Here is a 45,461-nt window from a genome sequence, read left to right as displayed (position 1 = left end):
CAGGCGAACCCCCGGTCGGGCATCCGATACCGGTCCAGGCGCGAGTCGTCGACCGGGAGCACCATCTGGCGCATCTCGGCGTAGGTCACCGCGACCTTGTTGATGGTCCGCGACTTCAGCTTGCCGCCGGGGTTGTCGACGGTGCGCACCGCCTGCTCCAGCGTGATCAACTTGATCACGCCGGGCACCGCGGCATCGGCGTAGCCGTGGTTGTAGGTGACCACGACCCCCTGCCGGGTGGTGGTCCACCGGGCTGGTCGGCCGCCGGACATACGGGCCAGCCGCCCGTCGGTGTAGACCAGGTAGTCGTCGCCGGCGGTGAGCGTCTGCCCGTCCTCCACGATGGAGGCGACCGACGTCAGGCGCAGGGTGGGCAGCAGCAGCACGTGATCGCCGCGGCCGTCCAGCGTGGCGACCTCATCTTCTTCCTGGGTGATGGACCAGCCGACGGCGTCGCGGATCTCGTCGGACACCGCGTCCAGCAGCAGCTGAGCGCGCGCGTCGTCCAGAGTCTGGTCGTCGATGAAGGTGCGCAGGTCACCGACAGCCGCAAACGCAGTGGCCACGGGTCAGTCCTGGGCGATGATGCCGCGCGAGCGCAGCGCAGCCAGGATGCCGTTGATCGCCTCGGCGTTGGCGGCGGCGTCCGCGGACACGTCGGTGGGCACGTCGGCGATGGCCGCGCCGTGCACGTAGGCGCCGGTGTCCTCGTCGAACACACTCGGTTCAGGCATGGTCGTCCCTCACAGCAGGTAGAGCACGAACTCGGAAGCGTTCGTGACGTCGCGGTCGATGAACACCCCGGTGGTGAAGTCCACCGCGGCCAGGCGATCGGCCGCGGTGTTACCAGCGGGGACGCCGATGACCGCGACCACGGGGCCCGTGTTGTCGGTGCCGTCGTGTAGGCGCACCACGGAGGCGGCCGACCCGGTCGCAGTGAAGGCGACCAGCGTGCCCGCCCCAGTGGCGGCCTGAACGCCGCCGGTGCCGGAGGCGACGTGCACAGGGCGGGCCATCAGGTGTCCTTGCCCTTGCCCGTGGCAGGGCCTTCGGAGGTGCCGTCGTCCTGCTTGTTCTCGGGCGGGGTGACGGCCTTGCCCTGCCGTTCACTGCCCGGTTTGCCCGCCGGACCGGTGGGCTTCTTCGCCGGGGGCTTCGCAGCCTTCTTGGGAGCGACGTCGCGGCCGGCACGGTCCAGCTCGACGGCGCGCCCCTGGCTGATCAGCTTCCGGGCGACCTGGTCGTCCAGGTAGTACTCGTGGTGGTTGTCCAGGTCGGCGTGCCTCTTCGGGGCGACCTCGATGCGCGTCGCCTGGGTCATCCGGACTCGCACGTGCTGTCCTTCCTCTGCGGATGCGGATCCGGGGCGGCGCCGAATCGGCGCCGCCCCGGGGCGGTCACAGCTTGTACCAGGCGAAGGCCTTGGGCCGGATGACGCCACCGCCGACGCGGTGCCGGAACAGCAGGCCCAGCTTGCCCTCCTCGGCGTAGCGCTCGGTCAGGCGGGTGACGGTGAGCCGTCGCCGGTCGGCGATCATGTAACCCTGTCGCAGGTCACCGAACATGATGCTCTTGTCGGTGCCCGCTCCGGCGCCGTCCACGGTCGTGGTGATGGCGGGGAGCCCGTCGACGGTGTAGGCCCGGTAGCCCATGAGCATGTCGGGCTCGCCCTCGGCGGTGTTGGGCTGCAGGAGGTAGCGGCCGTCGGCGTCCTTGAGCAGCGCGATCTTCTCTTCCGCGCTGGTGTGGTACAGCCAGGCGGCGTTGGCCTTGCGGCGGAACTGCGCCGGGACGGAGAAGATGGTGCGCTTGAGCTCGTCCCCGGCGACGGTCTCGCCGGCGGCGCCGGCCACGCCCTGGGTGATGGTCGCCGCCACCGACAGGCCCTGCGGCTGGCTGGTGCCGTTGCCGGACGCGAAGGCGTCGTCCTCCATCTCGGCGATCTTCAGGCTCAGCGCCTGGGAGATGACCGCTTCGAGGTCGTCGTCGGCGTCGTCGAGCTCGTCCACACCGATCTTGACCAGTGCGTTGAGGTCGAACACCTCGATGGTGTCCTTGTCGGCCGGGTCGGCGGCCAGGCCGTCGGCGGCGGTCGTGCCGGTCTCCAGCTTGCCCCAGCCGGCGGCGGCCACGTTGACCACGCCGATGTCCATCTTGTTGGAGCTGGTGGGCCGGACGGTGGCGAGGTTGCGGATCACGGCGTCCCGGGGCAGCTCCCGCAGGATGGTGCCGACGAAGTCCGCGGGGACCAGCACCTGGCCCTCGGTGTCCTCGACCAGGTCGGCCTTGCGTTCGTGCGACATGTGCGCGCCGCCCTTGCGCACGTAGTCCAGGAAGGCCTTGCGCTTGGCCTCCTTGCGCTGCTTGTCGGTGGTGTACACGCCGCCGATCTGCTCGACGGACATGCCGCCGCTCTCGGTGCCGCTGCCGCCGTCGGCGCCCATGTCGTGCTTGTAGTTGGGCGCGGCCAGGTAGTTGTCCAGGTCGGTCATCTTCGCTTCGCGCTCGACCTGCGCCTTGGACTTGGACGCCTCGCCCAGCAGAGCGTCGATCTTCTTGGTGACCTCCGCGGGCATCTTGGACTTGTCGGGAAACTCATCGTTGAGCGCGCGGGCCTGCTCGATGCACTGAGCCGCGCGCACCAGAAGCGGGTGGGCCATGGCCCCTCCATTCCTTCGTGCGCACACGAAAAAGGACCCGCATCAGCGAGCCCCTCGTGTGTCGTGTTCGGTTACCGGTTGCCGCGCAGGGAGGCCAGCTCTTCAGCCAGCTCGTCCGCGCGGGTGCTGCGCTCGACCCAGTCGCCGAGCGCGTCCAGACGGGCGCTCGTCCCCGCGTACTTCACGGGGTCGGCCACCTCGTCGGGATCCCGGCCTGCGAGCACGGCGTCCGCACGGTGCATCTTGAGCGTGAGTGAATCCGGGCCGGTGTGCTCACCGGTGTCCTTCTTCGGCTCGGCGCCCCCGTCAGCCCCGGCTTCGTCCTTCTCCAGGTGGGGTGTGGTGTCGGTCTTCTTCTCGGGCTGGCCGGGCTGCTCTGCGGCGCCCGGTGCCTGGTCTGTGAGGGGCGTGCCCCATGCGGCGATGGCCGCCTTGATCTCGGCCTCGTCGCCGCCGGCGGCGACCGCCCCGGCCACCACAGTGTCGATGGTCTCGGCGACGGCGCTCTTGACGGTCTGGATGATCGCGGCGGGGTTGGCGGGGAACACGACCGCGCTGACCTCCCAGAGCTTGACGTCCTCCAGGACGCGGACCCGCTTCTGGCCGCGGGTCTCATACCGCCACTGCAGGGGCTCGTAGCCGATGCTCATCTTGCGGACGTGGCCGTCCATCATCTTCTGACGGATGGCCTGGGAGTCGGCGTCGTTGGCGAACCGCACCTTGATCTTGAGGCCGCGGTTGTCCTCCTCGGCCTCGGTTAGGGTGCCCAGGACGTCGCGGACCGAGGCGCGGTGGTCGGCGAGGTAGGGCACCTCGCCCTTGGCCACGCGCCCGAGGCTGTTCTTGAACGCGCCCTTGGCGACGGTGTCGTACTGCAGGTCGACGTTGTTGAACGTCGAGGCGTACCCGGTCAGGGTGTTCTCATCGGTGTCGTCAGCGGCCTTCCATTCGACCGGCACGACGAGCGTTTGCATGGTCACGGTGTCCTCACTCGGTAGTGTCGATCTCCATGGAGCAGTTGCATCCTGCGCGCTCTTCGGTGTCGAGCACGGAGTCGCCGGGCCAGCGGGCACGGTTGCTGAACGTGGAATCCAGGGGCACGGTCTCGCCGTCGAGGCGGGCGTGGCTGCTGCGCGGGTTGGAGCCGGTCTTCCAGGTCTTGACCATGTCCAGACCGGTCTGCTGTCCCGCCTCGCGGGCTCCGAAGCCCTTCGCCGCGGTGACCTCGGTCTGCGCGATCTGCGGGGCGCGGCGGGTGAGGTAGCCGGCGAACATGCTGGCGATGTCTTCGGGGCCCTGCCCGGCGGTGAGCGCGGTGGCCAGGTCCTCGCGGGTCGTGATGTTGATGCTCGCGGCGACCGCGGCGGCGTGCACGGCCAGCCACTCGAACGTCCGCTCCTCGTCGTAGTCCTCCTCCTCGAACCCCGCGAGGCCGGCCATGATCGACGTGCCGGCCGCCACGGACACTCCGAGGGCGATGGAGTAGATGTCGGGGGCGAGGACCCGGTCCCAGCGGGACAGCGAGAACAGCTCGTCGACGCGGGCCTTGCGCGCGCCGGGCCGGTGCGACTTCGGGTCGGGCCACCGGGCGACGACGGCCGCGCGCTGCAGCTTGAAGAACGCGACCATGCTGCGGGTGGCGTCGCGCAGGTGCCGGGCTGGCACCCGCGGGCGGGCGGCCACTCAGCTCACCCCTCGGGCAGAGCAGCGAGCATGCGCCTGAGGTCGGTGTCGGACAGCGACGACTGTCCGGGCTCTCCGCCCTGGGCGTCGTCGTCCTCGTCACCCTCGTCCTCGTCGCCGTCCCCGGAGGCGGCGGGGTCCGCGAGGAGCGCTCCGCCGGTGGGGGTGCCGTCGGCGGTGGTAGGCACGACACCGGCTGGACGCAGGAACACATCGCCGCCGTCGACCAGCGGCATCCCGACGGTGCGCCGGAAGTCGTTGACCGTGATCGCCCCGGCCCGGAGCGCGGAGTTCGCGCGCTCCCAGATCGCCTGCTCGCTCTCCTTGAGCGCGAGCACCTCGGAGCGGTCCCAGCGCACCGCCACCCGGCGCGGGTTCGAGAACTGGGCGTCGTTGACCGCGGGGAGCAGGGCACGGACGATCACGTCCTTGAACCGCCGCTGCAGCGGCATGACCGTCTCTTCCCAGAAGCTCCGGCGGGCCTCCGCGTAGTTCGCGAAGGTGGACCGGTCCAGTCCGACCTTGGCGCTGATCAGGATCGGCTGCACTCCGAACGCCATGCAGATCCGCGACTCTGCGATGGTGCGCAGGTCCGGGAACTCCAGCTTGTCCAGGTCGAGCCCGAGGACCTTGGCGTCCATGCCCTTCTGCAGGACGGCCGGTTCGCCGCGGCGGGCACCGCCGAACTTCTGCTTCCACTTCGTGACGAGCCGCTCGGCGTTGTCCTCGTCGAGCTGCTGCTGGACGGTGATGATCGTGCCGGGCACCGCACGGTTCTGCAGCAGGGCCTTCACGAAGTCGGTGGCCTCGTTGTCGAGGGCGACCGCCCGCAGCGCGGGCCGCAGCGGCGGCTGCCCGACGAGAGGGTCCACGGGGTTGGGCAGCCGGAACGCGATGACGTCCTCGCCGAGGTCGACGATCCTGCCGCCTGCGCCGGCGAGGAACCCGAACCGCAGGCGGCCGTTGGGCTGGAGCCAGAACCGGACGAGGTCGGGGCGCAGCGGCCAGAGCTGGACGGGGCGCCCGGCCTGGTCGCGGACGATCTCCCAGAACGCCGTGCCCGCCAGCATCATGTGGATGACCGTGAGCTCGAACAGCTCGAACTCCGACAGGATCGGGTTCGGGTCCGCGAGCAGGCGGCGCAGCGGGTGGTTCTCCTTGGCCTCCCCCAACCCGTCGGGGCCGTACACACGCAGGACGGCCTCGGGCATCGAGGTGGCCAGCTCCATGATGCAGGCGTAGACGAGCTCGTTGCGGCCGAACCCGTGCGCGGCCGCGGAGAGGAACCCCGAGCTCGGGTACAGCGGAGCTCCGGGGCCCAGGTTCAGCGTGGGCGACAGCCCACTGGCGCCTGCCGCCTTCGTCTCGGGCGGGCCGCTGAGCCACCCCATCAGGCGTTCCACCCGGTGAGGATCGACAGCGCGGCCATCTCGACTCCCGCGGTGACGGCGACAGCGCCGGCGCCGATGGCCGTGGTCGCCGCTGCGGCGGCGAGCAGCCCGACTCCGAGGGGCAGCACGATCGCGCCGACGACCATGGTCGTCACGGCGATGGTGCGCCGGGGCATCTGGCGGGTGCGGGCCAGCGCCGCGCGGACGCTGGCCGCGGCGGCCTTGGTCCGCGCGGTGACGTCGTCGGCGCGCACCTGGCCGGAACCGGCGGGGGCGAGCAGCCACACCAGGGCCCCGAGTGCGAGCAGGGCCCACCCGGGCCCGGTGAGCATCCAGGTTCCGGCGGCAAGGCAGGCCACAGCAGCCCATCGGTGCATCGCGTGCTCCTCAGAAGATGTCGGCCTGGGGCAGGTTGTCGGCGTCGCGGGCGGCCTCGGCCAGGCGGCCGTCGACGGCGAAGATGACGGCGAGCATTCCGTCGATCCGCAGCCCGGACTTGTGCCGGTTGGGCTTGACGGGGCGGACCCGGTCCGGGTCGTCGCGCGGGCTCTTGGCTTCGAGGTTGTCGGCCATCCACCGGGCGACCGGGTTGCCGAAGGTCGCCAGCTCACGGCCGATGAGCAGCCGCTTGAGCTCGTTCATCGGGGCGGTCATCTTGTCGAAGGTCGTGCCCGACTCCACCATCTCCAGGCCGGTGCGGCTCTGCACCTCCTGGCGGACCGGCTCACCCGACCAGCGGTCGTAGGTGACGTCGACGATGGCGTACCGGGCGTGGTCTTCCTCGATGTCGGCGTAGACGGTCTCGTAGTCGATGACGTCGCCTTCGGTCGCGGTCACCCACCCGGCGGCCACCCACTGGGAGAACTTCCCGTCGGTGTGCTCGTCGAGGGCGGGCAGGACCGACTCGGGGGCCCAGAACCGCCAGACCACGCTGCCGTCCGCGAACAGCAGCGCCCACGCGGTGAGGTCCAACTTCGAGGACAGGTCGAGGCCGGCCCAGCACTTGCGGCCTTCGAGCTTCGGGACGATCCAGTCGGGGGTCGCGGCGATCTCACCCGTGTTCGCGTCCCACAGGTCCATGGTGATCCAGCGCGACGCCTGCTGAACCCTCTGGTTCAGCGAGAACTGGCAGAACGAGTTGGCCTTGGTCGGGTCCGTCTTGGCGTCGAGGGCTTGGCGGCGCATCGCATCCAGGGACTTGAACTCACCCAGTGCTGGGTTGGGCCACTTCCAGTTCGCCTCGTCCCACGGGTCCAGGGACACCGGCAGGTCGGGGTGGTGGGGGAACGTCTTGCGCAGCCGGTCGAGTTCCTCCTGCGAGCGCGGCATCTTGCGGACGTAGGCGAACACGTGCGGCGCGCGGGCCGGGTCGGCCTGGATCTGCTCGGCCTCGTCGATGAGGTCGGCGCCGAAGGACGCGGAGTCGTTCGTCTCCGTCGTGATGGCGAACAGCAGCTCCTGGAGCCGCGCACCGACCGCCGTGGTCAGCGCCGCCCACAGCGACCCGTCGCGCTGGCTCAGAACCTCGTCGAGGCAGAACCCGTGCGGGTTGTGCCCGAGCTCGCCGTCGGCGTCCGCCGTGATGATCTCGTAGTAGGACGCCGTGCGCTCATCGACCAGACGGCGCGCGTTCTTGGCGTGCTTGATCCGGGCGGACAGCTTCGGCTGGAGCTGCATCATCCTCAAGGCGGGCTCGAAGACTTTGCCGGCCTGCTTGGTGTCGGCCGCCGCGCCGTAGACCTCCGCGGACTCCTCGTCGTCACCGACCAGGAGGTAGAGCAGCAGTCCTGCCGCGAGCTCGCTCTTGCCGTTCTTCCTGGCGAGGACCACGTAGGCGATCCGGTACCGGCGGACGTAGCAGCCGTACTCGGCGGACCAGACGACCTCGCCGAAGAGGGGCCGCACGATCTCGTGCTCCTGCCAGGCCTTGAGCACGAACGGCTTGCGCCGGTGTGGGCCCTTGGTGTGCACGAGCAGCTCGGCGAAGAACGCGACCACCCGGTCGGCGCGCGGCTCGCAGTAGTGCGCGCCCTTCTTCTCGCACTGCTGGCCCCGGAAGGTGTACCCGCACACGTCACCGCGGCGCGTGCGCGGCCGCCACCGCCGTTCGTGGTCCACCACCAGCGTGCGCGGTCGGCGCGGCCGGCGCCCCGCGGGCGTCGCGCGCTTGGCGCGCGGCGCCGGGCTACCCGGTGAGGAGGTCGTCCTTCGCGCCATGCGCGTCGCCTCCGATGCTGAGCGACGCGCGGTCCGACGGGGTCAGCCCGTACCGGGCGCCGTACCGGGCGACGATCTCGGCGTAGTCCTTCAGCGCCGTCAGCGCTGGGTTCTTCACCGTGCCCCGGGCGCCCGCGATGGTCAGCCCCTCGCGGGACACGGTCATCGCGGCCCGGCGGTGGCCGACCACGGCGTCGCAGAACACCGCGAACGACTCCACGTCCCACGCGGTCAGGACGCCCTGGCGGATCAGGTCCGGGGTCAGGCGGTGCCACACGTCCAGGGCGCTCTCGACCCCGTCCTTGGCTTCGGCGTCCAGGTCCAGCAGCCACTCGGGCGGCGCGATCTCGCCCTCGTCGGGGATCGGCTCGCCGTCGTTGATGCGGTCCGGGCGGTCGCCGTGCAACACCTTGAGCGAGGTCGGCTTCGTGGGGCGGCCCTGTCCTCCACGTCCCATGACGACCTCCCTGCTCTCATCGCTGCACAGATTCGGATCTTTTGTCGGCGAGGACGCGCAGTCACCAGGGCGTTTGCTCGGCCTGCTCCCCCAGGTCGGCGACCCACCCCCTCCCCCCTGTGGATACCGGGGGTCGGCGGGGTGATCGAACCGGCCTTACCTGCGGTTCCACCCACCGGGCTGGTGTTGGGCGGTCTCGGAGGAGTGACACGGGCGGCAGAGACCGCGGCCGTACTCGGGGTCGTTGGGGTCGAGCCCTCGGGCCACCAGCTCCTTGCGTGAGAGCGGGTGATGGTCGGCCTGGGTTGCTGGGTCGCCGCACAGGACGCAGTCGGGGTCGCGGGCGAGTACGCCGGCGCGGAAGCGGTCGCGGTGCTCTGCTCCGTACCCCTGGGCGGTGCTGGTGCCTCGTGCCCTCTCGCCGCGCCTGCGCATGCGTGTGCGGCACTGGGGTGAGCACTGGCCGTCGGGTCCCTTGAGCTTCCTGCAGCGGGTGCAGCGGCGGGGTGCTCTGCTGGGCACGGCTGGCTCGCTACTCGGGGTCGGGCCGGTACACGGCCAGCTGCTCGATGCCAGCGAAGATGGCGGCGTCGACGCCGGGCATGCGGTGGGCGACGTCGGCCTTGAGCTTCGCGGCCGTCTCCGCGGTGATGACCGCCTTGCTGCGCAGGATGAGGGTGTCGCCGGGGCGGACGACCTGGGGGTCGCCGTGGGCGCTGCGCATGAGGGGCGTGCCGGTGGCGGCCACCTCGGCGGTGAGCGCGGCGAGGCGCTGGTACTTCTCCTCGGTGGTGTGCCCGTCCCAGGTCGGGCCGTCGTCCACGGTGGGCACGTGGGCGAACAGGTCGAGGTCGTCCGGGCTGAGGTGCCAGCTCATCTGGCCGTGCGGGGTGTCCACGTAGATGAGCGACCAGCCCGGCGTCTGCGGGTCCCCATCGGGGACGATGACGGCTGGGTACTGGGCGGCGAGGAGCGCGACGAGTGCGGCACGCTCGCGGTAGACGGCGTCGGGCATGGGCGGGCCTCTCCGGTCAGGCGCTCAGGGCGTAGTCGTCTAGGACCGGCCATGCGTAGGCCAGCCAGTTCAGGGCGGCATTCCAGCTCACCGCCTGGTGCAGGCTGATCTCCTCGCCTGGGCGGTGCACGATGACCCGCCAGGGAGTCTCAGGGCAGATGACCTGGTGGCCACGGCGGACCTCGGCCTTGTAGATGCGGTAGCGGCTCACGGCTCGAACGCGATGAGCTTCAGCTCGGCGCTGGCGACGTCGATCGGGACCGAGGTGCCGTACAGGGCGGGCGAGAGCGACCCGAAGGTGCGCGTGGCCCCGGCGGGGATGGACACCACGGTGTCGTCGACGGCCTTGCCTCCGACGGTGATGGGCGTGCCGAGCGTCAGGTCGAGCGCGCTGGCGTCGTTGTTGCGCACGCGCAGGATGGTCTTCCCGGTGTTGGGGAGCGCGTGCTGGTTGACGGCGTCTCCGTCGGTCTCGGTGGGGTCGGCGACCCCGGCGTCCGACAGAGTGGTGACTGGGATGGTGACGCGCGGCATGGCGACCTCCGGTGGTGTGTGGGTACGCGTGTTCGATCAGCGGTCGTCTGCCGCCGGCGTTCGTGTCGGGTGTCAGCGGAGGGCGGCCACGATGGCGTGGAAGAGGGCGTCCTTGCGGCGCTGGTCTTCCGGGAGTTCCTCGTAGGGCACCAGGCACGGGTGGGTGCGGTCCTCGAAGGACTTGATCGGGCCGTACTTCCACCCGTCGAAGCGCTTGTGTGCGCACCACGATTCGTGGAGCTGTGCAGGGGTGGCGCCGTCGAGGGCCTGCTCGACACCGACAAGCGCGGACTCGTGCTGCCACTCGGGGGCTTCGTCCCACGGTGGGGACACGGCGGGGTCACCGGTGACGACCTGGTAGGCGCGGTTGGCGTCGTAGCAGACGCGGGCGATGCCGGCGTGGTCCATGTTCAGAGCCTGCTCTCGGGCTGGAAGACGGATCTCACGAGCCACATGAAGCCCTGCTGAAGGTTCGTGCGGCCGAGTTCGAGCATGCGCTGGTCGACGCCGTCGCGGGCCTGGAGCTCTGCGACGAGGTCCCCGAGCTCGTTCTCCGCGGCCTTGACGCGGTTGACGATGTCGATGCGGTCCTGCGGGTGCTGCCGGTATCCGGTGACCGCGCCGGGCGCCTGCGGGTCGGCCATGGTGGAGTGCCTCCTCGGGCAGCCGCCAGTCCTCACCTGCAGTGCGGGTGGGGCTGGGAGTGTGGTGCCCCGCCCTCCAGGAGCCGCCCCGGGTGGGGCGGTGGGCGGGGCTGTACCCGGCACGGCGGGACGCCGACGGGTTGGGTTGCCGGGTACGACGTGGGGCCCGCTGTGTGCCGGGGCGGGCCGGCCCGGCCGGGGCGCGACTCCCGGTACTGCGCGGGTGAGACAGAGGGCCCGGCGCCACCAGGAGCAGGAGTTAGGTTCTTGGTGGGGCCGGGCGGGCCGGGAGGTCGGCGTGCCCGCGGAACGGGTGTCGCTCAGGCTTCCCGGGGCATACGAAACGCCCGGGGCCTGTGGCCGTCCGGGCGTTGGGTACACGTATTCAACTCTGAGTACAGGATATGCCACGCCCTCTACGCTGCGCAACCAGGGGCGGGGCGGGTGCGGGCAGTGCGCCGCTCGCGTTCGACCTCGAACAGGTCGGCGGCGTTGACGTGCCCGAGTCGTTCGGTGAGGCGCCCGGACAGGATCCACCGTTGGATGGTGCGGAGGCTGACTCCGGCCGCCTCGGCTGCCTCGGCCCGGTTGTACCAGCGCTGCCGCGGGTCGGTGTGATCGAGCATTGTGACCCCCTTCATCCAGCAGGGCAGCCTACCCGCTGGATGAGGGAGGAGCGGCTGGGGGCGTCACCGGGGCCTCTGGCGGTCGTATATGTCAGAGCAGGTCGTGCTGTTCAGCGAGCGCGCGCCCGGCGTCGGTCAGTCCGCCGAAGTTCAGGACCATGGACGATGATCCTTGGTCGGTGCCGCCGCGGGCCACGTGGGAGAAGGCGCGGTAGCTGCGGTCGAGGGAATCGACCGCAGCTTCCACGGTGCCGGTGCTGACGTTCAGGTCGCGTGCTACCGCACCGGGCATCAGGATGTCGTGCGGTGCTGCTACGACGGCTTCAAGGACACGTATCTGGAGGTCTGTCATGGGTTCACGGTAGGCCTATCGGGCCCGGGAGACTTCGGAACTGTCGATCTTCACGGACGCCACTGCTCCCGGTAGTCCGAGTGGTCGACGTAGGGCACGGCCATGGCCCTCGCGATGGCGTAGGCCTTGGTCCAGCGCCCCAGCTCCGCGCCGAGTTCCGGTGCGGCGACTTCCCCGGAGGCGGCTTCGAGGTCGGGGCGGATGATGTCGAGCATCCACCGCTTCGATGCGAGGTCTCGGCGCAGCCACGCCACCTCGCGGTCCACAGTCCCCCAGTCACCCGTCAGCACGGCGTTGACAGCGGTGCCGCCCAAGGTGGCCGCGGGCGAGTTGGGCGGTCCGCTGGTCGCGTCTTCGAGGGCGCCTTCGTATTCGTCCAGGCGCGCGGCCAGGAACTCAGTGATCGTCATGGTGCTCTTCTCCTCGGTGCTTGGCGAGTGCGTACAGGTACGCGTACTCGCCGCCTTCGTATGCCCAGTCACAGTCCGGCTCTGGGCACAGGCCCATGCCGGGGCTCATACGGATCAGGAGGCCGTCGGGGTCGGGGCGGTGGCCTGGGAGACGGCCGCCGCCGACGTCCCAGCGTGGTCGGCGGAGCAGACGGCGAATCGCGTCGATGATGCTCACGGGGTTCCTCTCGTCGGAGCCGGTCACCACACGTCCGGGATGTCCACGGGCTCTTCGCCCTCCACGAGGATCGCGACCTTGCCCAGGTACCGGGCGACATCCGTCACGGAGTCCCAGGACGCCTGGACTTCCACGGGCCAGTCGGGGCCTTCCAGGAGCTTCCGGGCGAGCTGGTGCGCGGTCATCTGCTCGCCGTCCGCAGCTTCGGCTCCGTCCTTGTACCTGCGGAGCTTGGCCAGTGCCTCATCGCGGGCTTCGTCGGCTCCGTCCCGCTGGTTCGCGAGGTCGCGCACGCCTCGCGCTCCGAGCGGGTATTCGATCCCGGCGTCTCGGAGCGCCTGGTCGATGCGATCGAGTTCGGCCCCGGCGTCAGCGGCGGCTTTCGCGGCGTCCGCCCCGGTGGGCAGGGCGCTGGTGAACCACGCGACGATCTGGTCACGTTGGGCGTCGGTGAGTTCCAACCCGGAGGTCGGGGCGTCGGCGGTCGGGTTGGCCACGGTGCGGTCCTCCTGGGTTCGGATGGCGGCGATCCCGTCCACGGGCATGCCGTACACGTACTCGCGGGCAGGGTCCTGCCGATCCGGGTGGACCGGTTCGGGCATCAGGACGGCGGATCCGGGTGGGACCTGCTCGGCCGTGACCTCGGTGAATCCGAACGCGGCGAAGGGGGTGTGTGGCCCGCTCGGGCGGCCAGTGTCACTCACCGGGGGCCTCCTGGTCCGCGCATCCGCTGATGGAGAACTCGCCGGTACGCATGACGCCGGCCCACCCGGTGCCGTAGGCGGCTCGGTCTGCCATGACCATGGGGTCGGCCGGGTTCTCTGCGGCCTGCCGGTAGCCGTCGTGCCAGCCCTCCAGGTAGGCGGCCCAGCGGGTGGCGTCCTCGGGTTTGCAGACGTGTGCGGGGTCAGCGATGCCGCCGGTGTGCTGGATGGGCTGTCCGCACTCCCAGCAGGTGGCGGTGAAGTCGGTGATCGCGGGTTCGTAGCTCATTCTGCGGAGTCCTCCTTGCGCGGCTTCTTCTGCAGGCTCTCGACCAGGCCGACGACGCCGAACAGGGCGAGCAGCGCGCAGGCGACAGCCGCGGCGATCCACCATCCTCCGAGGGTGAAGAGCCAGGCGGCCAGTCCACCGAACACCGCTGCGACTCCTCCTCCGAGGGTCGCGCCCGCGGGGTCGCGGCGCGCGCTGCGTGCGGCGCCGGCCTGGGTGCGGATGCCGGCGGGGGTGCGGTCGTCGATCCAGGCCCGTTCGACGTCGATGCCGGCGTCGTGGAGGGCGTCGACGGCGCGGCGGCGTGTGTCGTCGTCCGCGCCGGTGATGGTGATCCACAGTGATCCCATGGGGTCTTCTCCTTCGTGGTCAGGTGGTGGCGTGGGGGTCGAGGCCTGCGCACGCTCCGTCGGGCAGGCGGTCGCCGTCGGCGTGCTCGACGGTCCACATTGCGGGGCCGTCGACAGCGACCAGTCGGCCGACCGGCCAGGTGGCGGGGCGCGGGTCTTGGCCCTCGGGGGCTGCGGTCAGGGTCAGGTCGTAGTCGACGAGCACGGCGCCGCACCAGGCGCACCGCTGGCGCAGGTGCGGGCCGACCTGGATGTCGAGTCCGGCGATGTGTATGACGTCGGTCATCGGTCGCTACCTCCGGCGGTGCAGGGGGTCATGTTCTTGCCGCAGTCCTGGCACAGGCTCGCGACGACGCCTGCGCCCCACACGGTGATGTCGGAGACCTCCCGGTTGTGGTCGCAGGCGTCCTGGCGGGCTATCCGGGCGCGGAGCTGTTCGAGTTCGGCTCCGAAGCTGGCCGGGAGCTGGGTGTCGCAGGCCGGGCAGAGGTAGGCGAGGGTGTCGCCGGTGACGGCGGATTCGACTGGTAGGGCGTCGGCGTGCCGGCAGAGCGCTCGGGTGGTTGTGGTCATGCCCGCCTCCCGGTGCGCGAGGGCGCGCGTCGGACGCTGATGCGCCGGGGGTCGGGGCCGCGGCGGTGGTGCGCGCGCGGTCGCCTGGCGGGCTGGTCGGTGAAGGTGACCCACGCCTTCGGGTCGGGTTCCTGCGGCGGGCACGGGCACAGGACCCAGCGGTTTCCCCGGAATTGCCGGTAGGCGGTGCGCACGGCTTCCTGGGCGGCCTCGAAGGCGGGCCGCAGCGCTTCCCGCGCCTCGTTGACCTGGGCGCGGTAGTGCGTGACGAACAGCCGCTGGAGCCGGGCCACGTCGTGCCGGGACATGGCCAAGCGGACGGTGCTCGACTGCGGGGGCAGGTTGTCGCGTAGCTCCCGCAGCGCCGCCACGGCGTCGGCCGGGCCGGCGTTGGAGTGCACGACGAGCTGGCGCGGTACGTCGAAGGCGTCCGCGACCCGTTCGGGCGTCAATACGGAGGCGGCTCGTTCGTCGCTGCCCCAGGGAGCGCTGCGCATGGCGTCGGCGGACACCGCCCAGTCGGTCAGGGTGGTGTCGATCAGTTCGAGGACCTCGTCGGCGCCGCTCATGAGGCGGCCCGCTGGGCCCGGTCGACCACGTAGGTGTCGTACTCGTCGGTGGACATGACCCGGCCGCAGTCGGCGCCCTCGCAGCGGACCAGGTCGCGGTCGACCTCATGCACGAGGGTGCGGCGGTCGCATCTCGGGCACGGGAACGGCTTGCGCTTGCCCTCGGGGCGGGCCTTGGCCAGGGCCTGCAGGTGGCGCTGCCACCGCAGCACCGACTGACCGAATCCGACACTGCCGGGGTCGGCGAGGATGCTGTCCAGGTGTGCGCTGAGCCAGGACACGACGACGGTCAGGGCCGGGGCGCCGCGGGACCGTTCGGGCCGGGTGCCGTACCCGCGGGCCTCGCGCCACTGGGCCTCGATGCGGGACAGGTACCCGTACAGCTCGTCGAGGACGTCAGCGGCCGGGCTGGGTGAGGGCGCCGCCTGGGAACCGCGGACCCGGTCGGAGTCGTCGGTGCGGGTGCGGTACCCGTCCGAGGTGGCCGCGATCAGGGGTGCGAGGTTGTCCAGGTCGGCCAGGGCGCGGCGGATGCCGCCGGTGCAGGACCGGCACCACACCGGTTCCCCGGGGGTGGGGATGATGTCGGGCGGGATGGGCCGGTCTCCGCGCGTGTCGGGGTCGGATTCCTCCCAGGTGGTGAGGGCGTTGACGAACGCCTCGCGGCCTTGTCGCCAGGTGCGGTTGCAGGGTCCTTCGCAGACGCTCATCAGCGCTCATCTCCTTCGAGTCGGTGGCGGTCGTGGGTGGGCCGGGCCCTCAGGGCCGGGGGCGTGCCGCCGTGACCCGGGTGCACGTGGCCGAGGTCGCGCCAGCCCTGCGTAGCGAGGTCGACTTCGTCTGCGGTTGGCTCGATGACACCCCACCGGATGTGGTGCCGGCCGGGCAGTTCTGTGGGCCGCAGGTGACTGCCCGGGGCCAGCGCGGGCGCGCCGAGTCCCGTTGGCCGGTGGGCGATGGCCGTGACGAGGGTCCCGCGGTTCTCCGGGCGGCCCGCGACCTCGATGACGTAGCCGATCTCCAGGCCGGGGATCAGCCGCCACTCCGGGGCGTCGCGGAGCCAGTCGGCCAGGCGGCGGCGAGCCCACTCAACGGCTTCCTCGGCGGGCGCCGATGGGTCGATGTAGAGGGACGCCCACCCGTATGCGCGGTGCCCTTCGGGCACGAAGTAGCCCAGGCCTCGGAGAATTGGGGCCGGGGTCTGGCACTGGTTGCTGCCGTCGCAGTGCTGGCGCCCGCAGTCGCATTCGGGCCGGTCGGGGCGGCGGCGCATGTCCGGGTCGGTGTCGGGTTCGGCGGTGGCCGGGAGGCCGGAGGAGTCCACGCCGCCGGGCGGCGGCGCCCAGGTCATGGAGTCGAAGCTGCCGTGCCAATCGATGAGGGCGTCGTCGATGCGCCGCAGGGTGTCGTCGGAGTCAGGCACCGGGCACCTCCCCGGAGGGAGCATGCCGGGCGCCCGCGGGTATCGCCGCCAGCGCCCTCTCCCGAGCGAGGCGTTCCGGCGTCATCCCGAACGGGCGGAACCGCCCGCAGAACACGCACGTGCCGTGGGACTCGTGCTCCGGAAGCGGGTCGTCGCACAGGCACGTGGCGTGGGCGTCGTGGATGCGGATGCAGTCGCCGTGGAACAGGTGGATCTCACCGCGCCACCACGGCGCCCTGGGCGTTCCGGGGTGTCCGGTGTTGACCGGGTCCATCCGGCGGTGCCGCCCGCGGCACCAGGCGCAGCGGGTGAGCAGGCGCCGCCGGAGGCTGATCAGCGGGAGGCTGTGGATCCGCCAGTGGTGGACGTGCCACCGCCATCCGGGGCGTGATGTGCAGGAGTGCCGTCCGGGGTCGGCGTCGACGTGCCAGACGTCGAGAAGGCGGCCGAGCTCGAAGGCGAGGGTCTTGGAGCCACGCATCAGGCATCGCCCTCCTCGTGCGCGGCTGTCCACCCGGTGGCCTCCTGGTAGGCGTGCGCGAGCTCTTCGAGGTTGGGGTCGGCGTCGTCGAGCTGGCCGCGGCTGTGGTGGTAGTCGAGGAGGACACATTCGACCGTGGACCGGTAGAGGATGACGCGGTCGGCAGCAGACTCGGGGTCCCCGATGTGGGCACCGTGGAGGGCGGTCAGGGTGCGGTCCGCTTCCTCCAGCGCACGGAGCCGGTCAGGGTCGACCTCGCTCAGGAGCTGCTGGACACGCGCGGCCGACGTCTGCAGGCGCTTCTCCATGGCGTCGGACCACGCCTGCTGCTCGGAGAGGGAGGATTCGAGGGCGTCCGCGCGCTTGCGGGCGGCCTCCCGGTCAGCTTCGAGGCGTTCGACCTCGGGTGCGATGAAGTCGGCCGCGAGGCGGGCGTACTGCTCGGCGTCAAAGCCGCTCGGGTGCCCCTGCTTCATGTGCTGCAGGATCCGGGTGTAGAGGCTGCTCATCGGCTCTCCATGAGGTCGGCCAGGCGGGTGGGCAGGGTCATGAGACCTCCAGGTCGAAGAGGGGCGCCTGCACAGCGGCAGGCTGCGGGGCCGGGGCGGTCGCCGCGGCGGGGCGGTGCGTGCGCGGGGTCGGCGCAGCCGTCGGCGGCGTCGCGGTCTCGCAGGAGCACGCGCACTCGCGGGGCGCCGTCCACACCAGGTAGCGGGAGCCCTCAGCCCAGAACAGGTCCGAGCCGCCGCTGTCGCGGATCCACGTCTCGTGGAGCTCGGGCCATGACCAGCCGGAGCAGCCGCCGTGGTAGCCGCGGGCGCACCCGCCGCAGACGGGGGCGGCCAGGTGCAGGCACTTGTCCTGCCCCATGACGTGCGGTTGGAGCGAGCGGCGCCCCAGGCGCGGCTGGTGGATCTCCGCGAGCACCTGGTCGGCGACCTCGATCGGCATCGGGGACGGCATCCGGCGGCTGTTGCACTCCCAGCAGCGGCACGTCGGACGGCAGGCGTGGCCGACGATCCAGACGGCTACCCCGGCGAGCCGGGTCTCCGGCCGCGGGGCGGGGTCGGGGCTGTAGTCCTCGCGGCAGTCCTCGCACTGGGCCCACACGCAGGGGCACGAGCACGGGCACCAGTCCGGCCAGCCGCGCTCGGCCACGACGCGGCCGACGAGCACCTGCTCGCGCACCGCGCGGGCCTCCTCCTGGCCCATCGGGAAGGGCGTTCTCATTGGCCGGCCCCCGTGGCTTCCTCCTCCTGGGCGTCGAGGCGCATTTGAAGGTCGGCCTGCTCCAGGGTCACGCGGGTGATGGCGTGCGCCAGGAGCAGGACCATGTGGCGGACGTGCCCGGGGATCGGGTCGATCCGCACCTCGGGCACATCCGGGAAGGGCTTGTGGTTGCGCTCGAAGTGGTCGAGCACAGCGTCGAGGCCGGCGGGGCGGCACCAGTCCTCGGTGGCGTACTTCTGGCGGGCGCGGAGCCGGGACACCTCAGCGTCGAGTTCGGCGATGCGCTCGTTGCGGGCGGTCACGTTCATCCGGAGCTCAAGGACTCGGGCCCGGAGGGCGCCGGCCTCCCCCACAGCCGCGCCGGCCTCTCGGAGGACGGGTTCGACCACGGTCATCACGGCGTGCGCCCGGTGGGCGGCCTGCATCAGGGCGTGCTGGCGGGCCGTCTCGGAGTCGGTGCTGGGCTCTATGTACAGGGCCTCCGCGATGGCGGCAGCTAGGTCGCGGGGGTCGGTCTGGTCAGGCATCCGGGCCTCCCGAGGTGGGCTCGGGCATCTGCCGCACTCGCAGGTCTTCGGGCCAGGTGCCTGGGTCGCCGCCCTTGCCGCCGACCTCGTGCTCGCGCGCCCACACAGACCCGAGCTGCTTGACGAAGACCGCGGCGCCGGCTCGGCGGGCCTGGTCTCGCAGGTCACGCACCCATTCGAGGTCGAGGGGGCGGGCGCCGGGCCCGGACTCACCGCCGATGATCACCCAGTCCGGGAGGACTAGGTCGGGGCACGGGCCCGAGCAGAACCCACCCGCGAAGTCGTGGGTAGGGCAGTGGGCGTGCCCGCGGTGGAGGCGGACGGGTCCGATCAACGGTTCAGCGGAGACGAATCGGGTGGCGGCCGGGGTCTCCATCAGGGCGGGGATGCGGATGTTGGCCCACTTCTGGTTCTCGGCGCTGACACCGAGCCAGATGTTGCGCGGCGGCCGATCCACGGTGGCGGCCAGCGGGGCCACGTCGAGCGGTTCGGTGGCGAACTCGCCGGAGAGGTAGCGGCGGACGAACGACTGCATCCTGGCGTGGCGCTTGGTGAGTACCTGGAAGGTGTGACGGTGCGCGGTCTGCATGACGTCGAACACCCGCGCGATGAACTCGTCCGGCACATGAGCGTGGAACAGGTCGGACATGCTGTTGACGAACACGGTGCGCGGCGACCGCCAGCGCAGGGGCGCGGTCAGCACGTCCTCGTGCACGGCCAGCCCGAACCCGGGACCGGAGGTGCGCTCTGGCCCGTCGGTCTGGTACTTCGCCAACCCCATAGCCTTCAGGCGTCCGGCCATGGTCAGCGCGTAGCAACGGTCGCATCCGGGGCTGACGCGGTCGCATCCGGTGGTGGGGTTCCACGTGACGCCGGTCCACTCGATGCTGCTCATGATCGGCTGCTCCTCGCGGTAGTGCGGCGGTCCTCCGTGAGGTCGATCAGCGCGCCCTGGAACGCGCCCCGCGATCCGGGCCGCGCCGGGTCGTAGTGGCCCCGGTGCGTGCCGCACGCGGGAGGGCAGGGGTTAACGCGGAGCCATCCGGCGCGGATCGTGTCCCACTCCCAGTGGTGCGGCACGGCGTAGCCCGGGTTGCTGGCGAGCAGGTCGGACAGCCGATCTTGGACCTGCTCGTCGGTAGTGCCTCGGATGAGGGCCATGGGGCCGTCGTCGGTGGAGAGGACCTGGGCGGTGGGGTGCTTCCTCACGGCTGCTCCTTCGTGCCGGGCCGGCGCGCCAGGGTGGCGTCGGTCGTGCGGCGGATACGGGCGGGCCAGCCGTCGGGGACGTCACCAAACAGGTCGGGGCGGGCGACGTCGGCGACGGGCCGGGCGTCGGACTCCATGGGCCAGTCGTCGTAGGCCTCGTCCTCGCACGGGCACGGCGTGCGCAGCTCGGCGACGGCATCGGCGAGGGCGAGCACGGCGTGCGCCGTGGCCATCTGCGCCTGGGCCAGGGCCCATGTGCCATCCGACTCCTGCGGGGCCTCGGCCAGCTTCTTCTCGGCGTTCTCACGGTGGCCGCTCATCGGGCTCCCCCCGCGGATTCGATGGCCTCGACGGCCACGACCGGGATCCGGTAGCTGCGGCCGATGCGGACCGAGGCGATGGTGTCCGACTGGCACATCCGGTAAACGGTCATCTGCGACAGGCGCAGGCGGTCAGCGACCTCCGCCACGGTGAGGAACGTCGACGACCGCCGCAGCCGCTCGGCAGGGCGGCACAGGTGCGGGGCGAGGACCCGCATGATCACGTCGAGCTGGTGGTCATCGACGGTGTGCGGCTCCAGGTCCTTGCGGATCTTGTCGTGGATGGTCATGGCGTCTGGTCTTCCTCGCTCGTGAGCTGCTTGCGGATACGGGCCGCGTAAGCGCGTGCTTGTGCGGGTGTGGCCGGGCCGTCGCCGGGGCGGTGGGCGGCCGGTGGAACGGGCCGGACGGAGGGCACGTACCGCCAGCCCAGTGCGGCCAGCTCGGCGAGCAACGACTCGGCGCACGGCTCCGGGTCGGCCCTGTCGGCCCAGGCGGCGTGGTCGCGCTCGGAGATGCGGCGGGCCATCAGCTCGATGGCCTCGGCGCGGGCCTGCTCCCTCGTGGTCACGTCGGACTCGCCTCCCCGGCGGTGTCGGTGGCGGTCAGCTCGATGGCGACCCAGTCGACGTCGTCGTCTCCGAGGAGCAGGCCAACCTCGGTCGGCTCGTACACGGCGCCGGTGCCGTCGGGGTCGGTGTCGGTGAGCACGACGGGCAGGTGCCCGTGGCCTTCGGCGAGGAGCACACCGAGTTCCTCGTGGAGGTCGGCGGCGGTCATGGCGGTTCCCTTCGTCGGGGCCGGCGCCTGGGCGGCGGGCTGGGTCCACCCGAGGGTGAGCAGGCGGCCGATGATCCGGCGGGCGGTGGACTCGGCCGTGGGCGTGGCCCCGTAGATGGGGCACGCGGCCGGGTCCTCCAGGCGGCTCACGGTGACCTCGTCGGCGACCTCGATCTCGATGGCCGCGCGGCGCACCGCGTGCTCGACGGGGTCCTCGCCCTGGGCGTAGGCGTGGCGGGCGATACCGTCCTCGATGTGCTCGGTCACGTCGTCCTCCGGTCGGGGCCGTCGAAGTGGTAGCGGACGGTCATGCCGAGCAGCCGGGAGGCGATGCGGTCGTCGCACACCTGGGCCAGGCCGCCCGGCGGGATGTTGCTGGTGAAGACGGTGGGCAGCATGTGGGTGTCGCGGTGGTTGACGATCCGGTAGGTGATCTCCTCGGTCCACACCGAGTCGCTCGCGGTGCCCAGGTCGTCCAGGAGCAGCAGCGGGATCGTCATGATGCGGCGCATCCGGCGCTCGCGCTCCAGGCCGTCGCCGGCCCCGGGGCGCAGGGCGGCGTACAGGTCAGGGAACGTCGACCCGATGAACCCGAACCGGGTCGGGCCGGACAGGGCGATCCGGCGGATCGCGGCGTAGGCGGCGTGGGTCTTGCCGGTGCCGGTGTTGCCCCACAGCAGCAGCGACGGCGCGGTCTTGGGTGAGGCAGCGACCTGGTCGGCCCACGCGAGCACGCCGGGGTGGTCGGTGGTGGCGCCCGTGTACCGGGGCGGGCAGGCGGCGTCGAACCGGCCGAGCGCGCTGAGGACGCGCTGCCGGTGGTGGTACTCGGGGTGGCCAGGCTCGTCCGGCGACGGGAAGTCAGCGACCGCGCCGGGCGTGGTGTCCTCGCCGCGCTCGGCGATGATCCGAGACAGGCGGGCGAACAGGTCGCCGCTGGCGGTCAGGGTGGTGGGTTCAGACATGGGTTCCTCCTCCGTGCATCGACCACGAGCCCGCCTGCGGGAACGGGTCGGGGTCGCCCTGGAAGGCCTGGTTGCGGTAGGGCTGGCGGCCGTTGCGGGCGGCCGACTGTGCGGGTTCGTCCTCGTCGTCCCAGCGGCCCTGGTGAAGCCAGGTCGCCGGGTGCGGGATGAACTTGGGGTCGGCGCGCGCCTGGGCTGCGGCGAACCGGTGGGCGGCGTCGATGATCACCTGCGGGTCGACGGTCTTCACGGCCGTCCGGAACTTCTGCTCCGCGGCCTTGCGTCCGACCTTGCGCGGGTAGGCGTCGTAGAACTCGGCGAAGCGGGCGTTGCGTTCCCGGGTGATGACGGCCTTGGTCGTGGGGTCGCTCTCGTGAGCGGAGCGGACGCCGGGGTCTTCCTGCGCGGCCGAGTCGACAGCGTGCGAGCCTCCCCCCGCACCCCCCTGCTCCCTGCCACCTGCCACCTGCCACCTGCTACCTGCAAAAGCGGCAGTCGTCCCGGACTCGTCCGCGCCGCGCGCAGACTCATCCGCGCCGATCTGCGCAGACCCGTTGACCTGCGTGTTCGCCTGGTCCAGGTCGGATTCGTCCGTGGGCGTCCCGCTGGTGGGCTCCGCGGCGGCCGCCTGGCCGCTCTGGGGCTGCTGCATGCCGGGCGCGGACCCCTCCCGAGCGCCCTCCGAGGCGTCGCGGGTGTTCGATTCGCGGCGCGCAGCCTCATCCGAGCCGCGCGCGGACTCGTGTGCGCGAGGCGCGGGCGGCTCCGAGTCGGGCTCGGGAGGATCGGCGTCCTCCGGAGCGGGCAGGCGCGACGGGACCTTCGCGGCCTCCAGACGCTGGTGCTTGGAGAGCTTGGGCAGGAACAGGTACGGGTCACCGTCCGCGACGTAGCGCACGATGCGCCCCGCGGCCGCCAGCTCCTCCAGCAGCTCCTCGACGGCTTCGTCGTCGAGGTCGTCCTCGTAGGGGAACACCCGGCCCTTGATGAGTCTGGCGTCGCCCTGCACCCGGGCGTGCTCGTCCGAGTGGTTCCACAGGCCGATGTACAGCAGACGGCCGTCCCGGGACACCGACCGCGCCAGCTTGCGGTCGTCCCAGAACTCCGGCTTCACCGAGCGAATGCGAGCCATCAGCGACCCCTGTGCCGGACGCGCTGCCAGAGGGTCGCCGGACGCCACCGCAGCCCGATCGTGCACACGCCCCGGTCGTGGTAGCCGTAGCGGTCGCACCAGTCGCAGGCGTCGCCGAGGCGCCACAGGGCGCGGCAGGTGTCGCACCTCCACAGGTCGCCCTGGTCGCCGTCGGCGAGGGTCTCGGTGTGGCTGTCCGGGAGCGTGCTGGCCGAGCCGTCGGCCGGCACGGGCAGCTTCCAGGTGACCTCACGCGTCGGCAGGTCGCACTCGTGCTTCTGGGATGGATCGCGGCGGCGTACCCACATCGCGGGCCTCCTCTCTACGGTTGGTCCGCGCCCGCCGGGGAGTCGGGCTCACCCAGCAGACGCGGGGGTCAGTGGGTTCAGGGCAGACGGGGCTCAACGTGGCCGTACCGGTAGTGCGGGATTGGGTCGGGCACTCGGAGCGGAACGCGCTGGTTGCGATCGAGCTCGTTGCCATCGGCGTCGTAGAACACTTCGGCGTCACACGCCTTGTCGTAGGCGGCTTCGTGAGCGTCGAACTGTTCCTCGGTGGGGTCCTCAGGCATGTCCGGGAAGTCGTCCATGCTCGAGGTGACGCCGAGCTTCTTGCGCTGGTCGTCGTCCAGATCTTCCACAATCACGAATTTGCAGGGGTGCACCTCGAAGCTCGGCGGGTGCTCGAGGTGGGAGTAGGCGGCGTGGAGCTGCTCGAGGCGGTTAACGAAGGCGAGCTGCCACCAGCGCGGCATGTGCTCGAGCAGCACCCGGTGGAGCACCAGGAAGTTGCTGTAGCTGAGCGAGAACCAGGTGCCGATGTCGTGGCCGACGTCGTGCACGGGGTCCTCGAGCCGCTCCGCCATCAGGTCGAGGTACTCGCTGACGGCCTCGGGGGCGTGGTGGGCGTCGTCAGGTTCGCCGCACTGGGTGGCGCCGTTGGTGACCTGGGCGCAGCAGTTGTCGTCCTCGTGCCCCTCGATGGGCAGGAACTCGTGGCCGAGCGGTGAGCGCAGTCGGTCGATGTCGATGAGCATGGGTTCTCCTTGTGTCAGGTCTGCGAGCGAGGGATGCGGCGCTGTGCCCGCACCACGGCGGAGGCCGCCGCCAGCCCGTCCGGGCCGGGGGCCTGGACGTTGACCACGTGCGTGGCCTCGCCCCACGTGCGCGACCGCGGGCTGGCGGCCATGTGGGCGGCGGCCAGCGCGAGGGTCGCGTGGATCTGGCCTTCCGCGGCCAGGGCGGCGCCGGTGACCGGGTCGCCGCCGTCGCCGTAGGTGTAGTGGTGGGCTCGGTCGGCGAGGCGCTCGGCCTCAGCGACGTGCTGCTCGTAGTCGCGGACGTGGGCGTCCCGCGGGTCCGGGCGCTTCTCGATCCTCTTGGCCTTGGCCATGTCGTCCTCCAGATGGTCAGGTTCGTCAGGTCAGTCGGGGCCGGCCGTGTCAGAACGGGAGCGTGTCCGCGGTCTCCCAGTCCGGGCAGTGGGTCTTCAGCCCGCCGGTGATGTCGATCCCCTGTCCGCAGGACTCGTCGGTGACGTTGCAGTCGCAGTCCTGTCCGGGGATGCAGCCGCCCCTCTTGCCTCCGGCGGGGGTGTGGAAAATGCAGGTCTTGCAGCCGTGGTTGTCGGGGTTCTTCCAGCACCGGCCGATGTGGACGGTGGCGGGGTACCGCTTGGCGTGGCCGCGAGAGCAGTAGGGGCACACGTACCGCGTGACCGTGATCTGTCGGGGCTCGGTGGCCATGTGGTCCTCCAGGTGGTCAGGCGCCGTGGTCGCGCAGGTAGCGGGACAGGCGGGCGGCACGGCGGTCGAGTCGCCGGCGGGCGACCGGGTTGTCCTCGCGGACGCGCTGCCGGTCGATGCGGGTGAGGAGCACGCGGGCGACCGCGATGCGGTCGGCCCGGCACTCCAGGTAGAAGGCCGGAGGCTCCAGGTCGCCAGTCACTGTCCGGCCTGCTTCCTCAGGGCGTCGCCGTGCTCGCGGAACGCCACGGACAGCTCGGTCGGCATGCCGTAGCCGTTGCCGCCGTTGGCCTGCATGTAGTCGCGGGCGACGCCCTTCATCTCGTCCATGGACGTGGTGGCGCGGACCTCGGCCACCCAGTCACGCTCAGCCGCGGCCGGAGGATCGAGCAGGGTTCCGCTCAGGAACGCGTCCATGGCGTCGGTGAAATGGCGGTGGTGCGCACGGTTGTCGGTCATGAGGTGGCCTTCTGCTTGGTCGGGATCATGGTGATGACCTCCACGGGCACGCCTTCGTAGGAGCCCTTGATGGACAGGTGGTCGTAGTCGCCCGCTGTGGAGTGGCGGACATGCCCGGCGCCGAGGACGCGCTGCCACGCGGCCAGACCTTCGAGCTGGGCGCGCTCGTCGTGGTCGGCGAACACGTGCCCGTACAGGCCCGGCTCGTCGGCGGACAGGGTCCACTCGGCGGGCGGGGCATCCTCGGTGACGAGCGCGAGCAGGGTGGTCGCCGCGAGCTTCTGGCGCAGGCGCTGGTTGACGGTCATGGGGTCACCACCAGGAGAAGGTCGACGGGTCCGCGCGGCCCGAGCGCGGCCTGGATGAGGGCCAGGGTGATCACGAACGAGCAGATGCCGGCGAGGACGGCCTGACCCCAGGACGGGGACCAGCGGCGGTATGGGGTCACTGTCCGTCACAGCCTTCGACAGGGTCGCGGTGCGGGCTGCATCGGCCGTCGTGGCCAACTCGGCGCGCGCACGCGTACTCGTCGCCGCTCGGCAGTTCGCTGGTCGCCCCGCAGTGCCGGTACTCGTCGTCATCGCCGGGCTCGCCGTCGACGCGCGTCCCGGCGGGCACCTTCTCCCCGCGGTCGGTGCTCTCCAGGACATCGAGGCGCTCGACTGCGGCGGCCAGCTGGCCGGCCAGCGCGTGCTCCCGGCACGGCTCGGACTCGATGGGCTGCCCGCAAATGCCGCTGGGTGTCGGGGCGGCGCACACGTACCCGCCGGGGGCAGCCTCGTCGGACCACACGACGGGCCCCAGGTCGGCCTCAGTGCTGCGGACGCGGCCGTCGAGTAGCGCGAGTCGGGCCTGGTCCTCGGCGCGGTCACGCTCCAGCCGCCCCACGTCCTTCTCAAGCTGAGCGACCCGATGCGCGGTTCCGTGTTGCTGCACAGTCAGGTGCTCGGCACGCTCGGCGGTCAACGCCTTGCCGAGCTCGCGCAGGGCCACGTCTCTCTCGCTCCTGAGCTTGTCCACCTGCTCGCCGCGCTCCACAGCGATCACCCGCAGGCACTCCACGCACGTGACCTCGGCGAGCAGGCCAGCGACGGTGACGTCGTGGTGTCCTTCCCCGCACGGGGTGATGCCTTCCGGGGTGGCCACGTGGACATCAGCGCCCCGGGCGGTGTCGCCGGACAGTAGGGGCAGGGCGCGAACCGGTTCGGTCGGGTCCTCGTCCCAGTTGCCAGCTCGGAGAGCCGCCACGGCCCGCTTGCGCATGGACCGGGCTGCGTCCTTGGCGGCCCGCTGCTCCCACGCCTGCCGGTCGGCCTCGGAGACGACGGTGTGCGAGACAACTCCACCGGCGAGCAGGGAGGCTTCGGCCAGGCCGACGGCGTCAGGGCCGTAGGGGGCGTTGAGGGCCGCGACTCGGTTGCCCTTGTGCAGGGAGATGAGCCCGGAGGCGACGATCATCTCGTCGCCGTCCTCGTCCTTGTAGCGGTACGGCAGCTTGACGTCAGCCACGGCCGGCCTCCTCGACTTCGGCGGCCTCGCGGGCCAGGTGGTAGGTGGACAGCGGGATCTCGCGCCAGACCGTGCCGTCGATGCGGCCCTGGATCTTCTCGGGCAGTTCCCGGGGCCAGCCCACGAACAGGTGCCCATCGAGGACCTCGACGGAGGGGTGCATGAGTACGTGGCCTGCGAGGCAGTGGTCCGGCATGCCGCCGGGCAAGAACTTGCGGCCGTTGGCGTGCGGAATCCCAGCCAGCTGTTCGTCGATCTTCTTGCCGTGCCTGGTGCGCAGGTTCGGGACGATGGCGTCAGAGTGCCGCCGGTCGACACGCCACCCATAGGGAGTCACGTCAGGGTGGCTGTTCCGGACGCCGACAACGCGGTCGGTTCCCTCGTCCCGGGCGTAGACCTCGGTGTCGAGGTGGAAGCCGTGGCGTTCGAGGAAGGCGGCGAGGGCGGCCTTGCGGTCCTCGATGGCCTGCCCGTAGGCGGTCGAGTAGACGGACGTCGCGGCGTTGGTAGCGCGGTAGACGACCTCAACCACGGCTGGCCTCCTTCTGACGGCGGTGCGCGCCGCGGCGACGGGGCGCGGGCGCAAGTTCGGGGTCGTCGTCCGCCCACGCGGTCTCGCCCGGCAGCAGCAGCGCGCCGATGAGCGCCTCGCGCCGGGCCGCGGTGAGGTTCAGCTCGGTGGGTCGGCCGTCGGCCGTAGCCAGGGAGACGACTGCGGACCCGTCCGGGTAGAAGGTGACCTCTTCCTCCCAGACCAGCTCCCGGCCGGTGACGCCGATCTCGGTCGGCCAGGACACCCCGCCGTGCGCGGAGGTGTAGTGGTTACCGGGCGGGTGGCCGGCCTCGCGGCCGCACACGACCTCGACGCCCTCGTGGGTGTGCGATGATCCGCACTCGCGCAGCCGGTTCATGGCGCACCTCCCATCTGCGCGAGACCGACCTCGGTCTTGCGCGCGGAGAAGATCGACCGGCCCACGTCCACGCGGGCATGCAGCGCCCGCAGGTGCGCCTTCTGAACGGCAACGGTCGACTCGGCGAGCGACCAGGTGCGCCACAGGGCATCGCACGTCTCGGTCGCCTGCTGCTTGCGGTCCTCCACGGACCCGGACGCGTTCCGGAACGCGCGGGAGTAGGCGAGCTTGTAGTCGCCCTCCGCGGCGATGCGGACGGCGTCGAGTTCGCCGAGCTTGGCGACGGCCTTGTCCAACTCCCGGGACAGGACAGCAAGGTTGTCGACGACGATCTGGGTCTCGGTCATCAGATGCCCGCCTCGTCGTCGAGGCTGTCGTCGCGGGCGTGGTCGAGCCCGGCGGTGAGGCCCTGGGCTACGGCGTCGAGCTCGTGCCGGACCTCGGTGATGGTGAGCTGCTCGGTGCGGTTGACCCTGCGGATGTATGCGGCCCAGTGCCGCAGCACCGCGGTGAGCCGGGCGGCCTCGACGGCGTGGAGCATCCCGGCGGTGAGTTCGAGGGTGCGCTCGTCGAGCTGCAGCTCCCCGTCCTCGTCGAGCGTCCCAGCCGCGGTGCGCTGGAGGAAGAGTGCGCGCTGGGCCTCACGGAGGGTCCCCTCCTGCTCAGGGGTGGCGATCTCCACGGAGGAGATGCGGGCCTTGACCCACAGTCCGGCCTCGCTGTCCGGGGCGGGCGCGTTCTTGTCGTCCTGCTTGAGCTCGACGACCGCCATCAGGCGCATGCCGGGCGTGGTGTAGAGCTTGGCGACGTAGGGCTGCAGGGCGGCCTCGGCGGCCGAGCCGAGCTTCGGGTCGATCTTGAGCTTCATGCGGCGGTGTCCTCGGTGGTGGTGTGGGCGGTGGGCTGGAGAACTACGTCGAGGCCGACGGCGGCGGCGTAGTCGTCGAGGTTGTCCAGGTTGGGAGCGGACTTGCCGGACTCCCAGGAGCGGATGGTCTGCTCGCTGTAGCCGCCGCGGGCGGCGAGCTTGGCGACGGACAGGCCCATGGCGGTGCGGGCCGCCTTGAGCTGGGTGATCAGTGGGTGCGGCTCGGACACGGGCCCTTCCTTCGGTGCGGGGACGGCGCGGACGGTGAGTGGCTGGCCGCCGAGGTGGCCGGTGAGGGTGATGTGGGACAGCCCGTCGGGGTAGCGGTAGGTCCGCTCGGGCCGGTCCTCGTCGAACCACAGCACCCACTCGGCGAGCCAGTCCTTGACCCACCGCAGGGGCGGGTGGCCGCGGCCGTGCAGGGCGGCGTCGACGAGGTCGCGCTCGCGTGCGCCGTGCGCGTAGGTGTAGGTGACCGTGGACCCGTCCGCCTCGACTCGGCCGGCGGCCAGGGACGGGCGGGCGGCGAGCACGGCGTCGATGGTGCGGTCCGGCCGCTCCGGCGTGCCGGACGGCCCGAGCAGCTGCTCGAAGTCGTCGAGGATCGCGACGGCCCGGTCGGCCATCTCCTGGTAGCCCATCGGGCGGATGCCGCTGGCGGGGTCGGGGCGGCGCGGGCATCCGGCGTGGTCGCGAGTGCACCAGTGCACGCCGAACGCATCGCAGGTTCCGTGGAGGTGGGCGGCCGCGGCCAGGCCACGCGCGAGCGCGTTGAAGGCGTGCGCGGTGGTCCGGCGTCCGGCCGTGGACTTCGCGGGGAACTGGAGGCTGTCGCCCTTGTGGCCGGCCTCCTGGCCCGCCCCGGCAGCGATGGCCAAGAGTTCGGCGCGCGAGTGTCCGGTGAGCTGCAGGATGTGCAGCGGCACCGCCACCCGCAGTCCCTCCACGAGGGCATCGTCAACGTCGGCTGCCACAGTGCCACCCCCCGTCGGGCATGGCGGGCAGGACACGGACCACGAGCGGCTTGCCACCCATGTGACCGCCGAGGGTGGCGTAGTCCAGGCCTTCCACCTTGGTGATGCGGTGGATCTGTCGGGCGCCGGCGTCCAGGGCCCGCGCGCCACTCGGGCAGCCAGCCTGGATGTCGTCCAGCGTGGGCAGGGTGTCGTCCGGGCGGCGTCGTGCGTGTAGGAGTAGATGACGCACGCCCCCTCACCCGTCGGCCGCACGGACCCACGGTTCAGGTACGGGCGGGCGGCGAGGAACTCGCGGATGGCGGTCATGCGGCGGACCTCGCTCTCGCGGCCCGGATGCGGCGCCGGCGGACGGCCTTCTGTTCGTCGCCGTTCAGGCCTCCGCGCACCCGCACAGCTCGGTCGGCGACCCTCCAGCGCCTCGTCCAGGCACTCGGTCCGCACCGGGCAGCCAGCGCACACGTCCTTGGCCTTCTCCTCGCGGCTCTCGCGCTGGTCACCGCGCTCACCCGGTGCCCCGAAGAACAGCCAGAGAGGCAGTTCCCGGCAGGCGGCGTCGTCGCGCCAGGCCTGGTCTCGCAGGTCCCTCATGCCGCCACCCCCCGAGCCCCTTGGGGCTGAGCAGCCGGGTCATCGAGCTCGTCGTCGTCCCACGCCATCGGCGGCGGCCACCCTGCCTCGGTGGCGAACCGGCGGCCCGGCTGGCGGCAGCGCGCTGGCCAGGCGTCGCCTGCGGGGCGCGGTGTCCCACAGCCGGTCGTAGAGGTCGATAACGCTCTGGTGGGTGGCCAGCGACACCCGGGTGGCGTGCAGCCACCGGCTGATCGTGGGCTGCTGGGTTCCCAGCAGGGCGGCCAGACGGCGCTGTGACCAGCCGATCCTGATGAGCGCAGCGAGACGGCGCTGTGTCCCTGTCGCGTCCACCACGGTTCCGGGTGCGAGCTGGTCCGCGTGCTGCATCAGGTCGATGTCCAGGGCGAGGATCGCCGCGGCGGTGGTCGGCCGCACTCTGCTTGCCGGGGCCCGGCGGCCGCGCGGGTAGAGGATGCCGGACACCGAACTCTTGCTGACCCCGGCCAGTCGGGCGACCTGCTGCCAGCCGATGCCGCTCTCATTCAGGCGCCGGATGTGCTCGCGCGCTGGTGCGGCGTCCGTGAAGGGCTTCCACTGGCCGTAGGCGATCAGCCGCGACCGCCCGGCGGTTCTCGTAGGCGCGCAGGGCCTCGTGGCACACCGGGCAGCCACAGCGGTCGGCCTTGGCGCGCATGAATCCGTGCGGGCGTTCGCTCACCGTGGCACCTCCGCCTCGTTCTCAAGGCGCTGGCGGAGCTCCGCCAGTGTCAGCGAGTGGGCCTCGCCGCGGCGCACCTCCCGGAGGATGGTGACGGGCTTGCCCAGGTGGTCACGGATCCCCTGCTCGGCGGCTTCCGCTTCGGCGAACCCGGCGGGGTCGTTGGCCCACAGGGCCGACCAGTGCTTCTTGCCGCGCGCGCACCGGCCCCAGCAGTTGTTGTGGTCGGCCCACCGGTACAGGCGGGGCGGGGTGATGCCGAGGTCGCGGCACCACGCGAACATGTCGTCCTTGGTCAGGTGCGGCGGCTCGGTCATCGGGAACTGGACCTGCCAGGGCTCCCAGCCCTTCCGGGTGCCGGGCACCCGTCGTTCCTCGGTGTGGTCGTAGCCGACGTAGAGGACCGTCTCGTCCGGGTCGGCGTTGGCCTCCAGCCACCGGCGGCAGGGCGCCTGCTTCAGGAGGTGCGAGCAGGGCGCGAGCCGGGAGTTGCCGAGGAATCGGACGTCGCGGAACACCTCGAAGGGCGTGCGGCCGTCGGACACGATGACCGGCTCCACTCCCAGGTGGCGGGAGGTGTCGGCGACGAAGCGCCACAGGTCGGGTCCTCGCGCGCGAGTCGGCGGTCAGCAGCACCAGGTCGTCCGTGCCGTAGCGTTCGGCGACGCGCATGGCGGCAGCCCACGACCCGATACCGCCGGAGTACTGGACGATGTGCCGGGGTCATCGCGTCCCCTCCGTGTTCTCGACGGGCGGTGTCCGCCCGGTCTTGACGTGGCTATGCGCATCGGAGTCGGTCCTCTCGGCGGGGTGCTGGCCGGCCTCCAGGACGGCGGTCAGCGTGGACTCGGGCATGTCGGCGAGTTCGGCGACGTCGTAGGCGGCGCGTCGGGCTCGGGCTCGTCGGGCTTGTAGCCGACCTTGCGCTCGCAGGTGCGACAGGGCGTCTCGCGGTTCCTGATGTGCCGCTGGTAGGCGGCGAGGGTGCCGTGGCTCGGCGGCGCGGTCTGGCGCCGCTTCGGGAGCGGGCTTCTCGTGGGCGGGCTCGGCCGGGGCCTCGTCGGCGATGTCGAGCATCGCGATCACGTCCAAGGCGGCGGCGACGTCGCGCCGGTGCGCAACCCAGTCGCCGCACTGCTCGGCGGTCCCCGGGCAGTCGTGCCGGTTGGCCAGGCGGCGGACCATCCACCGCGCGGCGTCCTCCTCCTGCGCGGGGATGGTGCGTCGGATCCGGCGCACAGCGCCCGCTCTCGCCCCTGAAAGTCGGAGGTCCGGGCTGGCTTCTCCGGCCGGTCGGCCTGGCGGATCTGGTGTTCGAGTGCCATGGTCATCGCCCCCAGCCGGTACGCATGATGAGGTAGAACAGGTCCCGGTCCAGGGCCGCCATGACGATGTCGTCGAACTCGTCCTGGCCCTCGGGGTCGATGTCGGCGATGCGCTCGGGGTGGCCCGGCATGTCCTCATGCAGGGCGGTGCCGAGCAAGTGCCGCCGCCATCCCGCGGCGTACTCGTGCACGCTGATCTCGGTGTCGAGGATCCGGCGGTGTATGCGCCTCCAGGTGCGGTCGATCATCAGCGGCCTCCCTGGGAGATCGAGCACGGCGAGGGCTGCCCACACCGGCAGCAGGGCGCGCCCGGTGCGGCCATCGTCTGGCCGGTGCTGGGCTCGGTCCACGTAGTCGGCGACCGACACACATCAGGTGCAGGACCGTGGAGTCAGCGCTGCGCTGGTGGGCGACGAGCAAGGTGCCGACCTGGCTGGCCATCGCGAGCAGCACGGCGGTCACGTCGTCAGGGCCACGCCCGTGATCTCGGTGATGGCAGCGGCGATCTCGTGTGCGTGCCCGTCCATGTGGGCGTCGGCGCGGCCCGTGGCGGCCTGGCGCGCACGCTGCTCGCGGACGATGTCGAGCAGCCGCTCGGGCGCCCACTCGGTCAGGACAACCGCGCCCCGCTCGGCGGCGAGGGCACGCAGTCGTCTTCGGCACTCACAGGGTGCCCCCCGTCTGCCGTCGGCGGGCACGGCCCGGCCGGTTCCGCAGTGGCCGCACCGGATCGACAGCTTCGTGTTGACCTCGCGCAGCCCGCGGTTCTCGTTGCGCAGGTGGTACAGCTCGATCTGCTTCTGGTCCTGGCGGGCCGCCGTGGCGAACCAGATGAAGGCCGCCAGGACGGCCGCGCCGCAGAGCAGGCCGCTGCCGAAGGTGAGGGAAGACGGTCATGACTGGCCTCCTGGGGGAAGCGTTCCGGTGGGTTCGTCGGTCGGCGCGGGCTCGGGGGTGCGCTCGATCTGCGGCACCAGCGGACTCGCGACGCCGGCCAACTCGCCGCGGTGCCACGCCTCCAGCACGGCCTCTTCCGCTCGGTCGCCAGGCGTGAAAGTGAACGCGCCGGTGACCGGCGTGTGGTCGACGTCGGCGACCTTGACGACCTCGCCGGTGCTGTGGTCGGTGAGGTGGCCGTCGTCGGAGAGGGCCTCGTCGAGCTTCTTGATGAAGGCCTTGCGCACCGACCGGCGGAGAAGGTCGGGCCGGGTCTCACGGATGACGTCGAGCAGGTCGGCGTCCTCCAGTGCGGCCGGGTCGATCTCCTCGACCAGCTCGGCCGGGGCGGTGCGTTCGACCAGGTCGACGAGCGCTTCGGTGTGCCACGTGACCTTGCGGCGCGGGCCGCTGATGGTCCAGGGATCCGGCGGACTCGCCTGCGGGCATGAGCACGTCGAGGCTCTGACGCCCCAGGTGTTGCGCATGTCCTTGAAGTGGGCTTCTGCGTCAGTGCGGGCACGTCGTACTCGGCGGTGACCCGGTCCTTGAGGACGCGGAGCGCGGCGACACGGGCGGGGTGGGACAGGTCAGGCATTGCGGCCTCCTCCTCGGTACGGCTGGGTCTGGGGTGCCTCTGCGGCGGCGTCTTTTGGGCGGCAGCAGCCTGCTGCGGAGTCGGACCGGCGGTGAGCTCAACGAGCCGGGCTTTGAGTGCACCCTTGAGCTGGTCCGCCCACTCAGGCGCGAGTCCGGCCCGCTCCTCCTCGTTCACGCGGGCGGCTGATGGCGTTGAGCGTCGCGTGGTCGGGGGCGTCGACGATGTCGTGGATGAGGGTGTCCATAAGCAGGGCGTCGTCCTCGTTGCTGGGCACGTCGACGGGCCCGGTCTGCTGGGTGATCTCCAAGTCCTTGGGCGGGTGCGCCATCGACCAGATGACGGACGCCTGCGCCTTGAGGTCGTCGGGGCCCTTGCGGTACAGGCTCAAGCCCAACTGGTCGCCCAGGTTGACGGCGGCGCGCTTGAGGGCGCCGGTCAGCGAGGCCTTGAGTGCAAGGTCGTGGGCTGCCCCATGGGTGACCTGCTTGGATGCCTCCTCGACGGCGCCGTCGTCCCAGAAGCCCAGGACGCGGCCGTCGACGGTGCGGACGATGAGGCGCCCTGGGCCCGGTAGGTCGCCCAGAACCGCGTTCCGCCCTTGGACTCCTCGCTGGGTGGGATCGTCCGGGCCATGTCGCGGATGCAGGTGGACTCCAGCGTCACGACGGACCATCCACCGAACCCGAAGATGCGGATCAGCGATCGGCGTACGTCCCACCCCTGCAGGTGGGCGTTGCCCCGGTGGACTTGGACGCGGGGGGGTCGTCGGGCGGAACAGAACGTCGATCTGGTAACCGGTCAGGTCCTTGGGGCCGGCCTCCACGTGTGGGGTGGCCGGACCGGAGGGCGGGAGCGATGGGGGCCTCCGGTCCGGCCTGGGAACCGGACGCAGGGCGGGTCTTCGGGCTGGATCCCCCCAGGGGGCCCTCTCCTCCCTTACTTCCTGGCGTGGGCTTCCCCGCTCGCGCGCCAGGTGAGCTTGACGTCCGGGACATGGTCAGTACTCCTTCGTGATGAGTTCAGGGCAGCGCGGTGCGCGCCGGTAGCGATGGTTCGGATCCTCAATGGGGGCCTTGGGCCAGACGAGGGCGAAGCCCGCCTGGGTGACGGCGAAACCCGTAGTCGCTGGCCTCAGCCCACACCTGAAAGAAGTGTCGGCGGGGCGGCCCGCGCGGACCGCCGAGTCCGGCGACGGAAGGAAGCCGTGCCCGCAGTCGGGGTCCGGGCAGGTCCGGGCGGACATGTCGACGGGGCGCTTGCGGTAGTGGTCCATGGACCCGGCGAGCATCGGGCAGGCCTTGATCGCGTAGGCGGCGCACTCGGGGTGCATGCCGGGCTCCATCACGTATCCCCGGGCCCGGTCGGAGGCGCGTCCGAGCAGGACGTACCGGTCGGTGTAGAGCGGCTCGCCGTCGATCTGGCACTGGTGCATCTGCAGGCGCGGACCCGGCGCGCCTCGGAGACCTGCCCGAGGTGGTGGCCGCGGTCGGACTCCAGGGACACCCATGGCACGACCAGTCCGCCGACGGTGGGTCGGTGCGCGAGGCGCGCGGGGATCGGCGGGGCGCTCATCGCAGGCCGTCCATCTGCAGGAGTTGCATGGTCGGCGCCGGGGCGTCCTTCACCCATCCGGCGTACTCGCGCACGTCCGACTCCCACGCCAAGGTGCGCGGGGTGGGCGGCGGCCCGTCTGGGCGCTCGGCCTTCCCGAGGGCGACGAGCACATCCCGGTGGGTGCGCTCGATCAGGCCACGGTCGGTGAGGCCTGCGGATCTCACGGATCGGGTCCCAGCCGGTGAGGACCACCGGACCCGCGTAGGGGAGGCCGACGGCGCCGAGCGCGAGAAAGCAGGACACAGGAGCCGACCGTGTTGCGCGGGTAGCCCTGCGCGTGGCCGTCGTCGTTGGTCCACCCGGCGGCGAGCACGGAGGTGGCCAGTCGCACGCGTGCGGGCCCCTCGGGTCCGACCTCGGATCGCAGGTCGAGGTCGCGGTCGTGGGCGGTCAGGGTGCCGTCGGCGGCGATCACGATGTACCTCACGGCGCTCACCGCCCCCCAGCGCGGCGCATCCGCCGCAGGTAGTCGGTGCGGATCCAGGGTTCCACGTGGTTCCCGCCTCGGTAAAGGTCACGTGGACGGCGATGCCCCCAGCCGGGGCGGCGGGCGTCCCCCGCGCGCGGCGGCCGCGGACGGCAGCACCGACCAGGCGGCGTCCTCGTCGGCGCCGGTGGTGCCGCAGGGAACCCGGCTGGCGTTGTCGCGGGTGATGACGCCGCGCATGCCGGTGGCGGTGTGGACGACGTGGGAGCCGAGTGGCCAGCGGGCTCGCGCGATGGCGACCTGTCGGCGATCTCGGCCTCGCGTGAACGCAGGCGTGTGGTGGTCATGGGGTCCCCCCGTGGTTGGCGACGGACACTCCGACCCCGGCGGCGGCCGGGTCTAGGCGCACCCAGGCGTGGCTGTCGTCGGTGGTCGGGTAGCGGATGAGGATGCGTCCGTCGTGCTCGATGGCCTCGACGACGCCGGTGATGTGGGCGTCGACCTGGTCGCCGACGACGGCGTCCGGGGCGTGGGTGTGGTGGATCACGACAGGGCCCTCTTCGATGTGGTCGAGGACGTGATCGGTGTCGTCGAGGACGGTCTGGGCGCGGTCGTCGACGTCCGCTGGGATTGGCGCCGGGGCGGTGTCGGGCTCGGTGCGTCGCAGCCGAGACTGGATGCGGATGCGCTCAGCCATCGGAGCTCGCCCCCTCGGGGCGCCGGTCGACCATCGCCCAGATGCGGATGTCCACGCCGCCGGACTTCGCGGTGGTCTCCACGTGGGTCCACATGTCGTTCCGGTTGCGCTTCCGCGTGACCTCGGAACCGAGCACGGTGGCCCACGCGGTGATCTCGCGGCTGGCTTCCTCGTCGGATTCGCTGGAGACCTGGCCGATCGCCTGTTCGGGGACGTGGTCGTAGATCGTCCAGCTCACGGGCGGCATGTCCGGGTGGGAGGCCGCGAGGCTCGCTGGCGGCCAGGGTGCGCGCCTGCCGCTGCGTGGTGGTCATCTCCTGTGGGGCGGCCGGTACGGGGATCGTGGGGGCCGGGGTGAGGAGCTTCTCCAGCTCGGCTCCGGCCTGCACGATGAGCTGGTGTGCGGCGCGCACGGTCTCGGCGCGCGGGGTGTCGGCTACGTTGTCCATGGCCCTGTCTCCTGGGTTGGGGCCTCGCCCCTGCCGGGTCGCATCCGGCGGGGGCCTTGCTGTGCCGCTACTTGGCGGTGTTGTGGCGGTTGATCAAGTCCTCGACCTGGTCCGCGAAGAACCTGCGGTGACCGGCTGGGGTGCGGATCGAGTCGAGGAGTCCGCGTCGCGCCCAGCGGCTGACGGTCTTGGCGTCGACTCGGAAGAGCTCGGCGACCTCGTGCGGCGCGAGCAGGCGGGCGGGCTTGTCGACGGTGATGTGGGTCTGTGTGGCCATGGCCCTCTCCTGGTGGGGCCGGGCCGCCGGTCACCGGCGGCGGGGATGGTGAGGCGCCGTCGCGGCCGCAGCGGGGTGGCTTCCGGAGCGGTCGGCGGTGTGGTGGCGGCGGTGGGCCGTTTCGTGCGGGGCCCCGTCGCGCGGGCGGGCGGCGACGGCTCGGCCTCGGGCCGCTCAGCGGTGATGCGGATGATCTCGGCGAGGTCCTCGTCGGTGAACCGGTACTCGCCAGAGAGTTTGTGGAACGGGATAGCGCGTGCCTTGGCCTTGTCCTTGAGCCAGGACTCCCGGCACTGGAGGATCTCGGCGGCCTGCGCTGGGGTGTACACCGCGGGAAGGCTCATCGGCTGGCCTCCGGTATGTCCTCGTCGGACTGGTAGTCTCGGCCAGCAGGCCCTCATCGGTGACGCCCAAGGTGTCCTTGAGGCGCTTGTAGAGCGCCGGACTGGGGCGTCGGTCGCCCCACTCCAGCCGGTACATGTGCAGTGGCGTGACACCCATCTCCCGCGCCAGCGCGGGGACGCTGAACCCGGCCAACTTGCGGTGGCGCTCCAGTGATGCTCTGTGGAGCTTGAGGTCTGTCATAGCTCAATATTGAGCCTAGCTTGAGTCTAGGTCAAGCTGTACCGACGAGTAACTTCAAGATAGATTCTATGAGACGACCATAATTGAGGTAAGCTTGACCTAACTAGGCCAGATATAGACTCGATCTAGATCTAGTCGGCTATCCTGTAGCCATGCCTTCACCCGACTTCAGCTACCTCGTCGACGCCATGGACCGCGCCGCGACGAGCTAGACCTACACGTGGAAGAGGTGATCCAACGTGCCCAGATTTCGACTCAGACCTACTACGACCTGCGAAAAGGCAAGGGGCGCCCGAGGCGCAAGACCCAAGAAGGGATCGAGCACGCCCTGGAGTGGGAACCCGGCAGTGTGAAGGACGCCCTCGCCGGCACGCCGCCACGCCCCCTCGCCAGAGAGCCGGACCCACACCGACCCCCACCCCCCGGACGCACGACGTCGCCCCGCGATGCAGCCCGCCCCCCTCGGCCGCCTGGACGGCCAACCCCCATGCCTCCCCAACGAGACCCTGGAGTGGCGCGAGTGGCGCGCCCAGCCGGGGAAGCTCTACTACACCCTCAAGATCGTCTTCGTCCCCCCCACAGGCGCAGACGCTGGCGACTGGGAGCAGACGTCCATGCCGGTCCCGGACGGCGTGCCACGCGAGAAGGTGGTGTCCGAGATGAGGGATCACATCATGCGCATGCGTTTCGGAGGGTGATCGGATGACTGCCGTTTGCGCAGGTCAATTGCCCGGATTTTACTTTTCGCCCTTCCGAACGCCTGTCCAATGTGATCTGTGCCACATACAATGATGCGACCTTCCCGGCCAAATTGGTTCGGACGAAAGGTCGCAATGAGTAGTGCGTCCTCCCCAAAGGACACGGCGGTCCCGCCCACCGTCTACGTCCGCCCAGCGTCACTGTCCCTGTCCGCACGAGTAGCCCTGAGCGAGCGATTCGACGCCATCTGCATCGACCTCCAAGTCGGTTGCCCGGCCGTCGAGGTAGTGGAGGAGGTGATCCACCAGTCCCCCGACGTGGTGGTGAGGCACTGGATCAACAACTTCGGCGTCTGGGTGCCGATCACCCTCGTCCGGAGAGACCCCTGGGCCTATCTGGGGCACCTGCGCCACGTGCGCGTGTGCGATGAGTCCGTCCCCGAGGGACTGCGCGACCCTCGGCCACACGTACAGCCAGCCACCTGCCGCCAGCCTCATCCGCACATCAGCGGGGCCAGGGGGCCGCTCGTGAACGTGCCCGGCTCCAGTACAGACACGACGGTCCCGTCCACCGTCGACCTTCAGCTCGGGGCCTGGCCGACGGAGTTCGTCCCAGAGGAGCTGCGCGACCCGACCCACAGTACTGACCGCCGCCCGCCCGCACTCCGGGCCCTGACCAGATACGCCCCCTCCAACCGGAGGGGGCGCTCTACTACCCCCAACAGGAGAGGCCCATGGCCTTCGTGGAGAAGCGCTCGTCCAAGAAGGACGGCGACTACTACCGCGTCCGCTACCAGACAGCCGACGGCACCTACGCCACCGCGTCCCGCGATGACCAGGGCAACCGATGGACTCGCAAACGCGACGCCGAGAAGTGGGGCACAGAGAAGGAAGCCAAGATCCGAATGGGCTTGGACGCCGAGTCCGCCCCCTCCGTAGTCGAAGCCGCCGGCGCTTCCGCCAGCAAGACGGCATCACCTTCGGCCAGTGGTCGAACACCTGGTACCCGCTCCAAGACGTCGGCATCTCCCACCGAAGCGGCCTGCGCAACCACCTGGAGAACCACCTCCTCCCCCATGAACCGCACGGCCCCGACGGTCCGATGTGGGCGGACATGCTGCTCGCCGACATCACCTCGGAGCAGATCACCGAGTTCAAGCGGGTCAAGCGGGCCGCCGGGTACGCCGAGTCGACCATCCGCGGATACTGCTCCACGCTCTACACCTTGTGCTCCGACGCGATCGAGGCGGGACACCTCACCTCCAACCCCGCCGAGGTCAAGTCCAACCGCGGCCGCCGCTCGGGCACCGGACGGACGAAAGGCACCCGTGGACGGGAGCGGGTGACCACCGACGCGCTCGGCGCGCTGCTGCTGTCCGAACGGATGGCGCTGCTGAGTGGTCGGGACGAGAGTTTCATCGCCGGCATCACGATGTACAACGCAGGCCCTCCGGTCGGCGAGATGGTCGGCCTCGAACGGGAGTACTGCCGTCCGGACGAGGGCCGATCGCGTGGAGTGGCAGCTCTACGAGCACGGCGGCGACTGGTACCGGCAGGCGCCCAAGGACGACTCCTTCCGCGACATCGCCATCCCGAAGTTCGTGTGCGAGCTGCTCCGGCACCAGATGAAAGCCCTCCCAAACAAGCCGACGAAGACGTGCGCCTGCCACCGGCCGCGCACCGTCCACCGGTTCCTGGTGGCGGCGCTCAAGCGGCGCAGCGCCTGGTCGGAGGAGGATGGAGAAGGCGCTCCTCGCTCACCCCGAAGGATCGGTCGCTCACGGAGCTGGGCATCGACTCCGACCTGGCAGAGCGGTTCGACGGCGACTTCCTCCGCGGCGGCCAGGAGCCGGCCCACCGCGGCGGCGTGCACGTCTTCACCGGGCGGGACGGAGCGCCCCATCACCGACGCGGTCCTACAAACCGTGGCTCATCGGCGCGGCGTCCACGGGCCTGTATCCGGGCGCCAAGAACGGCCAGGGCGAGGTCCAGGAGGAGCGTCCGGTGCCGCTGCTCGCCGAACCCTGGCCGGGGATGCCGGTGCGCGGCGGTCTCCGCGCAAGCGCTCAGAGATCACCTGGGATCCGATCGCGCCGGGATCACACCGCACGGGCTGGCCCGGCACTCCCCACAAGCGGGCGATGATCGAGGGCGGCGTGCCCGAGGTCCTCCAGCACCAGCGGCCTCGGACATGAGATGGGCGGCATCGGCGCCGTGTACAGCCAGGTGACCCCGGCCATGACGGCGGCGCTCCTGGACATGCTGACGCGCAACTGGGAGGCGTCCCTGAAGGCCCGCGCGGCGATGCACCCCGCACTCGCCAGTGGCCCTGCTCGACGAGCTGCTGGCGCCCTACCGGAGGCAGGGCGCCAGGGAGATTTCCGGGGTCGTCTCCCAAATCTCTCTCCAAAACGGCCCCCGTACCCTCCGCCGAAGGGTCCAGGGGGCCGTGTCCTCGCAGGTCAGTCCCCCAGGCCGCCGCCGGTCTGGTACTCGATGACCCGGGTCTCGAAAGTTCTTCTCCTTCTGCAGGTCCATCATCTCGCTCATCCACGGGAAGGGGTTCTCGCTCTCCCCCCGAAGATCGGCGCCAGGCCGATCTGCTCCGCGCGCCGGTCGGTGATGAAGTGCATGTACTTCTCGCACAGCTCGGCGTTGAGCCCCAGCACGCCGCGCGGCATGGTCTCGCGGCCGTAGGCCACCTCCAGCTCACAGGCCTCGGTCAGCATGGTGCGGACCTCGGCCTGGAACTCGGTGCTCCCACAGGTGCGGGTTCTCGATCTTGATCTGGTTGATCACGTCGATGCCGAAGTTCAGGTGGATCGACTCGTCGCGCAGGATGTACTGGTACTGCTCGCGATGCCGACCATCTTGTTGCGGCGGCCCAGCGACAGGATCTGCGCGAAGCCCGTGTAGAACCACATGCCCTCGAAGATGACGTAGAACGCCACCAGGTCGCGCAGGAACGCCTGGTCGGCCTCGGGCGTACCGGTGCGGAACTCCGGGTCCTCCAGGTTCTGGGTGTACTTGAGCGCCCAGGCGTCCTTGGCCGTGATCGAGGGGACCTCGCGGTACATGTTTGAAGAGCTCGCCCTCGTCCAGGCCGAGGCTCTCGCAGATGTACTGGAAGGTGTGGGTGTGCACCGCCTCCTCGAAGGCCTGACGCAGCAGGTACTGGCGGCACTCGGGGTTGGTCAGCTGGCGGTAGACGGCCAGGACGATGTTGTTGGCCACCAGCGACTCCGCGGTGGCGAAGAACCCGAGGTTGCGCTTGAGCATCAGGCGCTCGTCCTCGGTCAGACCGTCCTTGGACTTCCACAGGGCGATGTCGGCCTGCATGGCGACCTCGGTGGGCATCCAGTGGTTGTTGCAGCCCGCGAGGTACTTGTCCCACGCCCAGGTGTACTTGAGCGGCAGCAGCTGGTTGACGTCGGCGCGGGCGTTGATCATCGCCTTGTCGTCGACGTTGACGCGCTCGGCGTCGCGCTGGATCTCGCCGAGGCCGCTGGTGGCGGCGGCGCTGTTCTCGGAGACGGTGGTCATCCTCGGGTACTTCCGTTCTCCGGCCGTCGTGGCCGGAACTGTCGTGTCTGGGGAGAGTGGTTCGCCGGGGCGGCGGCTCGCGAGCCGCCGCCCCGGGGGGCTGCCTTCTACTACTGGCAGGCCTCGCACTCGGGGTCGTCGATGGAGCAGGCCTGGCCGTCCACGATGTCGAACTCGTCCTCACCGGCGTCGGCGGGTGCGGCGTTCGGGGCGGGGGCCGGAGCCGGGCTCGGGGCGGGCGACGGCGACGGGCTCGGGACGGCGCGGGCGACGGAGCCGGGGCCGGGGCCGGGCCGGAGGAGACGGCGTTGAGGCGGCCGTCTGTGCCCTTGAGCGTGCTCTTCTCCACGTGCGTGGCGCTCTGCGAGCGCAGGTAGTACGTGGTCTTGAGCCCGGACTTCCAGGCGCGCCGATACAGGGCGTCCAGCTTGCGGCCGCTCGGCGCCGCCATGTACAGGTTCAGCGACTGGGCCTGGTCGATCCACTTCTGGCGGCGCGAGCCCGCGTCCACCAGCCACTCGGGGTCGACCTCGAACGCGGTCGCGTAGAGCGCCTTGAGGTCGGCGGGGACGCGGTCGATGGCGCCCAGGCTGCCGTCGTGCATCTTCAGGTCGGAGACCATCTGGTCGTCCCAGAGTCCGCGCTCCTTGAGGTCGCGGACCAGGTAGGGGTTGACGACCGTGAAGTCGCCGGACATGTTCGACTCACGAACAGGTTCCGGTAGACGGGCTCGATCGACTGGCCGACGCCGGTGATGTTGGCGATGGTCGCGGTGGGCGCGATGGCCATCACGTTGGAGTTGCGCATGCCGGTCGAGCGGACGCGCTCGCGCAGCGAGTCCCAGTCCAGGGTCTCGCCGCGGTCCATGTCCAGCACGCCGCCGCGGGCCTCGGCCAGCAGCCGCAGGGAGTCGATCGGCAGGATGCCCTGGCTCCACAGCGAGCCGTCGAAGGACTCGTAGGAGCCGCGCTCGGCGGCCAGCTCCGCGGAGGCCTCGATCGCGTAGTAGCTGATCAGCTCCATGCTCTCGTCGGCGAACGTGACGGCGCCGTCCGAGGCGTAGGGGGTGCGCAGCTTGAACAGCGCGTCCTGGAAGCCCATCAGGCCCAGGCCCACGGGGCGGTGGCGCATGTTCGCTCGGCGCGCCTCGGGGATCGTGTAGAAGTTCACGTCGATGACGTTGTCGAGCATGCGCACGGCGGTGCGCACGGTCCGGCGCAGCCGCTCGGCGTCCAGGCCCTGCGGTCCCACGTGCTGGGCGAGGTTGACCGATCCCAGGTTGCAGACGGCGACCTCGTCGGCGCTGGTGTTCAGCGTGATCTCGGTGCACAGAGGTTGGAGGAGTGGACCACGCCCGTGTGCTGCTGGGGCGAGCGCAGGTTGAGGGGTCCTTGAAGGTGATCCACGGGTGGCCGGTCTCGAACAGCATGGTGAGCATGCGCGCCACAGCTCGACGGCCGGCAGGGTCTTGGACACCTTGATCCGGCCGCCGCGGCCTCGGCCTCGTAGCGGGTGTAGGCCTCGGCGAAGTCCGTGCCGTACTTGTCGTGCAGGTCGGGCACCTCGTTCGGCGAGAACAGGGTCCAGTCGCCGCCCTCCTCGACCCGCTGCATGAACAGGTCGGGGACCCAGTTCGCGGTGTTCATGTCGTGGGTGCGGCGGCGCTCGTCACCGGTGTTCTTGCGGAGGTCGAGGAACTCCTCGATGTCGATGTGCCAGGTCTCCAGGTAGGCGCAGACGCGCCCTTCCGCTTTCCCCCTGATTGACCGCGACGGCGGTGTGTCGTTGGCGATCTTCAGGAACGGGACGACGCCTGGCTCTTGCCGTTGGTCCCCCGGATGTGCGATCCGAGGCCGCGGACCGGGGTCCAGTCGTTGCCGAGGCCGCCCGAGTACTTGGACAGCATCGCGTTGTTGCTGATGCCGTGGAAGATGTCCTGCAGGTCGTCGCCGACGGTGGTGAGGAGAGCACGACGACAGCTGGGCGCGGACCGTGCCCGCGTTGAACAGGGTGGGCGTGGAGGCCATGAAGTCGAACGAGGAGAGCAGCTCGTAGAACTCGATCGCGCGCGCCTCGCGGTCGTCCTCGTTGAGCGCCAGGCCCATCGCCACGCGCATGAACGAACGCTGCGGCAGCTCGTAGCGGACCTCGTCGCTGTGCAAGTAGCGGTCGTAGAGGGTCTGGATGCCCAGGAAGTGAACTGCTCGTCGCGCTCGGGGCGCAGCGCCTTGCCCAGGCGGTCCAGGTCGAACCGGGCCAGCGCGGGGTCGAGCTGCCCGAGGTCGATGCCGCGGCCGACGTAGGCGGCCAGGTAGGCCGGGTAGCGGTCGGCCATCTCGGACTGGCCCGCGGCGTCGGGGGATCCGCTGATGAACGTGAGGGCCTCGCGGCGGAGCTTGTCCAGCAGCAGGCGCGCGGCCACGTGGGAGTAGTCGGGGTCGACCTCCACGAAGCTGCGGGCCGCCATGACCAGCGCGAGTTCGACCTCGGCGTCGGAGATGCCGGGGAAGAAGCCGCGTCGGGCCTCCGTGAGGACCTTGTCCGCCGAAACACCGACAGCCGCGCGCAGGCCTCGGTTACGACGTGCTCGATCCGGTCGATGGCGGCGGGGGGCGCGCCGTCGGTGGCCGTCTCGGGCCGGACGGATGCGGGCACGGCCTCGACGTCAAGGGTCATACAGCGGCTCCACCTCGGTAGAAGAGTCCCGGCGGGGAGGGGACACGAGTCAGCAAGGCGCACGGCACACCGGGGGGACCGACGCACTGGATGCGAGCGGTCGACGGACCGGTGGGTCGGCGCGGCTCACCCTCGAAGCCCCGTCGTCGGCGCACGTCTGGCGTGCGCGCCGGTGGCAGGTTCGGGCTCGTGGGCGGCCTACCGACTGTCGCTTCCCGGGCACTCTCAGGGGTTCCCAGTGCGTGTGACGGCCTTCGTTCCCACTTACCGCTGCGGGGCAGCCCCGGATTCACACCGGGTTCCCTCTCGCCTCACCCCGCGGGGTGAACCACCAGCGGGCCCGATACTACATCTAGGGGATGGCGCCTCGGAACACCGCAAGATGATGGCGTGTCGCCGATTTCTCGGGTTCCACCCGGACGAGGATGAGCACACCGGGGGCGTGGTATGGCACGCCTCGGACCCCCGCCACAGCGGGGGGTTCGGGCAAGGGCTCGGACGCCGCGGGAAGGCGGCCGGACTCAGACTAGGCCCCCGTGGGGGCGATGGCGATCAGGGCGCGTGGTGAAGTTCCCGACGGTCGTGGTGCGGCCGCCGGGGCGGTGGGGTGGTGTGGCCGGGCGGCGCGGTGCGGCGCCGCGGGGGACGCCACGCGCTCAGAGCGCATCGCCCACTCGTCCAGATCGTCCTCGTCCAACCGAGATCGGTGCGGATACGGAACCGGATGCGCAGCAGCTCCATCAGCAGATCGTGCACGTAGGGGGGTCACCTCGCCATCGACGTGCCGGCGGGCGCCGGCTGTGGCCCACCTCTCGGCGCCTTCCAGGTCGTCGTGGGCGTAGAGCGCCTCCGCGATGTGGATGTGGGTGGACAGGCCGTGCGGCCCCTCGGTCTCCAGGCGTTTGAGCTGCGCCTGTGCCCGCTCCACTTCGTCCAGGTGCAGGAGCGCGCCTGCGCGCAGGGCGCGCGCGTCGATCACCGTGGAGCCGCCGTCGTCGATCGCCCGCTGGTAGGCCGCGCAGGCACGCTCGAACTCCTGCGCGATCTCCCACTGCTCCCCCGCCCGGACGAACAGCTCCGCGCGGCCGATCTCACTACCGGCGTCGCGACCGGTTTGGC

The 45,461-nt window shown here is 71.0% G+C and carries 71 protein-coding genes, 9 pseudogenes and 1 riboswitch (1 of these 81 running past the window's edge); of the genes and pseudogenes, 1 reads left to right on the top strand and 79 read right to left on the bottom strand.

Translation table 11 applies throughout. From position 1 onward, the window contains the following. The 73 genes and pseudogenes from M1P99_RS28395 to M1P99_RS28690 all read right to left on the bottom strand — a co-directional run. A partial coding sequence (locus M1P99_RS28395; protein WP_304455980.1) for a hypothetical protein occupies positions 1 to 566 on the bottom strand: 566 nt, incomplete at its 3' end. Between the two features lie 3 nt (positions 567 to 569). Then, positions 570 to 734, bottom strand: a complete 165-nt coding sequence (locus M1P99_RS28390) for a hypothetical protein (protein WP_304455979.1) — start codon at positions 732 to 734, stop codon at positions 570 to 572. A 9-nt stretch (positions 735 to 743) separates the two neighbouring features. Continuing rightward, positions 744 to 1,016 (bottom strand): hypothetical protein, encoded by a 273-nt coding sequence (locus M1P99_RS28385; protein WP_304455978.1) that lies wholly within the window; start codon positions 1,014 to 1,016, stop codon positions 744 to 746. Further along, complete coding sequence (locus M1P99_RS28380; RefSeq protein WP_304455977.1) at positions 1,016 to 1,333, bottom strand: hypothetical protein; 318 nt, start codon at positions 1,331 to 1,333, stop codon at positions 1,016 to 1,018. Before M1P99_RS28380 ends, M1P99_RS28385 begins: the two co-directional genes overlap by 1 nt. A 64-nt stretch (positions 1,334 to 1,397) precedes the next feature. After that, positions 1,398 to 2,660, bottom strand: coding sequence for a phage major capsid protein (locus tag M1P99_RS28375; protein ID WP_304455976.1), 1,263 nt, complete (start codon positions 2,658 to 2,660; stop codon positions 1,398 to 1,400). Positions 2,661 to 2,731: 71 nt separating this feature from the next. Further along, a complete protein-coding gene (locus M1P99_RS28370) occupies positions 2,732 to 3,634 on the bottom strand; it encodes an HK97 family phage prohead protease (RefSeq protein WP_304455983.1) in 903 nt (300 codons plus the stop codon). Positions 3,635 to 3,647: 13 nt separating this feature from the next. Next, positions 3,648 to 4,343 (bottom strand): hypothetical protein, encoded by a 696-nt coding sequence (locus M1P99_RS28365; protein ID WP_304455975.1) that lies wholly within the window; start codon positions 4,341 to 4,343, stop codon positions 3,648 to 3,650. A 5-nt stretch (positions 4,344 to 4,348) separates the two neighbouring features. Then, a complete protein-coding gene (locus M1P99_RS28360) occupies positions 4,349 to 5,746 on the bottom strand; it encodes a phage portal protein (protein WP_304455974.1) in 1,398 nt (465 codons plus the stop codon). Further along, on the bottom strand, positions 5,734 to 6,111 hold the full coding sequence (locus M1P99_RS28355) for a hypothetical protein (RefSeq protein ID WP_304455973.1): 378 nt from the start codon (positions 6,109 to 6,111) through the stop codon (positions 5,734 to 5,736). Before M1P99_RS28355 ends, M1P99_RS28360 begins: the two co-directional genes overlap by 13 nt. A 10-nt stretch (positions 6,112 to 6,121) precedes the next feature. Beyond that, positions 6,122 to 7,951 carry a terminase large subunit gene (locus M1P99_RS28350; protein WP_304455972.1) on the bottom strand — a complete coding sequence of 610 codons (1,830 nt, stop codon included), beginning with the start codon at positions 7,949 to 7,951 and terminating at the stop codon, positions 6,122 to 6,124. Continuing rightward, positions 7,920 to 8,408, bottom strand: a complete 489-nt coding sequence (locus M1P99_RS28345; protein ID WP_304455971.1) for a phage terminase small subunit P27 family — start codon at positions 8,406 to 8,408, stop codon at positions 7,920 to 7,922. Before M1P99_RS28345 ends, M1P99_RS28350 begins: the two co-directional genes overlap by 32 nt. A gap of 156 nt (positions 8,409 to 8,564) precedes the next feature. Further along, positions 8,565 to 8,930 carry a hypothetical protein gene (locus tag M1P99_RS28340; RefSeq protein WP_304455970.1) on the bottom strand — a complete coding sequence of 122 codons (366 nt, stop codon included), beginning with the start codon at positions 8,928 to 8,930 and terminating at the stop codon, positions 8,565 to 8,567. 10 nt (positions 8,931 to 8,940) lie between these two features. Further along, on the bottom strand, positions 8,941 to 9,423 hold the full coding sequence (locus M1P99_RS28335; RefSeq protein WP_304455969.1) for a hypothetical protein: 483 nt from the start codon (positions 9,421 to 9,423) through the stop codon (positions 8,941 to 8,943). A 16-nt stretch (positions 9,424 to 9,439) separates the two neighbouring features. Beyond that, positions 9,440 to 9,634, bottom strand: a complete 195-nt coding sequence (locus M1P99_RS28330) for a hypothetical protein (RefSeq protein WP_304455968.1) — start codon at positions 9,632 to 9,634, stop codon at positions 9,440 to 9,442. Beyond that, on the bottom strand, positions 9,631 to 9,957 hold the full coding sequence (locus tag M1P99_RS28325) for a hypothetical protein (protein ID WP_304455967.1): 327 nt from the start codon (positions 9,955 to 9,957) through the stop codon (positions 9,631 to 9,633). The genes M1P99_RS28330 and M1P99_RS28325 overlap by 4 nt, the downstream gene beginning before the upstream one ends. A 72-nt stretch (positions 9,958 to 10,029) precedes the next feature. Then, positions 10,030 to 10,365 (bottom strand): RyR domain-containing protein, encoded by a 336-nt coding sequence (locus tag M1P99_RS28320; RefSeq protein WP_304455966.1) that lies wholly within the window; start codon positions 10,363 to 10,365, stop codon positions 10,030 to 10,032. Between the two features lie 2 nt (positions 10,366 to 10,367). Beyond that, positions 10,368 to 10,601, bottom strand: a complete 234-nt coding sequence (locus M1P99_RS28315) for a hypothetical protein (protein ID WP_304455965.1) — start codon at positions 10,599 to 10,601, stop codon at positions 10,368 to 10,370. A 416-nt stretch (positions 10,602 to 11,017) separates the two neighbouring features. After that, positions 11,018 to 11,227, bottom strand: a complete 210-nt coding sequence (locus M1P99_RS28310) for a hypothetical protein (protein WP_304455964.1) — start codon at positions 11,225 to 11,227, stop codon at positions 11,018 to 11,020. Between the two features lie 91 nt (positions 11,228 to 11,318). After that, on the bottom strand, positions 11,319 to 11,579 hold the full coding sequence (locus M1P99_RS28305; RefSeq protein WP_304455963.1) for a hypothetical protein: 261 nt from the start codon (positions 11,577 to 11,579) through the stop codon (positions 11,319 to 11,321). Positions 11,580 to 11,629: 50 nt separating this feature from the next. Further along, on the bottom strand, positions 11,630 to 11,989 hold the full coding sequence (locus M1P99_RS28300) for a DUF6221 family protein (protein WP_304455962.1): 360 nt from the start codon (positions 11,987 to 11,989) through the stop codon (positions 11,630 to 11,632). Further along, positions 11,976 to 12,206: a hypothetical protein gene (locus M1P99_RS28295; RefSeq protein ID WP_304455961.1), complete on the bottom strand. Its 231-nt coding sequence runs from the start codon at positions 12,204 to 12,206 to the stop codon at positions 11,976 to 11,978. Before M1P99_RS28295 ends, M1P99_RS28300 begins: the two co-directional genes overlap by 14 nt. A 23-nt stretch (positions 12,207 to 12,229) precedes the next feature. Beyond that, positions 12,230 to 12,910, bottom strand: coding sequence for a hypothetical protein (locus tag M1P99_RS28290; protein ID WP_304455960.1), 681 nt, complete (start codon positions 12,908 to 12,910; stop codon positions 12,230 to 12,232). After that, complete coding sequence (locus M1P99_RS28285) at positions 12,903 to 13,199, bottom strand: hypothetical protein (RefSeq protein WP_304455959.1); 297 nt, start codon at positions 13,197 to 13,199, stop codon at positions 12,903 to 12,905. The genes M1P99_RS28290 and M1P99_RS28285 overlap by 8 nt, the downstream gene beginning before the upstream one ends. Further along, the gene (locus M1P99_RS28280) at positions 13,196 to 13,549 is read right to left on the bottom strand and encodes a hypothetical protein (RefSeq protein ID WP_304455958.1); all 354 of its coding nucleotides are present in this window, start codon (positions 13,547 to 13,549) and stop codon (positions 13,196 to 13,198) included. Before M1P99_RS28280 ends, M1P99_RS28285 begins: the two co-directional genes overlap by 4 nt. A gap of 19 nt (positions 13,550 to 13,568) precedes the next feature. Further along, a complete protein-coding gene (locus M1P99_RS28275; RefSeq protein ID WP_304455957.1) occupies positions 13,569 to 13,835 on the bottom strand; it encodes a hypothetical protein in 267 nt (88 codons plus the stop codon). Next, positions 13,832 to 14,122 carry a hypothetical protein gene (locus M1P99_RS28270; protein WP_304455956.1) on the bottom strand — a complete coding sequence of 97 codons (291 nt, stop codon included), beginning with the start codon at positions 14,120 to 14,122 and terminating at the stop codon, positions 13,832 to 13,834. Before M1P99_RS28270 ends, M1P99_RS28275 begins: the two co-directional genes overlap by 4 nt. After that, positions 14,119 to 14,691, bottom strand: a complete 573-nt coding sequence (locus M1P99_RS28265) for a hypothetical protein (RefSeq protein WP_304455955.1) — start codon at positions 14,689 to 14,691, stop codon at positions 14,119 to 14,121. The genes M1P99_RS28270 and M1P99_RS28265 overlap by 4 nt, the downstream gene beginning before the upstream one ends. Continuing rightward, positions 14,688 to 15,401 carry a hypothetical protein gene (locus M1P99_RS28260; RefSeq protein ID WP_304455954.1) on the bottom strand — a complete coding sequence of 238 codons (714 nt, stop codon included), beginning with the start codon at positions 15,399 to 15,401 and terminating at the stop codon, positions 14,688 to 14,690. Before M1P99_RS28260 ends, M1P99_RS28265 begins: the two co-directional genes overlap by 4 nt. Beyond that, entirely contained in the window at positions 15,401 to 16,114 is a 714-nt protein-coding gene (locus M1P99_RS28255; protein WP_304455953.1) for a hypothetical protein, read from the bottom strand. The genes M1P99_RS28260 and M1P99_RS28255 overlap by 1 nt, the downstream gene beginning before the upstream one ends. Beyond that, positions 16,107 to 16,595 carry a hypothetical protein gene (locus M1P99_RS28250; protein WP_304455952.1) on the bottom strand — a complete coding sequence of 163 codons (489 nt, stop codon included), beginning with the start codon at positions 16,593 to 16,595 and terminating at the stop codon, positions 16,107 to 16,109. The genes M1P99_RS28255 and M1P99_RS28250 overlap by 8 nt, the downstream gene beginning before the upstream one ends. Continuing rightward, positions 16,595 to 17,104, bottom strand: a complete 510-nt coding sequence (locus M1P99_RS28245) for a hypothetical protein (RefSeq protein ID WP_304455951.1) — start codon at positions 17,102 to 17,104, stop codon at positions 16,595 to 16,597. Before M1P99_RS28245 ends, M1P99_RS28250 begins: the two co-directional genes overlap by 1 nt. A gap of 37 nt (positions 17,105 to 17,141) precedes the next feature. Continuing rightward, a complete protein-coding gene (locus M1P99_RS28240; RefSeq protein WP_304455950.1) occupies positions 17,142 to 17,825 on the bottom strand; it encodes a hypothetical protein in 684 nt (227 codons plus the stop codon). After that, positions 17,822 to 18,352, bottom strand: a complete 531-nt coding sequence (locus M1P99_RS28235; RefSeq protein WP_304455949.1) for a hypothetical protein — start codon at positions 18,350 to 18,352, stop codon at positions 17,822 to 17,824. Before M1P99_RS28235 ends, M1P99_RS28240 begins: the two co-directional genes overlap by 4 nt. Then, complete coding sequence (locus M1P99_RS28230) at positions 18,345 to 19,247, bottom strand: DUF5131 family protein (RefSeq protein WP_304455948.1); 903 nt, start codon at positions 19,245 to 19,247, stop codon at positions 18,345 to 18,347. Before M1P99_RS28230 ends, M1P99_RS28235 begins: the two co-directional genes overlap by 8 nt. Beyond that, positions 19,244 to 19,561 (bottom strand): hypothetical protein, encoded by a 318-nt coding sequence (locus M1P99_RS28225; RefSeq protein ID WP_304455947.1) that lies wholly within the window; start codon positions 19,559 to 19,561, stop codon positions 19,244 to 19,246. The genes M1P99_RS28230 and M1P99_RS28225 overlap by 4 nt, the downstream gene beginning before the upstream one ends. Continuing rightward, positions 19,558 to 19,881 carry a hypothetical protein gene (locus M1P99_RS28220; protein WP_304455946.1) on the bottom strand — a complete coding sequence of 108 codons (324 nt, stop codon included), beginning with the start codon at positions 19,879 to 19,881 and terminating at the stop codon, positions 19,558 to 19,560. Before M1P99_RS28220 ends, M1P99_RS28225 begins: the two co-directional genes overlap by 4 nt. Continuing rightward, positions 19,878 to 20,057, bottom strand: a complete 180-nt coding sequence (locus M1P99_RS28215; RefSeq protein WP_304455982.1) for a helix-turn-helix domain-containing protein — start codon at positions 20,055 to 20,057, stop codon at positions 19,878 to 19,880. Before M1P99_RS28215 ends, M1P99_RS28220 begins: the two co-directional genes overlap by 4 nt. 110 nt (positions 20,058 to 20,167) lie before the next feature. Then, positions 20,168 to 20,452 (bottom strand): hypothetical protein, encoded by a 285-nt coding sequence (locus tag M1P99_RS28210; protein ID WP_304455945.1) that lies wholly within the window; start codon positions 20,450 to 20,452, stop codon positions 20,168 to 20,170. Beyond that, entirely contained in the window at positions 20,449 to 20,928 is a 480-nt protein-coding gene (locus M1P99_RS28205; RefSeq protein ID WP_304455930.1) for a hypothetical protein, read from the bottom strand. Before M1P99_RS28205 ends, M1P99_RS28210 begins: the two co-directional genes overlap by 4 nt. Next, complete coding sequence (locus tag M1P99_RS28200; protein ID WP_304455929.1) at positions 20,925 to 21,626, bottom strand: ATP-binding protein; 702 nt, start codon at positions 21,624 to 21,626, stop codon at positions 20,925 to 20,927. The genes M1P99_RS28205 and M1P99_RS28200 overlap by 4 nt, the downstream gene beginning before the upstream one ends. After that, the gene (locus M1P99_RS28195) at positions 21,619 to 22,758 is read right to left on the bottom strand and encodes a hypothetical protein (protein ID WP_304455928.1); all 1,140 of its coding nucleotides are present in this window, start codon (positions 22,756 to 22,758) and stop codon (positions 21,619 to 21,621) included. The genes M1P99_RS28200 and M1P99_RS28195 overlap by 8 nt, the downstream gene beginning before the upstream one ends. Further along, on the bottom strand, positions 22,758 to 23,066 hold the full coding sequence (locus M1P99_RS28190; RefSeq protein WP_304455927.1) for a hypothetical protein: 309 nt from the start codon (positions 23,064 to 23,066) through the stop codon (positions 22,758 to 22,760). Before M1P99_RS28190 ends, M1P99_RS28195 begins: the two co-directional genes overlap by 1 nt. 77 nt (positions 23,067 to 23,143) lie before the next feature. Further along, a complete protein-coding gene (locus M1P99_RS28185) occupies positions 23,144 to 23,794 on the bottom strand; it encodes a hypothetical protein (protein WP_304455926.1) in 651 nt (216 codons plus the stop codon). Positions 23,795 to 23,808: 14 nt separating this feature from the next. Then, positions 23,809 to 24,150 (bottom strand): hypothetical protein, encoded by a 342-nt coding sequence (locus M1P99_RS28180; RefSeq protein ID WP_304452863.1) that lies wholly within the window; start codon positions 24,148 to 24,150, stop codon positions 23,809 to 23,811. A 49-nt stretch (positions 24,151 to 24,199) separates the two neighbouring features. Next, positions 24,200 to 24,502: a hypothetical protein gene (locus M1P99_RS28175; RefSeq protein ID WP_304455925.1), complete on the bottom strand. Its 303-nt coding sequence runs from the start codon at positions 24,500 to 24,502 to the stop codon at positions 24,200 to 24,202. Positions 24,503 to 24,518: 16 nt separating this feature from the next. Next, positions 24,519 to 24,704 (bottom strand): hypothetical protein, encoded by a 186-nt coding sequence (locus tag M1P99_RS28170; protein ID WP_304455924.1) that lies wholly within the window; start codon positions 24,702 to 24,704, stop codon positions 24,519 to 24,521. Beyond that, positions 24,701 to 24,961, bottom strand: coding sequence for a hypothetical protein (locus tag M1P99_RS28165; protein ID WP_304455923.1), 261 nt, complete (start codon positions 24,959 to 24,961; stop codon positions 24,701 to 24,703). Before M1P99_RS28165 ends, M1P99_RS28170 begins: the two co-directional genes overlap by 4 nt. Next, on the bottom strand, positions 24,958 to 25,269 hold the full coding sequence (locus M1P99_RS28160) for a hypothetical protein (RefSeq protein ID WP_304455922.1): 312 nt from the start codon (positions 25,267 to 25,269) through the stop codon (positions 24,958 to 24,960). The genes M1P99_RS28165 and M1P99_RS28160 overlap by 4 nt, the downstream gene beginning before the upstream one ends. Continuing rightward, positions 25,266 to 25,409 (bottom strand): hypothetical protein, encoded by a 144-nt coding sequence (locus tag M1P99_RS28155; protein WP_304455921.1) that lies wholly within the window; start codon positions 25,407 to 25,409, stop codon positions 25,266 to 25,268. Before M1P99_RS28155 ends, M1P99_RS28160 begins: the two co-directional genes overlap by 4 nt. Continuing rightward, positions 25,406 to 26,470 (bottom strand): hypothetical protein, encoded by a 1,065-nt coding sequence (locus M1P99_RS28150; protein WP_304455920.1) that lies wholly within the window; start codon positions 26,468 to 26,470, stop codon positions 25,406 to 25,408. The genes M1P99_RS28155 and M1P99_RS28150 overlap by 4 nt, the downstream gene beginning before the upstream one ends. Beyond that, positions 26,463 to 27,002, bottom strand: a complete 540-nt coding sequence (locus tag M1P99_RS28145; protein ID WP_304455919.1) for a hypothetical protein — start codon at positions 27,000 to 27,002, stop codon at positions 26,463 to 26,465. Before M1P99_RS28145 ends, M1P99_RS28150 begins: the two co-directional genes overlap by 8 nt. Further along, on the bottom strand, positions 26,995 to 27,381 hold the full coding sequence (locus tag M1P99_RS28140; protein ID WP_304455918.1) for a hypothetical protein: 387 nt from the start codon (positions 27,379 to 27,381) through the stop codon (positions 26,995 to 26,997). The genes M1P99_RS28145 and M1P99_RS28140 overlap by 8 nt, the downstream gene beginning before the upstream one ends. After that, positions 27,378 to 27,728, bottom strand: a complete 351-nt coding sequence (locus tag M1P99_RS28135) for a hypothetical protein (RefSeq protein WP_304455917.1) — start codon at positions 27,726 to 27,728, stop codon at positions 27,378 to 27,380. The genes M1P99_RS28140 and M1P99_RS28135 overlap by 4 nt, the downstream gene beginning before the upstream one ends. After that, positions 27,728 to 28,249 (bottom strand): hypothetical protein, encoded by a 522-nt coding sequence (locus M1P99_RS28130; protein ID WP_304455916.1) that lies wholly within the window; start codon positions 28,247 to 28,249, stop codon positions 27,728 to 27,730. The genes M1P99_RS28135 and M1P99_RS28130 overlap by 1 nt, the downstream gene beginning before the upstream one ends. Then, positions 28,246 to 29,223 carry a helix-turn-helix transcriptional regulator gene (locus tag M1P99_RS28125; protein WP_304455915.1) on the bottom strand — a complete coding sequence of 326 codons (978 nt, stop codon included), beginning with the start codon at positions 29,221 to 29,223 and terminating at the stop codon, positions 28,246 to 28,248. The genes M1P99_RS28130 and M1P99_RS28125 overlap by 4 nt, the downstream gene beginning before the upstream one ends. Next, the gene (locus M1P99_RS28120) at positions 29,207 to 29,455 is read right to left on the bottom strand and encodes a hypothetical protein (protein WP_304455984.1); all 249 of its coding nucleotides are present in this window, start codon (positions 29,453 to 29,455) and stop codon (positions 29,207 to 29,209) included. The genes M1P99_RS28125 and M1P99_RS28120 overlap by 17 nt, the downstream gene beginning before the upstream one ends. Before the next feature lie 224 nt (positions 29,456 to 29,679). Continuing rightward, positions 29,680 to 29,814 (bottom strand): annotated as a pseudogene (locus M1P99_RS28115) (WhiB family transcriptional regulator); the annotation flags it as partial. A 39-nt stretch (positions 29,815 to 29,853) separates the two neighbouring features. Beyond that, positions 29,854 to 30,468: a hypothetical protein gene (locus tag M1P99_RS28110; protein WP_304455944.1), complete on the bottom strand. Its 615-nt coding sequence runs from the start codon at positions 30,466 to 30,468 to the stop codon at positions 29,854 to 29,856. Between the two features lie 42 nt (positions 30,469 to 30,510). Then, on the bottom strand, positions 30,511 to 31,059 hold the full coding sequence (locus M1P99_RS28105) for a hypothetical protein (protein ID WP_304455943.1): 549 nt from the start codon (positions 31,057 to 31,059) through the stop codon (positions 30,511 to 30,513). A gap of 178 nt (positions 31,060 to 31,237) precedes the next feature. Then, positions 31,238 to 31,753: a hypothetical protein gene (locus M1P99_RS28100; protein WP_304455942.1), complete on the bottom strand. Its 516-nt coding sequence runs from the start codon at positions 31,751 to 31,753 to the stop codon at positions 31,238 to 31,240. 88 nt (positions 31,754 to 31,841) lie between these two features. After that, positions 31,842 to 32,087 carry a hypothetical protein gene (locus M1P99_RS28095; RefSeq protein WP_304452846.1) on the bottom strand — a complete coding sequence of 82 codons (246 nt, stop codon included), beginning with the start codon at positions 32,085 to 32,087 and terminating at the stop codon, positions 31,842 to 31,844. 210 nt (positions 32,088 to 32,297) lie between these two features. Further along, positions 32,298 to 32,537: a hypothetical protein gene (locus M1P99_RS28090; RefSeq protein ID WP_304455941.1), complete on the bottom strand. Its 240-nt coding sequence runs from the start codon at positions 32,535 to 32,537 to the stop codon at positions 32,298 to 32,300. A 195-nt stretch (positions 32,538 to 32,732) separates the two neighbouring features. Continuing rightward, a complete protein-coding gene (locus M1P99_RS28085) occupies positions 32,733 to 33,263 on the bottom strand; it encodes a hypothetical protein (RefSeq protein ID WP_304455940.1) in 531 nt (176 codons plus the stop codon). 252 nt (positions 33,264 to 33,515) lie between these two features. Beyond that, a complete protein-coding gene (locus tag M1P99_RS28080; protein WP_304455939.1) occupies positions 33,516 to 34,049 on the bottom strand; it encodes a Rad52/Rad22 family DNA repair protein in 534 nt (177 codons plus the stop codon). A gap of 324 nt (positions 34,050 to 34,373) precedes the next feature. Beyond that, entirely contained in the window at positions 34,374 to 34,808 is a 435-nt protein-coding gene (locus tag M1P99_RS28075) for a hypothetical protein (protein WP_304455938.1), read from the bottom strand. A gap of 136 nt (positions 34,809 to 34,944) precedes the next feature. Continuing rightward, positions 34,945 to 35,154, bottom strand: coding sequence for a hypothetical protein (locus M1P99_RS28070; RefSeq protein WP_304455937.1), 210 nt, complete (start codon positions 35,152 to 35,154; stop codon positions 34,945 to 34,947). Then, a complete protein-coding gene (locus tag M1P99_RS28065; RefSeq protein WP_304455936.1) occupies positions 35,151 to 35,417 on the bottom strand; it encodes a hypothetical protein in 267 nt (88 codons plus the stop codon). Before M1P99_RS28065 ends, M1P99_RS28070 begins: the two co-directional genes overlap by 4 nt. An 87-nt stretch (positions 35,418 to 35,504) precedes the next feature. Further along, a complete protein-coding gene (locus M1P99_RS28060; RefSeq protein WP_304455935.1) occupies positions 35,505 to 35,657 on the bottom strand; it encodes a hypothetical protein in 153 nt (50 codons plus the stop codon). 103 nt (positions 35,658 to 35,760) lie between these two features. Further along, positions 35,761 to 36,114 carry a hypothetical protein gene (locus M1P99_RS28055; protein ID WP_304455934.1) on the bottom strand — a complete coding sequence of 118 codons (354 nt, stop codon included), beginning with the start codon at positions 36,112 to 36,114 and terminating at the stop codon, positions 35,761 to 35,763. After that, a complete protein-coding gene (locus tag M1P99_RS28050) occupies positions 36,107 to 36,352 on the bottom strand; it encodes a hypothetical protein (protein WP_304455933.1) in 246 nt (81 codons plus the stop codon). The genes M1P99_RS28055 and M1P99_RS28050 overlap by 8 nt, the downstream gene beginning before the upstream one ends. A 278-nt stretch (positions 36,353 to 36,630) precedes the next feature. After that, on the bottom strand, positions 36,631 to 36,840 hold the full coding sequence (locus tag M1P99_RS28045) for a BldC family transcriptional regulator (protein ID WP_304452837.1): 210 nt from the start codon (positions 36,838 to 36,840) through the stop codon (positions 36,631 to 36,633). 200 nt (positions 36,841 to 37,040) lie between these two features. Then, positions 37,041 to 37,184, bottom strand: a pseudogene (locus tag M1P99_RS28695) (helix-turn-helix domain-containing protein); the annotation flags it as partial. Positions 37,185 to 37,248: 64 nt separating this feature from the next. Further along, positions 37,249 to 37,425, bottom strand: a pseudogene (locus tag M1P99_RS28690) (helix-turn-helix domain-containing protein); the annotation flags it as partial. 446 nt (positions 37,426 to 37,871) lie between these two features. Between M1P99_RS28690 and M1P99_RS28040 the strand changes: the two are divergent. Continuing rightward, positions 37,872 to 38,123 (top strand): hypothetical protein, encoded by a 252-nt coding sequence (locus M1P99_RS28040; RefSeq protein ID WP_304455932.1) that lies wholly within the window; start codon positions 37,872 to 37,874, stop codon positions 38,121 to 38,123. Positions 38,124 to 40,669: 2,546 nt separating this feature from the next. Here the strand turns inward: M1P99_RS28040 and M1P99_RS28035 are convergent. From M1P99_RS28035 to M1P99_RS28010, 6 pseudogenes are all read right to left on the bottom strand, one after another. Further along, positions 40,670 to 41,200 (bottom strand): annotated as a pseudogene (locus M1P99_RS28035) (ribonucleotide-diphosphate reductase subunit beta). Between the two features lie 67 nt (positions 41,201 to 41,267). Beyond that, a pseudogene (locus M1P99_RS28030) lies at positions 41,268 to 41,573 on the bottom strand (ribonucleotide-diphosphate reductase subunit beta); the annotation flags it as partial. Between the two features lie 523 nt (positions 41,574 to 42,096). Continuing rightward, a pseudogene (locus tag M1P99_RS28025) lies at positions 42,097 to 42,944 on the bottom strand (ribonucleoside-diphosphate reductase subunit alpha); the annotation flags it as partial. A gap of 32 nt (positions 42,945 to 42,976) precedes the next feature. Continuing rightward, a pseudogene (locus tag M1P99_RS28020) lies at positions 42,977 to 43,572 on the bottom strand (hypothetical protein). Positions 43,573 to 43,711: 139 nt separating this feature from the next. Next, positions 43,712 to 43,828 (bottom strand): annotated as a pseudogene (locus tag M1P99_RS28015) (ribonucleotide reductase N-terminal alpha domain-containing protein); the annotation flags it as partial. 670 nt (positions 43,829 to 44,498) lie between these two features. Next, positions 44,499 to 44,690, bottom strand: a riboswitch (cobalamin riboswitch). Positions 44,691 to 45,018: 328 nt separating this feature from the next. Continuing rightward, positions 45,019 to 45,461: pseudogene (locus tag M1P99_RS28010) on the bottom strand (hypothetical protein) (its annotated part continues 96 nt past the right edge of the window); the annotation flags it as partial.

The sequence above is a fragment of the Nocardiopsis sp. YSL2 genome, from assembly GCF_030555055.1.
In the GTDB taxonomy this organism is placed as follows: domain Bacteria; phylum Actinomycetota; class Actinomycetes; order Streptosporangiales; family Streptosporangiaceae; genus Nocardiopsis.
The sequence above is the reverse complement of the archived record's forward strand: the minus strand, read 5'-3'. Positions and strand labels throughout refer to the sequence as shown.

Bases quoted from the DNA above. Each gene is read 5' to 3' on its own strand.
- M1P99_RS28390 (WP_304455979.1), bottom strand. From the start codon at position 734: ATGCCTGAACCGAGTGTGTTCGACGAGGACACCGGCGCCTACGTGCAC.
- M1P99_RS28385 (WP_304455978.1), bottom strand. From the start codon at position 1,016: ATGGCCCGCCCTGTGCACGTCGCCTCCGGCACCGGCGGCGTTCAGGCC.
- M1P99_RS28375 (WP_304455976.1), bottom strand. From the start codon at position 2,660: ATGGCCCACCCGCTTCTGGTGCGCGCGGCTCAGTGCATCGAGCAGGCC.
- M1P99_RS28370 (WP_304455983.1), bottom strand. From the start codon at position 3,634: ATGCAAACGCTCGTCGTGCCGGTCGAATGGAAGGCCGCTGACGACACC.
- M1P99_RS28355 (WP_304455973.1), bottom strand. From the start codon at position 6,111: ATGCACCGATGGGCTGCTGTGGCCTGCCTTGCCGCCGGAACCTGGATG.
- M1P99_RS28350 (WP_304455972.1), bottom strand. From the start codon at position 7,951: ATGGCGCGAAGGACGACCTCCTCACCGGGTAGCCCGGCGCCGCGCGCC.
- M1P99_RS28345 (WP_304455971.1), bottom strand. From the start codon at position 8,408: ATGGGACGTGGAGGACAGGGCCGCCCCACGAAGCCGACCTCGCTCAAG.
- M1P99_RS28335 (WP_304455969.1), bottom strand. From the start codon at position 9,423: ATGCCCGACGCCGTCTACCGCGAGCGTGCCGCACTCGTCGCGCTCCTC.
- M1P99_RS28325 (WP_304455967.1), bottom strand. From the start codon at position 9,957: ATGCCGCGCGTCACCATCCCAGTCACCACTCTGTCGGACGCCGGGGTC.
- M1P99_RS28320 (WP_304455966.1), bottom strand. From the start codon at position 10,365: ATGGACCACGCCGGCATCGCCCGCGTCTGCTACGACGCCAACCGCGCC.
- M1P99_RS28315 (WP_304455965.1), bottom strand. From the start codon at position 10,601: ATGGCCGACCCGCAGGCGCCCGGCGCGGTCACCGGATACCGGCAGCAC.
- M1P99_RS28310 (WP_304455964.1), bottom strand. From the start codon at position 11,227: ATGCTCGATCACACCGACCCGCGGCAGCGCTGGTACAACCGGGCCGAG.
- M1P99_RS28305 (WP_304455963.1), bottom strand. From the start codon at position 11,579: ATGACAGACCTCCAGATACGTGTCCTTGAAGCCGTCGTAGCAGCACCG.
- M1P99_RS28300 (WP_304455962.1), bottom strand. From the start codon at position 11,989: ATGACGATCACTGAGTTCCTGGCCGCGCGCCTGGACGAATACGAAGGC.
- M1P99_RS28285 (WP_304455959.1), bottom strand. From the start codon at position 13,199: ATGAGCTACGAACCCGCGATCACCGACTTCACCGCCACCTGCTGGGAG.
- M1P99_RS28280 (WP_304455958.1), bottom strand. From the start codon at position 13,549: ATGGGATCACTGTGGATCACCATCACCGGCGCGGACGACGACACACGC.
- M1P99_RS28275 (WP_304455957.1), bottom strand. From the start codon at position 13,835: ATGACCGACGTCATACACATCGCCGGACTCGACATCCAGGTCGGCCCG.
- M1P99_RS28270 (WP_304455956.1), bottom strand. From the start codon at position 14,122: ATGACCACAACCACCCGAGCGCTCTGCCGGCACGCCGACGCCCTACCA.
- M1P99_RS28265 (WP_304455955.1), bottom strand. From the start codon at position 14,691: ATGAGCGGCGCCGACGAGGTCCTCGAACTGATCGACACCACCCTGACC.
- M1P99_RS28260 (WP_304455954.1), bottom strand. From the start codon at position 15,401: ATGAGCGTCTGCGAAGGACCCTGCAACCGCACCTGGCGACAAGGCCGC.
- M1P99_RS28250 (WP_304455952.1), bottom strand. From the start codon at position 16,595: ATGCGTGGCTCCAAGACCCTCGCCTTCGAGCTCGGCCGCCTTCTCGAC.
- M1P99_RS28245 (WP_304455951.1), bottom strand. From the start codon at position 17,104: ATGAGCAGCCTCTACACCCGGATCCTGCAGCACATGAAGCAGGGGCAC.
- M1P99_RS28240 (WP_304455950.1), bottom strand. From the start codon at position 17,825: ATGAGAACGCCCTTCCCGATGGGCCAGGAGGAGGCCCGCGCGGTGCGC.
- M1P99_RS28235 (WP_304455949.1), bottom strand. From the start codon at position 18,352: ATGCCTGACCAGACCGACCCCCGCGACCTAGCTGCCGCCATCGCGGAG.
- M1P99_RS28230 (WP_304455948.1), bottom strand. From the start codon at position 19,247: ATGAGCAGCATCGAGTGGACCGGCGTCACGTGGAACCCCACCACCGGA.
- M1P99_RS28220 (WP_304455946.1), bottom strand. From the start codon at position 19,881: ATGAGCGGCCACCGTGAGAACGCCGAGAAGAAGCTGGCCGAGGCCCCG.
- M1P99_RS28200 (WP_304455929.1), bottom strand. From the start codon at position 21,626: ATGTCTGAACCCACCACCCTGACCGCCAGCGGCGACCTGTTCGCCCGC.
- M1P99_RS28195 (WP_304455928.1), bottom strand. From the start codon at position 22,758: ATGGCTCGCATTCGCTCGGTGAAGCCGGAGTTCTGGGACGACCGCAAG.
- M1P99_RS28190 (WP_304455927.1), bottom strand. From the start codon at position 23,066: ATGTGGGTACGCCGCCGCGATCCATCCCAGAAGCACGAGTGCGACCTG.
- M1P99_RS28185 (WP_304455926.1), bottom strand. From the start codon at position 23,794: ATGCTCATCGACATCGACCGACTGCGCTCACCGCTCGGCCACGAGTTC.
- M1P99_RS28180 (WP_304452863.1), bottom strand. From the start codon at position 24,150: ATGGCCAAGGCCAAGAGGATCGAGAAGCGCCCGGACCCGCGGGACGCC.
- M1P99_RS28175 (WP_304455925.1), bottom strand. From the start codon at position 24,502: ATGGCCACCGAGCCCCGACAGATCACGGTCACGCGGTACGTGTGCCCC.
- M1P99_RS28165 (WP_304455923.1), bottom strand. From the start codon at position 24,961: ATGACCGACAACCGTGCGCACCACCGCCATTTCACCGACGCCATGGAC.
- M1P99_RS28160 (WP_304455922.1), bottom strand. From the start codon at position 25,269: ATGACCGTCAACCAGCGCCTGCGCCAGAAGCTCGCGGCGACCACCCTG.
- M1P99_RS28140 (WP_304455918.1), bottom strand. From the start codon at position 27,381: ATGAACCGGCTGCGCGAGTGCGGATCATCGCACACCCACGAGGGCGTC.
- M1P99_RS28135 (WP_304455917.1), bottom strand. From the start codon at position 27,728: ATGACCGAGACCCAGATCGTCGTCGACAACCTTGCTGTCCTGTCCCGG.
- M1P99_RS28130 (WP_304455916.1), bottom strand. From the start codon at position 28,249: ATGAAGCTCAAGATCGACCCGAAGCTCGGCTCGGCCGCCGAGGCCGCC.
- M1P99_RS28095 (WP_304452846.1), bottom strand. From the start codon at position 32,087: ATGATCGACCGCACCTGGAGGCGCATACACCGCCGGATCCTCGACACC.
- M1P99_RS28085 (WP_304455940.1), bottom strand. From the start codon at position 33,263: ATGCGCAACACCTGGGGCGTCAGAGCCTCGACGTGCTCATGCCCGCAG.
- M1P99_RS28080 (WP_304455939.1), bottom strand. From the start codon at position 34,049: ATGGTCCGTCGTGACGCTGGAGTCCACCTGCATCCGCGACATGGCCCG.
- M1P99_RS28075 (WP_304455938.1), bottom strand. From the start codon at position 34,808: ATGCACCAGTGCCAGATCGACGGCGAGCCGCTCTACACCGACCGGTAC.
- M1P99_RS28060 (WP_304455935.1), bottom strand. From the start codon at position 35,657: ATGCGCGGCGTCATCACCCGCGACAACGCCAGCCGGGTTCCCTGCGGC.
- M1P99_RS28055 (WP_304455934.1), bottom strand. From the start codon at position 36,114: ATGGCTGAGCGCATCCGCATCCAGTCTCGGCTGCGACGCACCGAGCCC.
- M1P99_RS28045 (WP_304452837.1), bottom strand. From the start codon at position 36,840: ATGGCCACACAGACCCACATCACCGTCGACAAGCCCGCCCGCCTGCTC.
- M1P99_RS28040 (WP_304455932.1), top strand. From the start codon at position 37,872: ATGCAGCCCGCCCCCCTCGGCCGCCTGGACGGCCAACCCCCATGCCTC.